This window comes from Rhizobium sp. SSA_523, from assembly GCF_030435705.1.
Lineage (GTDB): Bacteria > Pseudomonadota > Alphaproteobacteria > Rhizobiales > Rhizobiaceae > Neorhizobium.
In genome coordinates this window covers 2,327,501-2,383,371 of the sequence record NZ_CP129382.1, presented here as the reverse complement: position 1 = coordinate 2,383,371, position 55,871 = coordinate 2,327,501, and the positions used below count along the sequence as shown (strand labels likewise).

Genomic DNA, 55,871 nt, shown 5'->3' with positions numbered 1-55,871 from the left:
GCGAGGGTGACAAGCTGTTCGAGCTTTTCTCGCGCACCCGCACCATCCGCCGATCGATCGTTCAGGCCGGGCAGGACGTGGACGCACCGGATTTCGGCCGTCACGCACTGGATCCGAAGCCCTGATCAGATCGGCGGAATTTCGCCGATGGCAATGAAGCCGCCAACCAGTATCTTGCCGCGATTGAGCGTGAGGTCCAGGCTTGCGCTGTCGCCTCCGCCGGTCAGCGCCGAGAGCATTTTCGTGGCGGTATCGATCGTGCGACTTGCCTGCGGCAGATTGCCCTTCAACTGGTCGCGCCAGGCGGCGATCTTGTCGACGCGCAGCTTCAACTTGCCCGAGATGAGACCATCCTGATCGATCGAAAACGGCCCGCTCAGCGACAGGATCTGGCCGCTGCCAAGATCGACGCCGAGCTGCCGGATATCGCCAGAGGCGCCGTAAAGCCCGCTGCCGCCGTCACGACCTTCCAGAAGAGCGGCCTTGTCGGTGAGCGTAACATCGCCGGCCAAGGTGAATTGCGGCAAGGCGACAGGAAGCCCGGCCGTCGCAAGCTGGGTATTGGTCATGGTAACGGCTGCATCGAGATCATTACCGTTCTGCCGCAGATGGGCCTGCGTTTCGCCGACCGTGACATCGAACACCTGCTGTGTCTGCGTCGAGACGATGCTGGTTTTCAGGTCCTTGACGATGGTCGAACTGCGGTCCACGCCGCCGCCATTGGTGACGAGGCTCGACTGCAGGCTGTTCCATTGCGAGGATGCGGTGAAGCCATGGGTCGTGCGGGTCTCGGCCGGCCCGTCGAGTTCCCAGACGATATGGCTTGGCTGGTAGATCTGTGCTGCCGAGCGCAGCGCGCCGACGCTGACCGCCACACCGTTCACGCGGTCGTCGATCGCAACCTTGGAGCAGAACAGACCGATTCGAAAAGGATAGCCGCGATAATCGGCATCGCTGCATTCTGCCGACACGCCGTTGCCATTCTGGTTGCCGAGCAAGGCCAGGGTCTTTTCCTTCAACAAGGACGCCGCATAGAACCAGCCGCCGGTATAGACGGCAATGACCAGAAGAATGGCTGCCCCGAGAGCCCAAATTTTGCCGCTGACGCCGCTTCGGCTTGACGCTGCCATGATCTTCTCCAATGGTGCCGCTTCGATCAGAATGCCTCGCATCGCTTCGGACGCAGGAAGAGGCTCTGACCCGTTGACTCTAGGCATCGCTGTTTCCGACGATCGGTTTTCGATTGGCGGGCCGATGCATTAGCATGCTGTGTGACGTGCGATATGGACGAATTTTGGGTGTTTGGCTACGGCTCGCTCATGTGGAACCCCGGCTTCCCTTATGAGGCCCGGCTTCAGGCCCGCGCTTTCGGCTATCGCCGTGCGCTTTGTGTCCGCTCCTTTGTCCATCGGGGGACGCCGGAACGGCCAGGCCTGGTCCTAGGTCTCGATCGCGGCGGATCGTGCCGCGGCGTGGCCTTCCAGGTTGCACCGCGCGACTGGCCGGAGGTCGTCGATTACCTGCGGGCGCGCGAACTCGTCACCCATGTCTATCTGGAGCGGCATCTGCCGGTGGCGCTGGAAGACGGTCGCCAGGTCAAGGCGCTGAGCTATGTGGTGGATCGCGGCCATCCGCAATATGCCGGCGCACTCGAAGTGGAGACGGCCGCGCGCATCGTCCATGCATCGACCGGCAAGTCGGGTCCCAATCACGCCTATGTCGACAATACGCTCTCCCATATGCAGGATATGGGCATACGCGATCTCTGGCTGGAAGGCGTGGCGGAGGCCGTGCTCCGCCTACGCCATCAAACCGTCGCCTGAAGTTCTGCCCGTGATGCCTTCAGCTCGGCAACACGTTTGGCGGCTGTTGCGGGCAGAGGAAGATCCGGATTGGCGGCAACATCGTCCAGGAGCAGATCGTCGCTCGCCGTCTCCAGCGTTGCGATCAGATGCGCGAAAAATGCATCCGGATCCATGCCGGGAGCAATCGGCGGCAGGATCCGGACCTTGAAATGGCCGGGATAACGCATCGTGTTGCGCCGCGGCCAGAAAAGGCCGGGATGCATGGCGATCGGCACGACGGGGACGGCCATGTCGCGATAGATGCGGGCAATCCCGTAGCGATAGGCCGGTTCGGCTCCTGGCGGACGGCGCGTGCCCTCCGGATAGATGATCAGCTGGCGCCCGGCTTCCATCTCCAGCTTCGTGCGACGCATGACCTCCATCATGACCTTGCCGCGCGCGCCGCGGTCGACCGGGATCATCTTCTGCTTCTGGACGTACCAGCCGAAGAGGGGGATCCAGGTAAGCTCCCGCTTCAGGATGTAGACGGGGTCATCCATCCAGGGGAGAAGGGCATAGGTGTCCCAGAAGGATTGATGCTTGGGCGCGAAAATGCAGCCGGTCTTGGGGATGTTTTCCAGCCCTTCGATCTCGAACGTTGTCCCGACGATCTTCTCCATCAGCCAGTGATTGGATCGCGCCCAGGCCTTGGGAATGGCAAAGGCCTTCTTGCGCGGCAGAAGGAAGTAGATAGGCGTCAGGACGATCATGCGCAAAATCAAATTTGCATAGAAAGCAATATTGAAAAGGGTTGAACGCAGCATCAGCATGGGACAGATCCGGATAAATGGGCCAAGGCGTCCCTACACCATTGGCGCCGGTTGCGAAAGCGGGCAGCTCAATGCGGCGGCCTGGCGCTTTCCTTCTCGATTTCATCATGGCTGCGCAAGCCGGTTCCTTGCGGCATGCCGGCCACCCAGCGCAGGCTGGAGGCAGCCATTTTCACATATTCCGCCAACATGGTGCGCAGCGCATCCGGATCGGTAAACCACGCCTTGCGGGTCAGGTCCGCATTCACCACCGGATAGGGAATGAAGGTTGTGCGGTGGTCAACCCGGCGCAGCTCCAGCAGGCTGCGCGGCATGTGGTAGTTCGATGTCACGACAAGGACGGAGCGATAGGCATTGTCGGAGATCCAGCGCGTGATCTCATGGGCATTGCCGATCGTGTCGATAGCCGCATAGCCGACATCCACGCAGCATTGGAAGAGATCTTCCGAGCCCTGCGTCGTCTTGCGGATCTGCGAAGGCGTGACGGAAGGATGCGCGCCTGAAATCAGCAGGCGCCGCCCGGCGCCGTCGCGCAGCAGGCCCAAAGCCTGGTCGATCCGCTGGTAGCCTCCGGTCAGGACCACGATGGCATCGGCCTTCACGCCATCCGGCGGCTTCAGCGAGGTGACCGTGTCGGCAAACCAGAGAAAGCCGCCACACAGGAGGGTGGCAACAACCAGCAGCAGGAAGCCGAGATAGCGCAGCGTACGGCGCAGGGCGCCGTTGCGACGGAACCGGTAGTTCCATCGGCGTGGCGGTGGCTGCTCGTGGGCGCCATTGGTGTGCATGGTCTGGCCAAGGGTCATGGCCACAAGTCCTTATACCCGATCCGTTCAAGACAAAAGGGAGCCGGGCTCACGCGGACGGCAAGCCATCGGAACGAGCCGGATCTGATCGAATGAGATCGATTTCGTCAATCGTGCGCATCACAGTCCATCGCGCCGTCAAGGTCGTCAACAAAGCAATGACGATCATTGTGGCAAGAATGCCGAGATAGCCGGAGAAGCCGATGGTGAAGGTGCCGAAGAGCGCCGTGGCCTGATCGCTTTCCGGCGTCGCCAGCGAATTGCTCTGCCAGATATTGGCGGTGAGGAACAATAGGGCCGTCAGAACGCCTCCCGCGGCAGAGCCCTTCAGGCTGATCTTGAGAAAATGCTTCTGGAACTCGCTGGCGACGAAGCCGCTTTCGGCCCCGACAAAATGCAGGACTTCGACAATGTGGCGATTGCCGGACAATGCGCCGCGCGTCGCGAAGATCACGGTCAGGATCATGGCGGTGAAGACAAGCACGAGAACGCCCGTGCCGATCAGGACCGTGGTATGCGCCATGGAAACGAGGCGGTCCACCCAGGTGCGATGATCATCGAGAAAGGCCTGCGGCACCTCTGCGCGCAGCAGGTCGCGCATGGCCGCGAAATCCGGCGGATTGGCCTCGTCGATGGTAATGATGACGAGACGCGGCACCGGCAATTCCTTCAGGTCGAGGCCGGAGCCCAGCCAGGGTTCGAGCAGGCGGGCGGTTGCGGCATCGTCCATGATCCTGCCGTCCTTCGTGCCGACGAAGGTCAGCGCCAGATCGCGCGCTTTTTTCAGCGCGGCATCCATATCGAGCGAATCATCCGGCTTGATCTGGATGGTGATCTCCCGGGAAATCTGGCTTTCCCAGCTGGAGGCGGTGGCCCGCACCATGCTGACCCCGCCCCAGGTGAGGCAGGCGAGGAAGGACATGATGGCGATGACCACCATCAAGGCATTGCCCTGAATGTTGGAGGGCGGCAGGATGGGTCCCTGCGGACGGACCCGGATCTGCGGGCGCTTCTGGTGCGCCGGGGCGCCTGAGCCGTCCTGCTTGGCGGGCCGGGAAGGGGTGGAGCGGCGGCTGATTTCATTCATAGATGTCTAGCCGCCCATCTGTGAGGATCATCCGCCTGGCATCCACCTGGTCCATCAGGGCCAGATCATGGGTTGCGATCACCACGGCCGTGCCGAGCCGGTTCAGCTCCAGAAACAGGTTCAGCAGCCGCCGCGCCATGGGCGGATCGACATTGCCCGTCGGCTCGTCGGCAAGCAGGATCTCCGGGCGGTCCATCAGCGCCCGGGCAATCGCCGCGCGCTGCTTTTCGCCGCCGGAGAGGACCGCGGGCAGGACATTGACGCGCTCGCCGAGCCCGACCCATTTCAGGAGTTCCAGAACATCGTTGCGATAGCCCGATTCCTCCTTGCCGCGAACGCGCAGGGGCAGAGCGACGTTTTCATAGGTCGTCAGATGATCCAGGAGGCGAAAATCCTGGAAGACGATTCCGACCCGGCGACGCAGCATGGGCAATTCATTGCGGGGGATCTGCGACAGGTCGCGATCGAACATGCGAATGAGGCCGCGGGTCGGCTGCAGCGACAGGAAAAGCAATCTCAGAAGCGTGGTCTTGCCGGCGCCCGACGGGCCGGTCAGGAACTGGAAGGATCGGCTGGGAATGTCGAATGTGAGATCGCGGAGAATTTCCGGTCCCATTCCATATCGCAAGCCGACATTTTCAAAATGGATCAACGCGTCGTCCAGTCCATTGGTGGTCATTCTTGGCGCCGGCCCAGCGGATGACATGGCCGCGCCGTCTCTGTGAGCCTTGGTAAACGCCAAGGGTTGACGGAAGCTTTCACCATAGCCCGAAACCAGGCTGTTTCGGGTCGAGTTTGCGAAGCATTAACCACTTGAATTTACGACTGAGCGGGATTCGTTGCAATGCCTGCGATTCGGGTTTGCGCCTTCAAGAGGGGAGAACACCCATGCACGCTTTCCGCTCTCGCCGGGATAATGCCGCGGCCGCTTATGATATTCTGCCGCCGGAGGTGCTGGGTTCGGGTCGCCGGCCCCGTTCCGCGGAAAAGGCCGAGATCGAGGACGCGCATTTCGTGACCCTTCGGGAGGATACCCGTGCCCCGCTTGGCGCTTCGCATTCCGGACGCTTCGAGAACGATAATCTGCGGCGCCCGCGCAGGGTCCATTCCCCAGGTCAGATGCGTGGTCAGCGCTCTGCCGGCACCGCTCTCTCCCGTTTGGCAAGCCTTGCCGGGCGTCTGCCGCATGGCTGGCTTCGCCGGCTCGGCAAGGTCAGCCTTTCTTCGGCCGCGCTTCTCATGGGGCTTTTGGTTGGGCGGCTGGAGGCTGCGCTGATGCGCATGTCGGCCGATTTCTTCTCGGCCCTCGTCGCCTTCGTCTTCGTGATCGTCTTCGGCCTATGCGGCGGCTTCTCGCTGATCTCCGCCGCCAGCAGCGCGCCGGTCACGGGCAAGGGGCTCGACATCACGCATGTGACGCTTACGCCGCAGGATGCCAACGGTCTTCGCGTGCTGGTCATCAACGGCATTGTCGAGAACCGGAGCCAGATGCGCATGCCCGTCATGTCGATCCAGGCGGAGCTTCTGACGGGTGGCAGGACCGTCGCTCGCGCCGTCATCGCACCGCCCGTTGCGCAGCTCGCCGCCGATCACAGCCGCGGCTTCAGCGCCCGGCTGCCGCATCCTGGCGGCTCCGATCCAAGTTTGCGGCTTTCCTTCGCCGAAACGGGTGCCAGCTCCGACTGATTATGCTATCGCGGGTTCTCAAGATATGGAGACGCCCTATGCCCATCGTGCGCGGCAAGATCATCGAGCCGCTTTTCACCGCCGAACAGATCGCCGAGCGCAATCGCAGCCTGGCGCTGCAGATCGCGCAGGGTCCGACCAAGGATCTCCTGGTGATCGCGATCCTGAAGGGATCCTTCATCTTCGCCGCCGATCTCCTGCGTGCGCTTCACGAGACGGGGCTTGCCCCGGAAGTCGAGTTCATCACCCTGTCCAGCTATGGCGCAGGAACCGTGTCGCAGGGCGTGCGGATCGTGAAGGACATCGATTCCAGCGTGCAGGACCGGGACGTGCTCCTGATTGACGACATTCTGGAGAGCGGGCGCACGTTGAAATTTGCCAAGGAGCTGCTCTACGAGCGCGGCGCGCGGCACGTGACCCTGGCCGTGCTGCTCGACAAGAGCGTCAAACGGAAGGAGGAACTGGAGGCGGATTATGTCGGCTTCGAGTGTCCTGACGAGTTCGTCGTGGGCTATGGCATGGATGTCGCCTATGCCTTCCGCGAACTGCCTTTCGTGGGCGTGGTGACCGGCGATGCGGCGGAGGATTCCTAAGGCCGCCTGCGCTTCGAAGCCTGCGCCCTGAAAGCGCGCGCTGTCCGGCACCTCGTGCCGGCCGCAGCGGTCACCGCCTATTAACCATGCTGCCCCGGGGCTCGGGCACGTTTACCCCTCGCAAAGGAAATACTGGTCAGTTGGACCTCGACTTGATGCACGGAGTACCCAGACCATGGCAAAGATCCTGATCACCGAAGACGAGGATGCCCTGCGTTCCTTCGTGGCGCGAGCCCTGCGTCTGGACGGCCATGAGACCTATGAGGCCGCCGATGGTGCTGAAGGCTTGCAGCGTCTTGAGGATGATTGCTTCGATCTCCTGCTGTCCGATATCCGCATGCCGGTAATGGACGGAATCGAACTCGCGCATCGGGCCTCGGCGCAGTTTCCCGAGCTGAAAATCCTGCTGATGACCGGCTATGCCGAGCAGCGGGAGCGGGCGGACGACCTGATGACCAAGGTCATCGACGTGGTGGACAAGCCCTTCGCGCTTCCGGACATTCGCCGGGCGGTGGCGCAGGCCCTGACCCAGCGGCCCAAGGCTGCCTGAGGCCGGTATCGACAGCCGGAAATCCCGCCGCTCCTCCAGCCTTCCGTCCCTGGACCATCCGCCGTTCGTGACGGGTGGCTGATCAACGAATGTCCAGCAGGCGTTCCAGATAACGGCGCTCGGCTTCGCCAGACAGGCTGTTGCCCAGGCGGTTGCGGATCGCATCGAGGATTTCGCGGGCGCGCTGCACATCGATTTCATCCGGGACCTTCACCTGATCGCCGAATTCGGGACCGGTGGTCGCCCGCGGCCGTCCGAGTGGATCGCGGCCGTTCTGCCCGCCCTGCGAGGCCAGGCCCTGGCCGGGTCCCGGTTGCTGACCTTGACCCTGTCCCTGGCCCTGCATCGCCTGCATCATCTGCTGCATCATGCTCTGCGCGCCCTGGCGCAGCGCGTTCAGCGCATTGCCCTGACCTTCGACAGCCTGATCGCCCTGACCTTCGCCCAAGGCCTCTCCGGCATTGCCCATTTCCCGACCGGCCTCGCCGAAACCGGGACCGGGATCCATGCCGAGCTCCTTCAAGCCCTGCTGGAGTTCCTGAAGTTTCTTGCCCAGCCCTTCCTGCTGCGCCCGAAGGTTCTTCAGCGCCTCGCGCAACTGCTCGGCCGTCATCTGGTCGCTCGGGTTCTGCCCCTGCTGCCCCTGCTGGCCCTGCTGCTGTTGCCCTTGCTGCTGCTGGCCCTGTTGTTGCTGGCCTTGCTGGCCCTGTTGTTGCTGGCCCTGGTCGTAAGGCTGGTTGGGATCGCCGCGCTGCATGCGGTCGCGCAGGGCCTGGTTCAGCTGGAAGGTCTGATCCATCAGGCGCTGCTGCTCCTGCATGAGCTCGCCAAGCTTGTCGATCTGCTGGCGCATCGGGCTGGCCTGCTGCTGGCCCTGTTGCGGGCGCTGCATGCGGCCGGCCTGGAGGTTGTTCATCATGCGCTGCAGTTCCGACAGCATCTGCTGGGCGGCATCCTTGTTGCCGGAACGGGCCAGGTTTTCGATCTGGTCCATCATGTTCTGCAGATCGCGCTGGCGGATCACATTCTGCGCCTCCATGTTCTGCTGTCCCTGCGGCATGTTCTGCATGCGCTCGGCCAGTTCCGACATGAAGTTCTGCATCGCCTCCCGCAGCTCCTGCATGAGCTTGGCGATTTCCTCGTCGGAGGCATTGTTCTCCAGCGCCTCCGATAGCGCCTGCTGGGCATCGCGCAGCCGCCGCTCGGCCAGCGACAGGTCGCCGTCTTCTATGCCGAGCGCGATCTGCCAGAGGTAATCGGCGGTATCCTTCAGCTGCTCCTCATTGCGCGACAGCCTCATGCGCTCCTGCGCGGACCGGATCAGCAGATAGTGCGACAGTTTCGGAATGGTCTCTTCAGGCCGGATGGCGAGCGCTTCGTTCAAGGCAATTGCCTTTGGCATCTGTCGCACATCCAGGGCAAAGACCTGCCGCTGCTCGGCGATGGCCGCGGCCAGCGGTTCGACGAAGCGACGGGCCGGCAGGACCATCTCGATCGCCGGGCTTCGGCCTTCCTGGCCGGCGCCGTCGACAGCGACCAGCGTGATCCGGACGCGCTTTCCGGACAGAGGATGCTCGGTCAGATTGCGGCTGCTGGTGCCCTTTATATCGCGCGCGTTCTGGCGCGGAATATCCAGCTTGTACTCGGGGAGCGGATAGAGTGGTTGCGCACCGGCTGCCGGGGCCTCCGCCGGTTCGATCAGCGCGAAAGCCTTCTGGACACCGTAATCGTCCTTGCCGAGAAAGCCGATCTCCAGGGCGCCGTTCACCGCTCGTCGCGGCTGCTTGTCGAAGGCGATCTCAGGGGCGCGATCGGGAACGACGTCAAACATCCATTGCTGGCCGTTGACGGTCAGGTCGCCGCTCTCGTTGATCTTCATCTTGTAGGTGCGGGGCGGCGCGCTGGCGCTGGCGGTGCGTTCGACAGGCGGCGCGCCAGCCGGCGCGGCAGCCGTACGGGCCTTGTCGCCGGCCGTCTCGTCTTGCGGCAGCATTTGCTCCGGCCCGCCTTCCAGCGGCGCAAAGGTCACGCTTTCGCCGCCCTGGCCGCCGGTGACGCGCACCGTCAGCTCGGCAAATTGCGCGACCTTCACCGTATCGGCGACAGGGGCCTCACGGCCGGTGAGGAAGATCGGCGGGCGCCCGGTATAGCCCGGAGGGGTCAGCCACGCGTCGATGCGCAGGTCCGGATTGACGCTGAGCGCGGGGGCCGAGGGGCGCAGGATATCGGATACGCTGCCGCCACCATTGGAATAGGAATAGCCGAAGGCGGCAGCCAGGAGCAGGGCCGGCACGGCGCGCAGCGCGAAACGGTCATGGCGGGCAATGTCCGGCTGGGGCAGGCCGGCATCGAGCGCGGCAATGCGGCGAGCCATGCGCAATTGATGCTCTTTCCAGAGCGCGCGCGCGACCGGATTGTCAAAGGCAGGTTCTTCTTCCTGCACCGAGACCGGCTGGTGCGGCAGATGGTTGCGCTCTTCCAGCAGGTGATCGGCATCGGTTGCGCTCGGCCACCGCAGGCGACCAAGCGGCAGAATGGTGGTGAGAAAGGCGAAGACGAAGAGGCCGAAGGCGACCCAGCGCCCCAGATCGGGAAGTTGACGGAAGAGGCCGAACCAGGCGGCGGCCAAAAACAGAGCAAGCACGGTCGCAGGCGCCAGCAGGAGGGGGGCGAGCCGCTCGCAGAACAGCACCCAGCGGGCCAGCGATCGTTTCGTCGCCACGCGCCGCGCGAGAGCGGGATGCGCATCAAAGGCGCCCTTGCGGATGAGGCTCATGCGGTCCTTCTCCTGTCGTGGCGGTGTCAACCGGTCTCGGTTCGCCGTCGCCGGAGCCGGCATGGCAGCATGCCCCGGTAACCGACAGGATAGCAGTGTTTGTGGCGAAGACGAGGGCGCCGGCCCTGATTGCCGGCGCTTTCCTGCCATTTCGCTTAAAAGTGAATGCGAATATGCCCGTCAGGCCAGCCAGTCCGGAACCGAATCAAGCCCGATCAGATCCTCAAAGCTGCCTCGGGGGCGAACGACATGGAAGCTGTCGCCCTTGACCAGCACCTCGGGAATGAGCAGGCGCGAATTATAGGTGCCGGCCTGCACGGCGCCATAGGCGCCGGCAGAGCCGACCGCCAGCAGATCGCCCGCCTGCGGCCGCGCCATGTCGCGATCAAGGGCGAGGTAATCCCCCGTCTCGCAGACTGGTCCCACCACATCCGCCTTGATATTCGGCGCGCTTGCTCGCGACGCAACGACCGGCCGGATCGTGTGATAGGCCTCGTAGAGGGTCGGGCGGATCAGATCGTTCATTGCCGCATCGACGATCACGAAGGTCTTTTCGCCGGCCTCCTTCACATACAGCACTTCCGTCACCAGAATGCCGGCATTGCCGACGATCAGGCGCCCGGGTTCGGTGACGATCCGGCAATTCAGGCTGCGCAGCTGCTCCTTGACGATATGGGCATAGGCCTCCGGCAGCGGCGGCGGATTGTTGTCGTCCCGATAGGGGATGCCAAGCCCGCCGCCGATATCCACATGCTCGATCGTCAGGCCGTCGGCCCGCAGGTTCTCGACAAGCTCCCGCAGCAGGCGGAAGGCATCCTCGAAGGGCTGCAGCTCGGTAATCTGGCTGCCGATATGCATATCGATGCCGCTGACCTGAATGCCGGGCAGGGTTGCTGCATGCGCATAGACCTGGCGTGCGCGGTCATAGGAAATGCCGAACTTGTTCTCCTTCTTCCCGGTCGAGATCTTTGCATGGGTGCGCGCATCGACATCGGGATTGATCCGGAAGGAGACATGCGCCCGGCGACCGGCCCGCAGGGCGCGCAGATTGAGGATCTCGAGTTCCGGCTCGGATTCCACATTGAAACAGTAGATGCCGGCCTCGAGCGCCAGATCCATCTCCGCCGGGGTCTTGCCGACGCCGGAGAACATGATCCGCTCCGGCGGAATGCCGGCCGCCAGCGCGCGGCGCAGTTCGCCGCCCGATACGACGTCGACACCTGCACCCAGCCGGCCGAGCGTTTTGAGGACGGCCTGGTTGGAATTGGCCTTCATGGCGTAACATACCATGGCATCGACATCGGCAAAGGCTTCCGAGAAGACGCGGTAGTGCCGTTCGAGCGTGGCCGTCGAATAGCAGTAGAAAGGCGTTCCCACCGCTTCGGCGATGGCAGGAATGGCAACGGCTTCAGCGTGCAGGACGCCGTCGATATACTGGAAATGGTTCACGGGGCGTGGCTCTGCTTAGAGAAGCGGGTCTAGGAAAAAGGGACGATCCGTCACTGGCTGGTTTTTCTGGCCCGGAGTCTTGCGGATATTCTGCTCCTCGACGGGCGTGCTCGGCCGGTCGAGCGAGCCTTTGCGGCCACAGCCGGTAACGGCGATGCCGGCGATGCAGAGCGCGACGGCGATGCGGGCAGAGATGCGCAGGGTCGACATTTTTCTTCCTTCATCGGATGGCCTTGCAGGCGGGCCACTATCAGCAACAGGGCAGCCTGTTCTTAGCGAAGTTCAGCCCGCTTGTGCAGTCAATTCTGGTGATGGGTCAGTTGCGTCCGCGCCACCACGCGATCTGCTCACGCACTTTCGCAGGCGCCGTTCCGCCGAAGCTCGTGCGGCTGGAGACAGAGGCATCCACTGAAAGAACGTCGAATACCGAAGGGGTGATCTGCGGATGAATGGATTGCAGGTCCTCCAGCGAAAGCTCCGCAAGGTCGCAGGCTCTGGATTCCGCCAGAGCGACGGCGCGGCCGGTCACGTGGTGGGCGTCGCGGAAGGGAAGGCCGGCTTCGCGGACCAGCCAGTCGGCCAGATCCGTGGCCGTCGAAAAGCCGGATCCGGCTGCAGCACGCATGCGCTCGACACGAACCGTCATGTCGCGCACCATGCCGGCCATCGCGGCCAGCGCCAGTTCGAGGTTTTCGGCGGCGTCGAAGACCTGTTCCTTGTCTTCCTGCATATCCTTGGAATAGGCCAGCGGCAGGCCTTTCATGACCGTCAGAAGCGCGACCAGCGACCCGTTGATGCGTCCGGTCTTGGCGCGCACCAGTTCGGCGGCATCCGGATTCTTCTTCTGCGGCATGATCGACGAGCCGGTCGAGAAGGCATCCGAGAGGCGGATGAAGCCGAATTGCGGTGTCGACCAGATCACGATTTCCTCTGCGAAGCGCGACAGATGCGTGGCGCAGATGGCGGCGACAGACAAAAATTCCAGGGCAAAATCGCGGTCCGAGACCGTGTCGATGGAATTGCGCGTCGGTTCCCGAAAGCCAAGCGCCTGCGCGGTCATGTGGCGATCGATCGCAAAGCCGGTGCCGGCCAGCGCCGCCGCACCGATCGGGCACTCGTCCAGATGGTCGATCGCATGGCGCACGCGGGCACGGTCGCGGCCGAACATTTCCACATAGGCCATGCAGTGATGGCCGAAGGTGACAGGCTGGGCTGTCTGCAGATGCGTGAAGCCTGGCATGACCGTTTCGGCATGCTCCTCCGCCTTGTCCAGCAGGGCGGCGATCAGATCGGTCAGCATGGCTTCCGTCCGTGCCATCTCTTCCTTGACCCAGAGGCGGAAATCGAGCGCCACCTGGTCGTTGCGGGAGCGGGCGGTATGCAGACGGCCCGCAGCCGGACCGATCAGGTCTGCAAGCCGGGCCTCGATGTTCATGTGGATGTCTTCCAGCTTGCGGGAAAACGTGAAGCGGCCGTCCTGGATCTCTGACAGGATCGTGTTCAGGCCCGAAACGATCTTGTCTTTATCTTCGACCGAAATGATGCCTTGTTGCGCCAGCATGGTGGCATGTGCGATGGAGCCGCGGATATCCTGGGCGAAGAGCTTCTTGTCGAAGCCGATGGAGGCATTTATCTCCTCCATGATGGCGTCCGGCCCGGAGGCAAAGCGCCCGCCCCACATCTGGTTGGAGGAGGCGTGATCCTTCGCACCGTCTGCCGTGCCGTTCGCCCTGCCGTCTGCCCTGCCGTCTGCCATGAGTATCCGTCCTGGAGTTGGAATATGCCGAACAAGAGACCTCTCGGTCTGCCGTCCGTCCGCCTGATCCTGTTTGCTGCCGTTGCCGGCATCATCGCCGGTCTCGTCGCGGTATACGTGAAGCCCACCCTGTCTGGCAATGGCGAGGTCGCCGCGCAGACGCAGTGCGAAGGCGCCGTTGCGCAGGCCCGAACGGTGTCGGAACTCGCGCAAGGGGAACTGGCGGCGCTCAGTGGTGCGGCGGAGCCGCGCCGTCTCGAGACGCTGTCCTTCACTGGGCCGGAGGGGCGCAAGCTGACGCTGGCGGATTTCGAGGGCAAGACGGTTCTATTGAACCTCTGGGCGACCTGGTGCGTGCCCTGTCGCGAGGAAATGCCGGCGCTGAACGCTCTGCAGGTCGCCAAGGGCAGCGATAGATTCGAAGTTGTGGCGATCAACATCGACACCGGCAGCGATGAAAAACCGAAGGCCTTTCTGGAAGAGACGGGCGTGCACGCGCTTGCCCCCTATCGCGACAGTTCGATGGGCGTCTTCAATGCGCTGAAGAAGGAGGGGCTGGCCTTTGGCTTGCCGGTCACTCTGGTGATCAATCGCGAAGGCTGCCTGATCGGTGCGATGAATGGGCCGGCCATATGGGATGGACCGCAGGCCCAGACGCTGATCGATCGCGTGCTTGCGCTTTAGACGGCAACCACGGCATCAGCGCGTGGGAACCGGCACCTCGCCGCGGTAATCGTAGAAGCCGCGGCCGGATTTGCGGCCGAGCCAGCCGGCTTCGACATATTTGACCAGCAGCGGACAGGGTCGGTACTTGCTATCCGCCAGACCATCATGCAGCACCTGCATGATGGACAGGCAGGTATCGAGCCCGATGAAATCGGCAAGCTGCAGCGGCCCCATCGGATGATTGGCGCCGAGCTTCATGGCGGTATCGATGGCTTCCACCGAGCCGACACCTTCATACAGCGTGTAGATGGCCTCGTTGATCATCGGCAGCAGGATGCGGTTGACGATGAAGGCGGGAAAATCTTCGGCAACCGTGACGGTCTTGTCCAACGACGCGGCAAACTGCTTGGCTGCGAGGAAGGTCGGCTCCCCGGTTGCGATGCCGCGGACGAGCTCGACCAGCTTCATCACCGGAACCGGGTTCATGAAATGAATGCCCATGAATTGCTCGGGACGATCGGTGGTCGCGGCAAGCCGGGTGATGGAGAGGGACGAGGTATTGGTGGCAAGGATCGCTTCCGGCTTCAGCACCGGGCAGATCTGCGAGAAGATCTTGCGCTTGACGCTTTCGTCCTCGGTCGCCGCTTCGATCAGAAGATCCACTGACGCTAGATCGTGGTGATCGACAGTTCCGCTGATGCGCGACAAAGCCGCCTTGCGGTCCTCGTCGCTCAGCTTGCCGTTCGAGACCTGGCGGGCAAGATTGCCGTTGATGGTGGCAAGGCCCGCTTCGATCCGTTCGCTGGAAAGATCATAGACCGTTACCCGGTAGCCGGCCAAGGCGCTGACATGCGCGATGCCGCAGCCCATCTGACCCGCTCCGACTATTCCAACATTGGTGATCATGACGCCTCGTTTTTTATCAAGAGGTGGTGCGGCCGCGCGGTTTGATCGTCCAGCGCGCCCAAGACGCAGAGAGACAATGTGCGGCCCAAGAAAGTGATACTGCCGCAACGCAATATTTTCCAGCCCTGGCCCGCCGCTCGGCAGGCCAAGGCCTTCTTGCAGGTCGTTACAAGGCCTTTTCCAGTTCCGGGATCACCTGGAACAGGTCGCCCACGAGACCGTAATCGGCCACCTGGAAGATCGGCGCTTCCTCATCCTTGTTGATCGCGACGATCACCTTGGAATCCTTCATGCCAGCCAGATGCTGAATGGCACCTGAAATACCGCAGGCGATGTAGAGATCGGGAGCGACCACTTTGCCGGTCTGGCCGACCTGCCAGTCGTTCGGAGCATAGCCCGCATCGACGGCAGCGCGCGAGGCACCCACGGCAGCGCCCAGCTTGTCGGCGAGCGGCAGGATGACCTCCTGGAACTTTTCCGCAGAACCGAGCGCACGGCCGCCGGAAACGATGATCTTGGCCGAGGTCAGTTCCGGCCGGTCGGACGAGGAGAGCGCATCCTCGACAAAGGTGGAAAGGTCTGTCGTGCCGCTGGCGGAAACGGCCTCGACGGGCGCCGAACCGCCGTCACCGGTCGCGGCAAAGGCCGCCGAACGAACGGTGATCACCTTCTTGGCATCGGTCGACTGCACCGTCTGGATCGCATTGCCGGCATAGATCGGGCGTCGATAGGTATCGGCCGAGACGACCTCGATGATTTCCGAGACCTGCATCACGTCCAGAAGCGCGGCAACGCGCGGCATGACATTCTTGGCCGAGGCCGTGGCGGCAGCCATGATCACATCATAGTCACCGGCCAGCGAGACGATGAGATCGGCAAGCGGTTCAGCCAGATTGTTGGAGAGCGAGGCGTCATCGGCAGCCAGGACCTTGGCGACGCCGGAAAGTTTGGCAGCGGCATCGGCGGCGCCCTTGGCATTGGAGCCGGCCACCAGCACATGCACGTCACCGCCGATGGCGGTTGCGGCCGTCAGGGCCTTGGCAGTCTGGTCAGAGACGCTTGCGCCGTCATGCTCTGCGAGAAGAAGAATAGCCATTGTTCGTGTTCTCCCTTTCGTATCCTTACAGGACGCCCGCTTCGTTCTTCAGCTTTTCGACAAGTTCGGCCACTGTCTTGACCTTGATGCCGGCCTTGCGGCCACCCGGTTCCTCGGTCTTCAGCACCTTCAGGCGCGGCGCCATGTCCACCCCGAAATCGGCCGGGCTCTTCTTGTCGAGCGGCTTCTTCTTCGCCTTCATGATATTGGGAAGCGAGGCATAGCGGGGCTCGTTGAGGCGAAGATCCGTCGTTACGACAGCCGGAAGCTTGACCTCGATGGTCTGCAGGCCGCCATCGACCTCGCGGGTCACCTTGGCGCTATCGGCGGACAATTCCACCTTCGAGGCAAAGGTTGCCTGGCCCCATTTCAGAAGCGCGGCCAGCATCTGGCCCGTCTGATTGGAATCGTCGTCGATCGCCTGCTTGCCGAGAATGACGAGGCTCGGATTTTCGGCCTCGACGACGCCCTTCAGCAGTTTTGCCACAGCCAGCGGCTCGACCGCCTCATCCGTTTCGATCAGAATGCCGCGATCGGCGCCCATTGCGAGGGCGGTGCGGATCGTCTCCTCCGCCTTTGCCGGACCGATCGAGACCACGACGATCTCCTCGGCCTTGCCGGCTTCCTTCAGCCGCAGGGCCTCTTCCACCGAAATTTCGTCGAACGGATTCATCGACATCTTGACGTTGGCCAGCTCGACACCGGTTCCGTCCGCCTTCACGCGGATCTTGACGTTGTAATCCACGACCCGCTTCACGGGGACCAAAATCTTCATGACGTCCTTCCTCAGATAAAACCAATGGGGAAAATGCGGCCTCTCCCACGCGGCCGATTGTCAATGGGCGACATGGATACGCATTTTTGCACCGAACTCAAAGGCTTTTGCGGGCCCGTGCGGTGCAATTTGGTCATCCCCCTATTCCATGCCTGACGCCTGCGGCCTGTGCCCGCCCCTGTCCGCCTGTGTCCGTGCCGGCAATCAGCGATTCTGGCCCGGCACCCATAAAATATCCGCATGACCGTCCTGATTGGCGTGACGGGCGGCGACAAACAGGAAATCCGAGAGCCGGTTGATATAGTTGAGTGCCGGCGATCCGACCGTTTCCCCGTCCAGACGCGACAGTTCCACCATCAGGCGCTCGGCCCGGCGCGATACGGTACGCGCGACATGCAGATGCGCCGCGGCGGGCGATCCGCCCGGCAGGATGAACGAATTCAGCGGTGCGAGCCTGGCGTTCAGCTGATCGATCTCCGCTTCCAGCCGGTCCACCTGCGACGAAATGATGCGCAGGGGTTCCCATTCCATCGGCTGGCCATTGTCGGGCGTCGAAAGATCGGCGCCGAGATCGAAGAGGTCGTTCTGGATACGCGACAGCATTGCGTCGAGGTCCGGCATATCGGCGGTGTGCAGGCGGGCGGTGCCGATGATCGAATTGGTCTCGTCCACGGTGCCATAGGCTTCGACGCGCAGATCATGCTTCAGCCGCCTCGGGCCGGTGGCAAGTCCGGTCGTGCCATCGTCTCCCGTACGCGTATAGATCTTGTTGAGCTTCACCATTCTCAGCGGCCCCCACCGGTCAGCCAGAGCGTGAGCATGATCAGCACGATGGCGATCGCCTGCAGCATGACGCGCAATTGCATCAGCTTGTTCGACCTGTTGGCGTCCTTCCCCTGCAGCATGTTGAAGAGACCGCGGATCAGCACGAGGACCACGAGGCCCATGACGATGAGGGCCAGGATTGTGGTGAAGCTCGACATGGAAATGCCTTTTCTTGGAGTTGTTTCGAGCATGATCCGACCGGAGTGAAACGAGGATCGATAAGATCATGCTTCAAATATAAAAGTTTAGAGCGCCGATTTCATTCAATCAGATCGAACAGCACTCTAGTCGGTCTTACGCAGGAGCCTGTAGAACAGATCTGCCGGAAGCAGGCGCTTGAGAAGGGCACCCTGTTTGGCCGGCCGCGTCACCAAGTAATGTGGCCGGGGGCGCGGTGCCGTCAAGGCATGGACCAGCACCCGGTACACGGCGTCCGGTCCGAGCTTGTGCTTGTTGATCGGCCCCGAGCCGTCCAGCCGGGCAATCTGGCGGATATATTCCTGCGCATGGGCGGAGTTTTGAAGATCGATCCGGTCCCGAATGGCCGCCAGAGCATTGGCTGTGAAGCGGCTGTCGATGGGGCCGGGCTCGATCAGGCTGACAAAGATGCCGCTTCCGTCAAGTTCCATCCGCATGGTCACGCTCAAGCCTTCGATCGCATGTTTGGAGGCATTGTAGGCGCCGCGATAGCGGTAGGGCACGAGGCCGAGAATGGACGAGCACTGGATGATGCGGCCGAAACCCTGCGCGCGCATCACCGGGATCACCTGCCGCGTCAGCTCGTGCCAGCCGAAGACATTCGTCTCGAACTGCAGCCGCAGAACCTCCGTGGTCAGGTCCTCGACGGCGCCTGGCTGGCCATAGGCCCCATTGTTGAAAAGTGCCGTTATCCTGTCGCCGGTGCGGCGCCGGACCTCCGCCACAAGGGCAGTGATCGTCTCCGGCCTGGTGTAGTCCATCAGCAGGGTTTCGATCCCCTGTGCCTCGAGCGCGGCCACATCCTCGGGCTTGCGCACCGTGGCGAAGACGCGCCAGCCATCCCTGGCAAGTGCTGCGGCGCAATGGGCGCCGATGCCGGAGGAGCAGCCGGTAACGATGATGGTGCGCTGATCCGCCATGATCCCTCCCTGTACAATGGCTTTGCCTTTCCCATATTTGAACATCAGTGACAACGGAGTTCCCTCGTGTCCGACGACAGACCGCAGTTTCGGCCCTTCCGGCTGGTCTTCAAGGTTTTTTACGACGCCTATTGTCATTTCAACGATGATGATGGCTGGGCGCTTGCCAGTCACGTGGCTCTGTCGGGTCTGCTGGCCCTCTTTCCCTTCCTGATTTTCGGAACGGCGCTCGCGGGTTTCCTCGGGGCCAACAGCTTCTCCGATACGGCGGTGCATCTGCTGTTCGACACATGGCCCACCGATATCGCCGAGCCTCTGGCGGCGGAAATCCGCCGGGTGCTGGAAATCCCGCGCGGCGGGCTTCTGACGATCTCGGTGCTGGCCGCTGCCTATTTCGCCTCCAACGGGGTCGAGGCTCTGCGCATTTCGCTGAACCGGGCCTATCGGGTGGCGGAAGATCGCGCCTGGTATGTGACGCGCCTGGCGAGCCTCGGCTATGTCATCATGGCGGTGGTGATCTGCGCGGCAATCAGCATCGTGCTCGTCGCGATACCGATCGCCATCCGCTTTACCGGATCGCACCTGCCCTGGTTACAGAACGAGATCGAATATATCACCAATTTCGGCCTGCTGGGCACCGTCATCGTCCTGCTTCTCGGGCTGATCGTCTGCCATAAATGGTTGCCCGCCGGCAGCCGGCGGCTGATCGACACCTTGCCCGGCATCGCCCTGACCCTGATCTGCTGGAGCGCCTTTGCCTGGCTGTTTGCCTCCTACCTCGCCACATTCGCCAATTACAACGCGACCTATGCCGGTCTGGCCTCGGTCATGATCGTGCTCGTCTTTCTGTACATGGTGGGGGTGATCTTCATGCTGGGCGCGGAGGTCAATGCCGCCTTGATGAAATATCGCGTCTATTCCGCGCTCAAACATGCGCGCTCCGGCAGGGCGAGCGCCAAGGCGCGCCCGGTTTCCGCAGCCGCGAGGACGCCTGCCCCCGCAGCGGGCGCAGGCAAAGGGTCGTTAGAGCCCGCGCCGATTGCGGCGGATGATCAGAGGCCGAGCATCAGCCGTATGTCGCTCGGCGAGTGACCCGCGGCGCGCAAGGCGGCGAGACCGGTGGATGCCGCGCTCTTCGACAGTTTTCGCCCGTCCGGCCCGAGGATGAGGCGATGGTGGTGATAGCGCGGCTCCGGAAGATCGAGGAGTTGTTGCAGAAGGCGGTGCACGGATGTGGCGTGGAAGAGGTCGAGGCCGCGCACCACATGGGTGACGCCCTGCGCCGCATCATCCACGACAACGCTCAAGTGATAGCTCGAGGGTGCATCGGAGCGGGAAAGGATCACGTCGCCCCAGGCCTCGGGATCGGCGGTGACGACGCCCCGCGCGCCGTCGCCTGTCTCCACGAAGGTGAGGGGGCCGCCCACCAGGCTGATCGCCTTCTTCATGTCGAGGCGCAGCGCGTGACGGAGTCCGCTGTCGAGCAGTCTCCGGCGCTCGCCGGGTGGCCGGTCAAGGTCGTCCCGAGGGTAGATCGGTGCACCATCCGGATCGCGTGGCCAGCTCTCTCCCGCCGCCTCTGCCGCCTCGACCCGCGCCTTGATCTCGCCGCGGGTGAGAAATGACGGATAGATCAGTCCCAGGGCGTCCAGCCGGTCGAGAGCTTCGCGATAGTCGGCCAGATGGCCTGACTGGCGCCGCAGCTGCGGCTCGGCATGGAAGCCGATCCAGGCGAGATCGGACAAGATCTCGGCCTCGAATTCGGGCTTGCAGCGGGTCTGATCGATGTCTTCGATGCGCAGCAGAAGCCGTCCCTGCGTCTCCCTGGCCATTGCCTGATTGATCAGGGCAGAGAGCGCGTGTCCCAGATGCAGGAAGCCGTTGGGGCTCGGCGCGAAGCGGAAGACCGGTTTTTGACGTGCGGTTTGGGCCATGATTATGTCTGCCACGAATCGAGAGGTGAGGCGATGGCCGTGATACGGGATGAGGGGGATGTCGCGGAAGGGCTGATGGCGCTGATGGCTCTCGATCCGCGTCTGACGCGGGTGGTGGAGTTCGCCGGACCGGTGCCGTTGCGCCTTGCTCAACCCGGTTTTGCCGGTCTTGCCCATATCATCGTGTCACAAATGGTGTCGAAGGCAAGCGCGAGCGCAATCTGGGCGAGGATCGAGGCACGCGGTCCCGTCACTGCCGAACTCTATCTGGCACAGTCCCCCGTCATCATTGCCGGTTTCGGCCTGTCTCGGGCCAAGGCGGCGACGCTTGCCGGTCTGGCCGGGGCGATCGCCTCCGGTGAGCTGGATCTGGCCGCGCTTTCAGCCCTGCCGCAAGACGAGGCCGTTCGCCGGCTCGTGGCGCTGAAGGGCATAGGACCATGGACGGCGGAAGTCTACCTGATGTTGTGCCTCGGCGCCCGCGATGTCTTTCCGGCCGGCGATGTGGCATTGCAGTCGGCGATCGGCCACGCATTTGAGCTTGCCATGCGTCCTTCTGCCGCGCAGGTGCAGGAGATGGCGCTGGCCTGGCACCCATGGCGCTCGGTCGCCGCGCGCCTTTTCTGGGCCTATTACGCCCGTGTCATGCGCCGCGACGCCGTGCCGCTGGCCTGATGGAGAGAGGGTGCCGCAGTCTCCTTTATTTGGCTTCACAATCCTGTAACATCGGACCTAATATAGAAGACACATAAGCCGAATCGGTGAGGAGCGTCCGTGACGATTGCAGTCTCCCCGCAGGCCCTGCCGGCGCTCGTCTTGAACGCTGACTACCGGCCGTTGAGTTATTACCCCTTGTCGCTGTGGTCCTGGCAGGACGCGATCAAGGCGGTCTTCCTCGACCGTGTGAACATCATTGCAGAATATGATCACTCCGTGTCGTCACCGACTTTTTCGATGCGCCTGCCGAGCGTTGTGAGCCTGAAGACCTATGTCCAGCCGACGCGCAATCCCGCCTTCACGCGGTTCAACGTCTTTCTACGCGACCGGTTCGAGTGCCAATATTGCGGCTCTCGCGAGGATCTGACCTTCGACCACGTGATCCCGCGCGCCCATGGCGGCGAAACCACCTGGGAAAACGTGGTGGCGGCCTGCTCGCCCTGCAATCTCCGAAAGGGAAGCAAGCTGCCCAAGCAGGCAGGCATGCATCCCTCGCAGGCGCCCTATCAGCCGACCGTTCAGGACCTGCACAATAATGGCCGTCTGTTTCCGCCCAACTACCTGCACGAAAGCTGGATGGACTATCTCTACTGGGATACGGAATTGCAGCCCTGACGGGTTGGACAGCGCTTAGCCGCGCCGGGCAAGAACGGCGCGGAAGGCAATGGCGGCAAGGATCACGCTCGCAATCACGTTCCAGCCGGCGAAGGACAGACCCAGCACGCGCAGGGCGGCATCCGTGCAGGACGGGCCCTTGATGGCGTTAAGCTCGTTCAGGAGGTTTCCCGCATCGGTGGTCATGCCATTGGCCGAGGTGGAGCAGGTGGCCGGGCCTTCCCAGAACCCCCATTCGACGCCCGAATGATAGACGCCCATGCCGGCGCCGATGATCATCATGATGCCGACGATCGCCAGAAGGCCGCGGCTGACCGCCGGCGGCAGGCGGAAGGCCGCCGTTGCCAGGGCCGCCAGGGCCACGGGAATTCCCCAGTAATAGGGCTCGCGCTGGAGGAGGCAGAGGGCACAGGGGATATAGCCGCCGAGATGCTGGAAGCCGAGCGCGATCCCGACCGTGGCTGCCATGCCAATGGCCAGGACAGAAGCGTGGCCCATCAGGACGCGGCGGGTATGATCGGCGGCACTCATGGGGATCTCCAGCGATGCTTTTCTCCTGTTTGCTCTAATGAGGCGAGTGGCCCGTGTAAACGCGCAAGATGGGAGTGCGAAGACGGCGGCAAAAATTTTTCGTGAGCGGAAAGAACATGCAGGGGATTGCTGCGGCTGTGCTTGCATGCAGCCTTTTTCCTGTGCTAGACGCTGACCACCCTTTTCGAAAGCCCCGTTGGCGGAATTGGTAGACGCGCCTGACTCAAAATCAGGTTCCGAGAGGAGTGCTGGTTCGATTCCGGCACGGGGCACCATCTCTTTTTCTTCGACATGTTCGTCCGGCATTCGCCTTTTCACGAAAGGGCGGTCGGCTTCGCCATGCTCTGTGACGTCGCGGGCGCCGCCTTGTGCGATGTCTGCGAAATTTGCGATCGGCCCGCTTGTGTCGGGTGGAGGTGATTTCCTCTCGCCTCTCCGGCACGCCTGCGGGCCGACGCCCTGTCTTCATGCTTGTCCGAAAGCGATTAGGCGATGAAGCCGTCGGCGATCACATTGCCGACCAGTTCGACATTCTCGTTGCTCTCCGAGAAGCTGAGCAGCACGCTGGCGCGATCACCTTTGCCTGTCTCCAGATAGGATTGCCAGAAGGCAATGCCCTCGGCTTCGCCGCTGCGGCCCAGGACGTTTTCGTAGAGCGTGCTGACGAATTGGCGGTTGCTGGTGTTTCCATAGGTGTTCTGAAATTCCTGCGATTGCAGGAATTGCGACGCCGTCTGGTGCCAATCCTGCCCGTCATCCAGCCGTCCCACCCAGTAGCGCACACCGTCGGCATCCGGGGTCCGGTCAAAGGTGGCCTGGTAGAGGCGATAGGCTGTTCCGGCATTCTCGCCCTTGCCGGTATCCAGGAACAGCGTTGCCTCCTGGAACTTCACCCGCTCGACGTCTTCGAGGTAATAGACGGCCTTGTCATCGGCGAGCACGGTGGCATTGGTGCCGACGGCGAGGCTCAGTCCGGTGCTGGACCTGGCGAAGCTGACCGTATCGATCTCGCCTTTGCCATCCACATAGGTTGAGACGTCCTGCGTGATCGCAAAACTATCGCGGCCTTCGGTGCCAAACAGGGCCTTCTCGAACTGGGCCGGATCAACCGGTGCATTGGGATCACTGGGCGTCGTCGGCACGGCGGCACCGGTGACGAGGCCGAGGACGCTGCCGAGGATGCCGTTCAGGTCGATCAGGCCATCGTCACCGACGAGGCCGGTCAAATTGGTGATGCCGCCCGGGCCAAGAAGGCCGTTCAGGTCGAGGAGGTCGCCCGTATCGCCCGGCGTTCCGTCCGCATTGATCGTGACGATGCCGCCATTTTCAGGCAGCACGACGACATCCGTTCCGGCGAGGTTCAGTTCGAGAAGGCCCTCGCTGTTTTCGCCAATGCCGAGCAAGGCCCCGCTTCCCAACGCGCCGTTGATGAGGTGGCCCAGGGTCCCGCCGCTCTCGTCACCGGTGCCGCGCAACAGATCCGCGACCGTGTCGATGATGTCGTCGGCGGTGGAGCCGACCGGCGAAAGCGTCGTCTCGAGAGCATCGCCCAGTTGATCCAGCGTATTGCCGATCGTAGTCGTCAGGCCACCGAGAAGCGCGCCGCTTTGGCTGAGATTGATGCCAAGTGCGGTGGACGCGGTCAGGGTGGGACCATAGAAGCTGTGAGTTGCCATCTTCAATTCCTCCATTTCGGGCTCGTTCGGCTGGCCCTTTTGAAAACCTGGGGCGGAGGATTTTTGCCGGCAACCATCACTGGTTGTTACGATTAAGCATATGCTAATGTAGGTCTAGCTAACTAATTGAGGGCACTATCGGGCCTGTAGAGGGTATCCGAACTTCTGACTCAAAACGGAGCAGGCGTAATTCGATGATAGTTTTTTCGCGCGTAGAATTGCGCATCGTCAAGAATGACGATGAGGTCAGGGCTGGCCTTATCTGGTGAAGAACTTGTGCTGCGCCGGGAAAATAAGGGAAAAACCTGTCGTTCTTCAGGGTCGCGCCGGGCCGGCGCGCCGAAAGCCTTGCCGTCGTCACGGACTGACACCGGCAAGGCGAAGGCCAGGCGCTTTCGATCAGTTTTTCGAAAGGCTGATGGTGTAGCTGCCCATGGCGCAGAGGTCCTGCCGGTCTTCGAGTGTCTCGATGTTGGAATCGGCCGTAAATTCGAAGCGCATGTCGTATTCGCAGACGGATCGTCCATCCGAAATGGTAATTTCCATGCTTTCGCCGGGCTCGATCACATCATCCCCGAAAACATCTTCTTCCCAGTTGTTCACGCCGACCGGGGAGGTGAAGAAACGCTCGATCGTTCCGCTGGTGTTGTTCTTGAGTTCGAAGATGAGATCTTCCGCCTGAGAGACGGCCGGAAGTGTCAGGAGCGCAAAAATGCACCCTGCAAGTGTAGTCGCAATTCTATTCATGCTGGATCCCCATAACCCCATATCGGGCTTGTATTTCCTAGCACAAATATAATGGCCGGCAAGGGAGGTCCAAGTGTACATCAGGAGGATTTTGCAGGCACTGAAAAAGCTGCTTGGCGCCTGTCAGTCGGCGCGTCCCCGCAAGCCCATGATCTTCTCCCGCAGCAGGCGGGCGATGTTGCGGGTGCTGCGATAGAGGTGCAATTGCGCGCTCACCTGTCGCACGTCGCGGTCATTGGTGCCCGTCAGGCCGATCACCATCGTGCCCATGTCCTCGCGCTCCCGCCACAGCCGGCTCATGATCGGATGATCCGGCACGGCGCAGCTATCGGTGCGGGTGATGTTGAAATCGTCGAGGTGCCAGTCCGTCAGCCTCATCACGAGCAGCTTGCCCGGCGAGAAGCGGGCAAAGTCCTCGTCGTAGGCCGTCTTCCATGTATAGGCCTCACCGGCCATGACAAAGACGATGAGGGAGGCAATCGCGCGCCCGTCGATATCGAGCGTATGAATGCGCACGCCATCGATTTCGGCAAGGTTGCCGATCGCTTCGCGGGCAAAGGCCGCGCGATACCGGTCGCTGATCAAGGCAGACCGCTTGCGGCCTTTCCACCCCTTGGCTTCCAGCGCAAGAAATTCCTCCGTGCGCCGGCGGATATCCGTCGGGTTTCGCGCCACGGAATAGGAGAGGTCGCCTTCTTTCTCCAGCCGCCGCCAAAGCCGGCGCATCTCGCGCAAATGGTGAGCTGAGATCGAGGATTTCAGATAGGCGTCGCCTTCCAGCTCACTGTCTAGTGTCGGCCGCTGATAGGGGCTCGTGACGGCAACGGGCAGGTTCCGGGCAACGGCAACGGCGCGCATCAGCTGCGCGAACCTTCCATTGAGACGCAGGTCCGGCAGCACGAGCACTTCGGGAAGCCGGGCTTGCTGCGCCGAAAGCGCGTCGAGAAGATTGTCCAGCGTCTCGGCGGCATCCTCGGCATCCACCAGCGGCGTGCCCAATGGACCGAAAGGATTGGCCCAGACCCGGATGATCGAGGCGCCGAGGGCGAAGCCGGGCTTTTCGATCGAGAACGGCATCAGCAGGCGCAGGCGCCCGTAGTGCTCCTTCTCATCGCGAATGATCGCCAGCTGGACATGGCGATCCTCAACGCGCGGCATGGCCGGTGCCAGCATGCGACCGCTGAAGAAGACATTGGGCTCCATCACACGATTGGACAGGAAATCCAGCTCGTCCTGCAGATCATAGCCCATGCTCGCCGGATAGATGGAGAGGGAGCGGCCAGGGCGTCCGACCGCGATCTGGAGGGATGCATCCGGAACGGGGCTTGCCGGGCGAATGGCGGTCACCGGGCTGGCCGGCGCTGCGGGGCCCGTGCCGGAGGCAATGCCGGAGGCGGTGCCGGAAAACGGGCGGCCAAGGGGTGGACGTTCAGCCATGTGGACCCTGCCTTTTTCCGACCGGGGCCGATCTGCGGCCGGCAAAGACGAAGAGGGTGATGCCGAGTGTTTGGCGGACAGCCAGAAAGAGAAGAACGGCTTCGATCGCCATGGCGAGCGCCGTTGCCACGGCCGCACCCATCAGGCCGAAATAGGGAATCAGCGTGATGTTGAGCGCGATATTGCAGGCGAGAACCAGGACATAGATCTTGACGCAGAGGGATTGGCGTCCCGCCATGTTGAGCAGCACTTCCCCGGGGCCGACCGAAGCCTTGGCGAGGATGCCGGCAAACAGCACGACCATCAGTCCATAGCCCTCGGTAAAACTCGGGCCGAACAGAGCCAGCAGGAATTCCCCGAGCGCCAGCACGAACAGGCCTACCGCCAGGGCAGGCCAGAAAGCCCATTGCGCCGCCTGTACGGCGAACGTGGCCAATTCGCCCTCGTCCTGGCTGGCCATGATGGCCGAAAACCGAGGCGCCGCCGCCGCCTTTACGGAGAAATAGACGAATTGAACGAGCGCAATGGTCTTTGCCGCCGCATAATAGATCGCGACCTGGTCCGGCGGCAGGTAGAGGCCGACGACCACCACATCGGAATTGGTCAACAGGAAGCCGACGCCATCCACCAGAAACAGCGGCAGCGCGAAACCGGTCCAGGAGCGGATATCGAAATCCAGATTGCCGCGGCCATGCAGCCTTCTCAGCCGAAGGCTGATGCGGATGAACTGGAAGAGAGTGGTCACGTAAGTGGCCGCCAGGGCAGCTTCCATGGCGGTGCGCGCAGCCCGCGGCTGGTCCAGGGCGACAGACAGCAGCATGAAGGCCAGGATCAGCACGGGCCGGATGATATAGGTCGGGCTCATGGCCGCCACGGCCCAGCCATGGGCGCGCGCCGTGCCGTCCAGAACATCGCCGAGCGCGATCATCGGCAGGGTGAAGAGGCCGAGCACGACGGGGATCATCCAGTAATCGGGGACCATCGCGTCGAAAATGGACAGGAAGGCAAAGCCGGAGGCGGCAAGCAGGCTTGCCGCCAGCATGGCGATCACGCGGGCGCTCCAGTTCAGGCCGCGCACGAGGTCGGTCTCGCCCCGCGTCTGATGCTGCGGCAAAAAGCGGATGACGACCGTGTGAAAGCCGAGGCAGGAGAGATTGCCGAAGACCACCACCAGCACCCAGACAAAGGCGAATATCCCGTATTCGAACTCGCCCATCAGCCGCGCCAGGATGATCTGCGAGGCAAAGGCGATCGCTGCACTGATGATGCGGATGGAAAAGGCCGTCAGCGCCATGCGCTGGGAGCGGGCGGTATCGTCTGTGCCGGTCAGGATCGAGTCAAGCTTCCGCGCGATCGGCGCAAGCCGAACCCGGAGGCTGAGCGGAAGCAGTCTTTCCGCCTGTTCGATCACCGTCATGTGGGGCACGCACTATCCTGGGACGCAGAACTGTCGGGTATTCACTATGCCCCGCTCACCGTTAAGAAACGCTTTATTATGGCGTCTCCTAAATTAATTGAATCTGAAAGAGCCGCGCGAGGCGGCTCTTTCAGATCGTCAAATCGGGTGAGTTCCGCGGCCTCAGGCAAGGAAGCGCGCCCTGGCCGCCTTGCCGTCTTGTCAGGCCTGCTCGAAGGCGCCGTGGCAATGCTTGTACTTCTTGCCGGAGCCGCAGGGGCACGGCTCGTTGCGGCCAACCTTGCCCCAGGTCGACTGGTCGAGCGGATCGCGGTCTTCCGGTGCCACCGTCGGCAGGATGGGCGCCTCGGCAAACTCGTCCTGGCCCGTCGTGGCATCCAGATGATGGGCCTGCATGACCGGTGGCGGCTCGGGCGACTCCGGTGCATCGCGCACCAGTTCCACGCGCATCAGCTGTGCTGTGACCACTTCCCGCAGGTTGGCCAGCAGCGCCTGGAAGAGTTCGAAGGCCTCGGCCTTGTATTCCTGCAGCGGATCGCGCTGTGCATAGCCGCGGAAGCCGACCACCGAGCGCAGGTGGTCCAGGTTGACGATGTGCTCGCGCCACAAATGGTCGAGCGTCTGCAGCAGGATGGACCGTTCGACATAGGTCATGATTTCGGCGCCGAAGCGGTCGGCACGATCCTGCGCGGCATCGTCGGCGGCCTTGGTCAGCCTCTCGCGGATGTCGTCATCGGCAATGCCCTCTTCGCGCACCCAGTCCTCGATCGGCAGATCGAGATTGAGCAGGCGAAGCACGTCCTCCTTCAGGCCGGCCGCATCCCATTGCTCTGCATAGGCGCGCTCGGGAATATATTTCGTCACCAGCATTTCGATGACTTCATGGCGCATGTCCGTCACGGTTTCCGTCAGGTCCGTGGCATCCATCAGTTCGATGCGCTGTTCGAAGATCACCTTGCGCTGATCATTGGTGACGTCGTCGTATTTCAGAAGGTTCTTGCGGATGTCGAAATTGCGCGCTTCCACCTTCTTCTGGGCGCGTTCCAGCGCCTTGTTGATCCAGGGATGGACGATCGCCTCGCCTTCCTTCAGACCCAGCTTCTGCAGCATGCCGTCCATGCGGTCGGAGCCGAAGATGCGCATCAGGTCGTCTTGCAGCGAAAGGTAGAATTTCGAGCGACCGGGGTCACCCTGCCGGCCCGAGCGGCCGCGCAGCTGATTGTCGATGCGCCGGCTTTCGTGACGTTCCGTCGCAATGACATACAGGCCGCCGGCGGCGAGCGCCTTTTCCTTCAGCTGCCGAACCTCCGCACGGATGGCGGCCTCCTTCGCATCGCGCTCCGGCCCCGGCTCCATGCCGTCCAGTTCGCGTTCGAGGCGCATGTCGATATTGCCGCCTAGCTGGATATCGGTTCCGCGGCCGGCCATATTGGTGGCGATCGTGACGGCGCCGGGGACGCCTGCCTGGCTGACGATATAGGCTTCCTGCTCATGATAACGGGCGTTCAACACGCTGAACGACTCGAAGCCCTCCTTCTTGAGCATCGCGGCCAGAAGTTCGGATTTCTCGATCGAGGTCGTGCCGACCAGAACCGGCTGCGAGCGGGCATGGGCGACCTTGATCTCTTCGATGATCGCCTTGAACTTCTCCTCGCCCGTGCGGTAGACCTCGTCATCCTCGTCGAGACGCTGAATGGGCAGGTTGGTGGGCACTTCGACGACGTCGAGCCCGTAAATATTGGCGAATTCCTCGGCTTCCGTCGAAGCCGTACCGGTCATGCCGGCAAGCTTGTCGTACATGCGGAAGTAGTTCTGGAAGGTGATCGAGGCGAGCGTCTGGTTCTCGGGCTGGATCTGGACCTTTTCCTTCGCTTCGAGCGCCTGGTGCTGTCCTTCCGAATAGCGGCGGCCCGGCATCATGCGGCCGGTGAATTCGTCGATGATGACGATTTCGCCGTTGCGGACGATGTAGTCCTTGTCGCGCTGGAAGAGCTTGTGGGCCTTCAAGGCATTGTTGATGTGGTGGACGATCGCCACATTCTCCACGTCATAAAGCGACTCGCCCTTCAAGAGGCCGTCATCGCGCAGCAATTGCTCCAGCTTTTCCGTCCCGACTTCGGAGAAATTGGCGGAGCGCTGCTTCTCGTCGATCTCGTAATCATCCGGCGTCAGAAGCGGAATGAAAGTGTCGATCTTGTTGTAAAGGTCGGAGCGGTCGTCCAGCGGGCCCGAAATGATCAAGGGCGTGCGCGCCTCGTCGACGAGGATCGAGTCCACTTCGTCGACGATCGCGAAATTATGGCCGCGTTGCACCATCTGCCCGCGCTCATATTTCATATTGTCGCGCAGATAGTCGAAGCCGAGCTCGTTATTGGTCGCGTATGTAATGTCGCAGGCATAGGCGGCCCGGCGCTGCTCGTCGTCGAGACCATGCACGATCACGCCGGTCGTCAGGCCCAGAAAGCCGTAAAGACGGCCCATGATGGCGGCATCGCGGCTGGCGAGGTAGTCGTTGACGGTGACCACATGCACGCCCTTGCCGGACAGTGCATTCAGATAGACGGGAAGCGTCGCCACCAGCGTCTTGCCTTCACCGGTCTTCATCTCGGCAATGGCGCCCTCGTGCAGGATCATGCCGCCGGTCAGCTGAACGTCGAAGGGCCGCATGCCGAGAACCCGGCGCGAGGCTTCGCGCACGACGGCGAATGCGGGATCAAGAATGTCGTCCAGGCTCTTGCCTTCGGCGAGCTGCTGCTTGAACTCCTCGGTCTTTGCCGCCAGCTGCGCATCCGTCAGCGCCTGGATGCGCTCCTCGAGCGCGCCGATCGAACTGATGCGCGAGCGATATGAGCGGACACGCCGGTCATTGGCTGAACCGAAGAACTTGCGGGCTATCCCACCAAGGCTGACCATACGAATGGTCCTTTCTAGACTCTAGACTGATGCGTCATCATGTGACCCGTCCGCCGAGCTTGGGCCTGTCGTCTTGCACAGGCAAAATGCCAGCTGTGCCCGGAAACTCTTCTGGACGTGAAGTAGCGTGACAGATAAGAGGGGGGTCGAATGATGTCAACGGTTCCGGCTGATACACAAAGGCCACAATCCGATGTTTCTGAGAGTGTTCTGGCCGGTCTTGGGCGTCCTGAGGCCGGTGTCCAATCCGAAAGGTTGTTTCATGTTTCGCCCTACATTCGTCGCAGCTGCCGCTCTGGCTGTCGCGGTCTCCTTCCAGGCGCCGGCATTTGCTCAGGATGACGCCATTGTGGCAAAGATCGGTTCCGTCGAAATCCATCAGTCGGACCTCGACACCGCCATCGCCAATCTCAGCCAGCAGTACCAGCAGCTGCCCGAAGACCAGCGCAAGATCGCCGCGCTGTCGCAGCTCGTCGACATCAAGCTGGTTGCGAAGCAGGCGGAACAGGCCGGCCTGCAGAACAGCGAAGACTTCAAGAAGCGCATGGCCTATCTGCAGGAGCGCGAGCTGCACAATGCTTATCTGCGCGACCAGTTCGACAAGCTGAAGCCCGAGGAAGTCAAGGCGCGCTACGAGAAGGAAGTCGCCTCGCTTCCCAAGGAAGAGGAAGTCCATGCTCGCCACATTCTCGTCAAGACCGAGGATGAGGCCAAGGAAATCATCAAGCAGCTCGATGGCGGCAAGGATTTCGTCGAACTGGCGAAGGAAAAGTCGGAAGACAGCAGCAAGTCCGATGGCGGCGATCTCGGCTATTTCACCAAGGGCCGCATGGTTCCCGAATTCGAGCAGGCAGCCTTCACGCTCGGAAAGGGCGCCTACACGAAGACGCCGGTAAAGTCGCAGTTCGGCTGGCACGTCATCAAGGTCGAAGACAAGCGCGATGCCCAGCCGCCGGCCTTCGATCAGGTCGAGCCGCAGGTTCGCCAGATCGTCATGCAGGAAAAATACTCGCAGATCATCGAGAATGCGAAGAAGGACCAGACGGTCGAGATCATGGACGAGACCCTGCGCAAGGGCTATGAGGACATGACCAAGGGCGAGTAAACCGACCCCTCAAGCAACACTATGGCCCGCATTTGCGGGCCTTTCCATATTCACGGGCCATATATACGGGTCATAATCCATGTCCGCTACCGTCTCTCCGCTCGCTCCCAAATCCTACCCCGACATGCCGGCCCTGCGCGGCGTGCGCATGGCAACGGCCGCCGCCGGCATCAAATACAAGAACCGCACCGACGTGCTGCTGATGGTGTTTGACGAACCGGCCTCCGTCGCGGGCGTGTTCACCCGCTCCAAATGCCCTTCCGCACCGGTCGATTTCTGCCGCGCGAACCTGCCGAAGGGTCTTGCGCGGGCCGTGGTGGTCAATTCCGGCAATGCCAATGCCTTTACGGGCGTCAAGGGACGGGCGGCAACCGAGCTGACAGCCCAGGCGGCATCCAAGGCCGTGGGTTGCGAGGTCGGCGATGTCTATCTCGCATCGACGGGTGTCATCGGCGAGCCGCTCGATGCCTCGAAATTTTCCGGTGTTCTCGGGGATATGTGCCGGGATGCCACTGATGATTTCTGGCTTGAAGCCGCCAAGGCCATCATGACCACGGATACCTATCCGAAGGTCGCGACCCGCACGGCGGCGATCGGCGGCGTCACCGTGACGATCAACGGCATCGCCAAGGGCGCCGGCATGATCGCACCGGATATGGCCACGATGCTGTCCTTCGTCGTCACCGATGCCGATATCGCTCCTGCTGCGCTTCAGGCGCTTCTGTCGCAAGGCGTCGAGCCAAGCTTCAACGCGGTGACGGTCGACAGCGATACTTCGACCTCCGATACGCTTTTGCTGTTTGCCACGGGCAAGGCCGCCGCCGATGGGCAGGCGCGGGTGGAGACGGCGGAGGATGAGCGGCTTTTCGAGTTCCGCAGCGCGCTCAACGCTCTTCTGAAGGATCTTGCTCTGCAGGTGGTGCGGGACGGGGAAGGTGCGCGCAAGATGGTGGAAGTCACCGTCACGGGTGCGCAGAGCGATGCAGCGGCCAAGCGGATTGCCTTGTCGATCGCCAATTCGCCGCTGGTCAAGACGGCGGTTGCCGGCGAAGACGCCAATTGGGGTCGCGTGGTGATGGCCGTGGGCAAAGCCGGCGAGGTCGCCGATCGCGACCGTCTGGCGATCTGGTTCGGCGATGTGCGGGTTGCCGTCAATGGCGAGCGGGATGCCGGCTATTCCGAAGCAGCGGCCACTGCCGTCATGCAGCAGGAGGATATTCCGATCCGCGTCGACCTTGGCCTCGGCTCCGGCACGGCGACCGTCTGGACATGCGACCTGACAAAGGACTATGTCGCCATCAATGGCGATTACCGGAGCTGAAGATTTGATGCAGGCATTGACCTCCCACGGCAACCTGCCGCTTGTGCGGCGTCTGGAGGCCGTGGGCTTCCGCGCATGGCCGGCGGCATCCGTCGTCTACGATGGAAGCTGGCAGGTTCGGCTGACCGGAGGACATCCTTCCAAACGGTTGAACTCGGTCGTGCCGCTCGATCCGTCCGACAGCCGGGATGCGGTGCTGCGGATCGAGAAGGCGCGCAAGCGCTTCGAAGATTACGGTCGGCCGCTGGTCATCCGCGAAACGCCGCTCGCACCGCCGCAGCTGATCGACTGTCTTGCGGATGAAGGCTGGCAGGCCTTCGAGACGAGTCTGGTGATGATTGCCGATCTCGAGGGTCTGGAACTGCCAGAGGGTCTCGATCATCTGCCGAGCCACGATATCGGCCGCTTCATCGACGCACTGATCACCGTCGATCAGGCCGATCCGGCCATCAAGCCGGCGCTGGCGGAAATCATCAGCGCGATCAAGCCCGCCACCGGGCTCTTCATCGCGGAAAATCCGGGCGAGGCGCCACAGGCCGTGACCATCTGCGTGCAGGACAATGATCTCTCCGGGATCCTGTCCTTCTGCGTCGCCGCCTCCAGGCGGCGGAGCGGGCTTGGAACGGAAATGCTATCGGCGGCCCTTCGCTGGGCACGGATCAGCGGCGCAAGAACGGCCTGGCTTCAGGTCGTGGCCGATAACGAGCCCGCACTCGCTCTCTATCGCAAGTTCGGCTTCCGCGAAGCCTATCGCTACCGTTACTGGCGACAGGGAGATATCCTGTGAGCGCGGGCCGGCCTATCCTGCTTGTGGCAGCCTGCGCCCTGATCGATGCGGACGGGCGGATTCTGCTCGCCCAGCGCCCGCCGGGCAAGAGCCTTGCAGGGCTTTGGGAATTTCCGGGCGGCAAGGTCGAGACCGGGGAGACTCCCGAGGAGACGCTGGTGCGCGAACTGGAGGAGGAGCTCGGCATCGCCACGAAAGTGGCCTGTCTTGCCCCGCTGACCTTTGCCAGCCACAGCTACGAAAGCTTTCATCTCTTGATGCCGCTTTATGTATGCCGCCGGTTCGAAGGCATTGCGAGCGGGCGGGAAGGCCAGGCGCTCAAATGGGTCCGGCCCGCGGCGCTGCGCGACTATCCCATGCCGCCGGCGGATGAACCGCTCATCCCCTTCCTGCAGGATCTTCTTTGACTTATCCACAGGCGGTCGCCATGAGGCCGCACTGCGACCGCCGCATATCGGCAGCGTTAACAGATCCTTTAAGGGATTTGGACAAAATGCAGGCTTCTAGACGTCACTGTGCAATGAGGCCGCGATGGATGAGGAATTCTGGAAAACTGTTCGTGCCCAGCAAAGGGCATCGATCAGATCCGGCAGGACTGGCGCGCTCAATGTTGCGCTACTGTTCGGAACGGCTGCGATCGCCCTGTCCCTGATCGTCACACCCATGCTCGCCAAGCGCCAAGACACACGGCATATGGCGCATGTGCAGGAAGAGTTCGACATGATCACCACAGGCTCGATCCGTTCGAACGACAAGGGAACGAAACATTATACAATTCGGCGTAGTGTCCTGCAGGACAGTCCCGGCTCGATCTGCGTCGTGCAGGGCTATGAAGGTGAAAATCCCTGCTGACCGGCGGCCTGGGTGCTGCGGATCTGGTGGTGGCCCGATCCCGTCCGGTTCGCCTCCGCCTCCGATCGCTCTCGGCCCTCGCGAGCAGGGCCGGCTTGCGCCGCCGGCTCGACATGATGGCGCGGGGACCGGTCATGCCGGCAACGGATGAGGAAGACGATGAAGACCATGCTCGCCATGCTTCGCAATACGGAGGCGTCGACGGCAGTCGAATACGGTCTCATCGCCGGCATCATCGCGGTGGCGCTGATTTCCGGCTTCGGCCTGATCAGCGGCAATCTCGAAGATATCCTGGTGCGGATCGACAACGTCATCAAGTCGAAGATGTAGGGTCCTCGGGCAGGCCTTCCGCCGGGGGCTTCAGCGCATCGGCAAGCCGCATCTTCGCCGAGCCCGGCTTCAGGGGCTTCTGCTGGCTTTCATGCGGTGCCCAGCCCGAAACATAGACAATCGAGAAACTTGCCCGGATCCTGCCGTCGGGATCGGCGTATCGCTCGGCATAGAGTTGCGCCGCGCGCAGGAAGAACTGGCGGTTCAGCGGTCGCCGGCTGCGTCCGACCAGTGGATTGGTCATTCCCATGGCCCGCAGGTCACGCATCAGATCGAAAAGGGTATCGTAGCGCACCGTATAGTTTTCGGCATCGATGACGGGAAGGGCAAAGCCCGCCCGCTGCAGCAGCCCGCCAATATCGCGCACATCGGCAAAGGGAATGACCCGCGGGCTGGCGCCGCCGAACACCTCCGCTTCCGCCGAAAGCAGAACATCGCGCAATTCGGCCAGCGTGCCTGCTCCTGGAATGGCGGCCAAAAACAGACCGTCCGGCTTCAGGGCGCGACGGATGCGCACCATCATGCCGGGCGTATCATTGGTGAGGTGCAGGGAGAGCGGCGACAGAATGAGATTGACCGACTGATCGGCCAGCGGGACCTCCTCCAGCGCCGCTTCCCGCAGGGCCTCGCCATCACGGGCGAAGACGGCATGCGTCTCGATCCGCTGTATATGGCCGATGCGCCCGGTGGCCAGCGCCTCCCGGGCAACGGAGCCGGTGCCGCCATGCAGCTCCACTGCCTCGTCGAATTGCCGCTCGACCACCGCCAGCCGCTCTGCCAGTTCCCGGGCCGCGACATCCACCAGAAAATCGGCGCCATCTGCGGCGCGCCGGGCCGCTTGCTCCCGCCTGCGGGTGACGAGCGGCAGATCAAACAGGACTTCCATCATGCCTATCCATTCAAATTTGCAGGTCGCATGGGCGCCAGCCCTGCGATATTGTCAAGAGATGGGGAAGGTGGGTGACGAAATCGAGGGCAGGTCGCGCCGAATGCGGTGGTCGCCAGGGCTGCGTCCGCTGCTCGATCTGTTGTTTCCGCCACGATGCGCGGCCTGCGGTGTCCTGACCGGAAATCACCATGCGCTATGCCCGAAGTGCTGGAGCAGCATGCGTTTCATCGAACGCCCCTTCTGCGAAACGCTCGGCATTCCCTTCTCCTATGATCCGGGCGAAGGCATGGTGTGCGCCGATGCCATTGCCCATCCGCCCGTCTTCGACCGGCTCCGTGCCGTCGCATTGCATGAGGGTCCGGCGCGCGATCTGGTCCATGCCCTCAAATATCGCGACCGGACGGAGCTCGCGCCGATGATGGCGCGCTGGATGCAGAGGGTGGGCGGTCCGCATCTGGACAGGTGCGACATCATCATCCCGGTGCCGTTGCACTGGCGCCGGCTCGCCCATAGGCGGTTCAACCAGGCGGCGGAGCTTGCTCGGGCACTGGCGCGCCAGTCCGGCAAGCCCATGCTGGTCGATGTGCTGATCCGCAAGAAAGCCACGCGTCGCCAGGTCGGACTGACGGCGAAAGGTCGGGAAGACAATCTGCGGGCCGCCTTCGCCGTCCGGCAGGGCCGGGAAAACGACCTCTTCGCAAAACATGTCGTTCTGATCGACGACGTCTACACGACCGGCGCGACCGTCGCCTCCGCCGCCCGGGCGCTGAAGCGCGCCGGTGCCGCGGAAGTCACGGTTTTGAGCTTTGCAATGGCGCTGGCCCAGCCTATATGACGAGGATAAGACAGGCAGCGGCCCTTGCGGGTTTTCGGCTGCCGGATAAGGAGTTCCTATGGCAGATGTGGTGATCTACACACGGCAACTCTGCGGCTATTGCGCGCGGGCAAAATCCCTCCTGCAGGCCAAAGGCGTTGCCTTTACCGAACATGATGCCTCCTTTTCGCAGGAGCTGCGGCAGGAGATGATCGACAAGGCGAATGGCCGGACCACCTTCCCGCAGATCTTCATCGACGGACGTCACATCGGCGGCTGCGACGATCTGCATGCGCTCGACCGGGATGGCAAGCTCGATCCGCTTCTGGCGGCGTGAGGCCATCATGCCGATCAAGCTTGCCGCTATCCAGATGTGTTCGGGCGTCGACCCGCAGGTGAATGCGGCCGCCATGGCACGGCTTGTTCGCGACGCGGCGGCGCAGGGTGCCATCTATGTGCAGACGCCGGAAATGACCGGCGCCCTGCAGCGGGATCGCGCCGGTCTGCGTGCGATCCTGCGGGACGAGAGCGATGATCTGATCCTGGCCGAAGCCGCAGCGCTTGCCAGCGACCTCTCCATATTCGTGCATATCGGCTCGACCGCGATTGCCCGAGCCGATGGAAAGATTGCCAATCGCAGCTTCCTGCTCGGCCCGGACGGCCGGCTCATCTGTTCCTATGACAAGATCCACATGTTCGATGTGGATCTCGATCACGGCCAGAGCTGGCGTGAAAGCGCTGCCTATGAAGCCGGAACCGAAGCCCGCGTGGCGACGCTGCCCTTCGGCAGGCTGGGTTTCGCGATCTGCTATGATGTACGCTTCCCGCAGCTCTTCAGGGCAGAGGCTCTGGCCGGTGCCGAGATCCTGACGGTTCCTGCCGCCTTCACGCGCTCGACCGGCGAGGCGCATTGGGAAATCCTGCTGCGGGCGCGCGCCATCGAAAACGGCGCCTTCGTCGTTGCCGCGGCGCAGGCCGGCATACATGAGGATGGCCGGGAAACCTATGGCCACTCCATGATCATCGATCCGTGGGGCCGCATTCTCGGCGAGGCGGGTGGCGAAGGTGAGGCCGTGGTGATGGCCGAGATCGACATGGAGGCGGTCCATTCCGCGCGCGCCAAGATCCCCAATCTCGTCAATGCCCGTGAATTCGCGCTGGACAGGGTAGAGCCGATGGCGGGAGGGGTGACGGGGTGATCCGCTATTCGCTTGCCTGTGACAGCGGCCATGGCTTCGAAGGCTGGTTCTCCGAAAGCGCCGATTTCGAGCGTCAGGTCGAAAGCGGACTGCTGACCTGTCCCGTCTGCGGCTCCGGCAAAGTCAGCAAGTCATTGATGGCGCCCTCCGTTGCCACGGCCCGGCAGAAGGAGGAGCGTCAGAAGGTGGCGATGGACGTCGCACGCCAGGAGGCTATCGCCAAGCTGAAGGAGGCCGTTGCTGCCATCAAGGCAACGGCTGAGGATGTCGGAGAACGGTTTCCGGAAGAGGCGCGCAAGATGCATTACGGCGAAGCCGATACGCGCGGCATCATCGGCCAGGCAAGCCTTGCGGAGGTTCGCGACCTGATCGATGAGGGGATAGAGGTCGCGCCGCTGCCGGTGCTCCCGGACGATGCCAACTGAGCCTGTTTGACGGGCGCTTCGGCATCCGGAACGCCGCGCATTGCAGACGGCCTCTATGAACGCCGCACCAATCGCAGCCTACCTGCACCCGTGCCATTCCAGCCAGCTCAGACCGGATCGGCGGTCTTCGGACGCTGGACCAGCATCATGTAGTTGACGTCCATGTCACGGGAGAGGTTCCAGCGGTCCTGCAGCACATTGTAGAACACGCCCGTGCGATGCACGACCTCCATGCCGGAGGCCAGGAGCGGGCGTTCGAGCTCTTCGGGACGAACGAGCTTGTCGTAGGAATGCGTGCCCTTCGGCAACCAGCGCAAGAGATTTTCCGCGGCGAAAATAGCCAGCGCATTGGCCTTGAAGGTGCGGTTGATGGTCGCGATGAACATCAGGCCGCCCGGCCGCACCATCGAGGCGCAGGTCGAGATGAACAGGTTCACGTCGGAGACATGTTCCACCACTTCCATGTTCAAGATGACGTCGAAGGCTTCGCCGGCTTCGGCCAGTTGTTCGGCGGTGAGCGCCCGGTAATCCACAGTCACGCCGGTTTCGGCGGCATGGGTTTCGGCAATGCGGACATTCTTCTCCGACGGATCGGCGCCCACGACCTCGGCCCCCATGCGCGCCATGGGTTCGGACAACAGGCCGCCGCCGCAGCCGATATCGAGGAACCGCAGCCCCTCGAAGGGACGGTGGCTTTTCGGATCGCGGCCGAAATGCTCGCAGACCCGGTCGCGGATATAGGCAAGCCGCACCGGGTTGAATTTGTGCAGGGGCTTGAACTTGCCCGTCGGGTTCCACCATTCGGCAGCCATTGCGGAGAAGCGATCGACCTCGCTCTGATCGATTGTCGTGGCAGGCGCATCGCTCATCGGTTTTCTCCCTTTGCTTGGCTTGCGACTGAAGTCGTCTTGCAAGAGCCGCTTGTCAAGTCTGGCGGCATCACGCGGCGCGTCGGCCATGACTTAAAAAAACCGAATTTGGACTGGTGATAGAGCGCCGAAGGGACGTTCCAAGAAGAAGAACAATTCCCAGGAGGTTGGGTGTGAAACGTCATCTACTGACACTTTTGGCCATTCTCGGCCTGTCGTCCATGCCGGTTGTCGCCGAGGCGGCGACGAACGGCTTTGCAACGGCGAACGTCAATATGCGCTCCGGTCCGAGCACGCGCTATCCGGCGGTCGTGGTGATACCGAATGGTGCGCCGATCGTCATCCATGGCTGCCTCAACACGGTCAACTGGTGCGACGTATCCTTCTCGCGGGGGCGCGGCTGGGTGTCCGGCAATTACATCCAGGCGGGCTATCAGCAGCGGCGGGTCTATGTGGACCGGCAATATTATCAGCCGCTCGGGATCCCGATCATCACCTTCGATGTCGATACCTATTGGGAGCGCTATTATCGCGACCGCGATTTCTACCGCGAGCGGGATCGCTGGCGCCGGTGGGATTATCGACGGGACGTGCCGCCGCCGCCGGTCTATGACAGCCGACGTCACGACCCCATCCGCGACCGCGACCGGTTCCGGGATGAGGGGCGCTACCGCTACGAGGATCCCTACCGTCTGGACGACGGCGATCGCGGGCGCGGCATCGGGGACCGTCGCGACAACTGGAGAGACAGACGCGATATCGAGCCGGATTACGACCGCCCCAGGGATCGAGGTCGCGGCATCGATAGCGGATTTGACGCGGACGGCTGCCCGCCGGATCGTCCCTGCGTCTTGCCGCAGCGATAAACTGTAGGACTCCAAGGGGACCCACGGGTACTCAAGGCTACTCAAGGGGAGCCGGGGGGACTCAAAGGGGCTCCAAGGCTTTCTTTTCCAGGCCATGCCGGATTGGCTGTCGGGCGTACCGCTGCGCCCGACATGGCCATTGCGCGCCTTGCACCTTTTCGCTAAGAGGACGCCGCAACCGCCCCGGCGCTCGTAGCCACGGGCGAACCCGGTTTCAAAAAGCCACGCACCCGGCAAGGGTCGCGTGAAAAGGTGGTCTTGGTCCGTTATGGCACGCATCGTCATGAAGTTCGGCGGCACGTCTGTCGCCAATCTCGAACGCATTCATAATGTCGCGCGCCATGTGAAACGTGAAGTGGATGCCGGCCACGAAGTGGCGGTCGTCGTCTCGGCCATGTCCGGCAAGACGAATGAGCTGGTGGGATGGGTGCAGGACACGCCCAAGGTCGCCAATACCAATTCACCCTTCTATGACGCGCGCGAATATGATGCCGTCGTCGCATCCGGCGAGCAGGTGACCTCCGGGCTGCTCGCGATCGCGCTGCAGTCGCTGGGCATCAATGCCCGTTCCTGGCAGGGCTGGCAGATCCCGATCCGCACCGACAATGCCCATGGCGCGGCCCGTATCCTCGATATTGACGGAAGCGATATCATCCGCCGCATGGGCGAGGGCCAGGTGGCCGTGGTGGCCGGCTTCCAGGGGCTTGGCCCGGATAACCGGATTGCCACGCTCGGTCGCGGCGGATCCGACACGTCGGCCGTCGCTATCGCCGCGGCGGTCAAGGCCGATCGCTGCGATATCTACACCGATGTCGACGGCGTCTACACGACCGATCCCCGTATCGTGCCGAAGGCACGCCGGATGAAGAAGATCTCCTTCGAGGAAATGCTGGAAATGGCATCGCTCGGTGCGAAGGTGCTGCAGGTGCGCTCGGTCGAGCTTGCCATGGTGCACAAGGTCCGCACCTTCGTCCGCTCCAGTTTCGAGGATCCCGATGCACCGGGCATGGGCGACCTCATCAACCCGCCCGGTACTTTGATTTGCGACGAGGAAGAGATCGTGGAACAGGAAGTCGTTACCGGCATCGCCTATGCCAAGGATGAAGCACAGATTTCGTTGCGTCGCGTGTCGGATCGGCCGGGCGTCTCTGCCGCCATCTTCGGTCCGCTGGCCGAGGCGCATATCAATGTCGACATGATCGTCCAGAATATTTCCGAGGACGGCTCCAAGACCGACATGACGTTCACCGTTCCCTACGGCGACGTCGACAAGGCGATGAAGGTCCTTGAAGAAAACAAGGACCGCATCGGCTTTGACGTGGTGCAGAACGAGACCGGCCTCTGCAAGGTCTCGGTCGTCGGCATCGGCATGCGCAGCCATGCCGGCGTTGCCGCAACCGCATTCAAGGCGCTGGCCGACAAGAGCATCAACATCAAGGCGATCACCACGTCCGAGATCAAGATTTCCATCCTGATCGACGGTGCTTATTCCGAACTGGCCGTTCGGACTTTGCATTCCGCCTACGGCCTCGATAAGAGTTGATATCGTACCGGCGCGGTTGCGTCGTCTGAAGGGGCGGCGCATCATCTTCCGGATGTGGTCATTTTGAGATTCGGGAGTGGATATGCCGATGAGAGACCTGTCGGCAGGCCCGCGCGTCCTGCTGAGACGGCTTCGGGAACTGATGGCGGAGCCTTTGGAGCCGCAGGATCGGCTCGACCGCATCGTCAGCCAGATCGCCAGCAATATGGTGGCCGAAGTCTGCTCGGTCTATGTCCTGAGATCCGACGGCGTGCTGGAGCTCTATGCGACCGAAGGTCTCAACAAGGATTCCGTCCATCTGGCCCAGCTGAAAATGGGGCAAGGTCTTGTCGGCACGATCGCCGCCTCGGCGCAACCGCTCAACCTGTCCGACGCCCAGACCCATCCCGCCTTCCGCTATCTCCCTGAAACGGGAGAGGAAATCTACCACTCATTCCTCGGCGTCCCGATCCTGCGCGCCGGTCGCACTTTGGGCGTTCTCGTCGTACAGAACAAGGCACAGCGCAACTACCGCGAAGACGAGGTAGAGGCGATGGAAACCACTGCCATGTTGATCGCCGAGATGATTGCGACCGGAGAACTGAAGAAGATCACCCAGCCGGGGCTGGAGCTCGACCTGACACGGGCCATCACCATCGAGGCGGATGGCTATAATGAAGGCATCGGCCTTGGCCATGTCGTCCTGCACGAGCCGCGAATCGTGGTGACCAATCTCCTGAACGACGATGCGGACCGGGAGATCGGCCGGCTGGTGGAAGCCATCGGCTCGCTCCGGCTGTCGATCGACGACATGCTGTCGCGGCGCGAGGTTTCGCAGGAGGGGGAGCATCGCGAGGTTCTTGAGACCTATCGCATGTTTGCCCATGACCAGGGCTGGGTGCGGCGGATGGAGGAAGCCATCCGCAACGGGCTGACCGCGGAAGCGGCGGTCGAGAAGGTCCAGAGCGATACGAAGGCGCGGATGATGCGCCTGACCGATCCCTACCTGCGCGAGCGCATGCATGATTTCGACGATCTGGCCAACCGGCTGCTGCGCCAGCTGACCGGATTTTCCGGACGCGCCTTCGACGAGGGCTTTCCGAGCGACGCCATCATCTTTGCCCGCGCCATGGGCGCTGCCGAACTTCTGGATTATCCGCGCGCCGCGCTTCGCGGACTGGTGCTGGAGGATGGCGCGGTGACCAGCCATGTCGTCATCGTGGCGCGCGCCATGGGTATTCCCGTCATCGGGCAGGCAACCGGCGTCGTCGCGCTTGCCGAAAACGGCGATCCGGCGATTATCGATGGCGATGACGGGCAGGTGCATCTGCGTCCCGTCGGCGACCTTGTGAAGGCCTATGAGGAGAAGGTGCGCCTGCGCGCGCGCCGGCAGGAGCAGTTCCGCGCACTCCGCGATGTCGATCCGGTCACCAAGGATGGCCAACGCGTGAGCCTCCTGATGAATGCCGGCCTGATGGTGGATCTGCCGCAACTGGCCGAATCCGGAGCGGATGGCATCGGCCTGTTCCGCACCGAACTGCAGTTCATGATCGCTTCGAAAATGCCGAAGCTCGAAGAGCAGGAAGCCTTTTATCGCAATGTGATGCGCCAGACGGCCGGTCATCCGGTAACCTTTCGGACGCTCGACATCGGCGGCGACAAGGTGGTCTCCTATTTCCGGGCCCAGGACGAGGAGAATCCGGCGCTCGGATGGCGGGCGATCCGCCTGTCTTTGGACAGGCCCGGCCTCTTGCGCACGCAGCTGCGCGCGCTCCTGCGCGCGGCGACAGGATCCGAGCTGAAGATGATGTTGCCGATGGTGACGGAGGTTTCCGAAATCCATGCCGTTCGCGAACTGCTGCAAAAGGAAGTGCAGCATCTGTCGAAATTCGGCCATTCGCTGCCGCGCAAGCTGCAATTCGGCGCCATGCTGGAAGTGCCTGCCCTGATGTGGCAGCTGGACGAGCTGATGCAGGAGGTGGATTTCGTCTCCGTCGGCTCCAATGACCTGTTCCAGTTCATGATGGCGGCCGACCGGGGCAATGCCCGCGTTTCCGATCGTTTCGACATTCTCGGAAAGCCCTTCCTGCGGATTCTGCGCGATATCGTCAGGGCGGCAGAGCGCAACAAGACGCCGCTGACCCTGTGCGGCGAAATGGCGAGCAAGCCCTTGTCGGCCATGGCGCTGATCGGTCTCGGCTTCCGCTCTGTCTCCATGACGCCGACCTCGATCGGGCCGGTCAAGGCCATGCTTCTGGGGCTGGACGCGGCGCTCCTGGCGGACGATCTGAACCGCATGCTGGACGATCATCGGTCAACGGCATCGGTGCGCGAGATGCTGATCGCCTTCGCGACGGCGAATAATATTCCGGTTTAGAACGGTCGGCATCCGGGTCGGGAGCTTTTGGGCGGCGTTCAAGGCCGGCAGGGTTCCACGGCGACCGAACCACGAGAAGAACAAGAAGAAACGGAGATCGACGTGGCGAAACTTCCAGTCGAAAAGATGCGCGAACTCGAGCGGCGCTTCAGCGAGATCGAGGCCCGCATGTCGGAGGGGCCCTCGGCCGAGGTCTATGTGAAGCTCGCATCCGAATATTCCGAGCTGCAGCCCGTGGTCAGCAAGATCCGGGACTATCAGAAGACGCTCGCCGAAATCACCGATCTGAAGGCCATGCTTGCGGACAAGGCGACCGACCGGGAGATGCGCGAACTGGCGGAAATGGAATTGCCTGAGGCTCAGGAACGGCTGGAGGCGCTGGAAAACGAGATGCAGATCCTTCTTCTGCCGAAAGATGCGGCGGATGAGAAGAATGCCATTCTCGAAATCCGGGCCGGTACCGGCGGCAATGAAGCGGCGCTGTTTGCCGGCGATCTGTTTCGCATGTATGAGCGCTTTGCCGCCACCAAGGGCTGGAAGGTGGAGGTTCTTTCCGCATCGGAAGGCGAGGCGGGCGGTTTCAAGGAAATCATTGCCATGATCAGCGGGCGCGGCGCCTTTGCCAAGTTGAAGTTCGAATCCGGCGTGCACCGGGTGCAGCGCGTGCCGGAAACGGAAGCGAGCGGACGCATCCATACCTCGGCGGCGACCGTTGCCGTGCTGCCGGAGGCGGAGGATATTGATATCGAGATCCGGCCGGAAGACATCCGGATCGATACGATGCGCGCATCCGGGGCCGGCGGCCAGCACGTCAACACGACGGATTCCGCCGTCCGCATCACCCATCTTCCGACCGGGCTGATCGTGACAAGCTCGGAGAAATCGCAGCACCAGAACCGGGCGAAAGCCATGCAGGTGCTGCGCTCGCGGCTGTATGATATCGAGCGGCAGAAGGCGGACAGCGAGCGATCCGCCGACCGCCGCAGCCAGGTGGGATCGGGAGACCGCTCCGAGCGCATCCGCACCTATAATTTCCCGCAAGGACGGTTGACCGACCACCGCATCAACCTGACGCTCTACAAGCTGGACCGTATGATCGAAGGCGAGCTCGACGAATTGCTCGACGCCCTGATCGCCGACTACCAGGCAGGGCAGCTGGCAAGGCTCGGGGATCAGCCGTGACGACGACGCGAGCCAGCCTTCTGGCGGAGATCCGCGGCCGGCTCGCGGCGGCAGGCTTCGCCGAACCGGCGCTCGAAGCGCGCCTTCTCGTATCGGCTCTTCTGGAACTGACCTTGACCGATCTGGTCGTCAAGCCGGACGTTGCCGTCTCGGCCGAGGATGCCGAACAGCTGCGTGCAGCGCTGTCGCGGCGGCTGGCGCATGAGCCCGTGCACCGCATCCTCGGTTACCGGGACTTTCACGGCCTGCGCCTGGCCTTGTCCCCGGAGACGCTCGAACCCCGCCCTGATACCGAGGTACTTGTCGATGCGGTGCTTCGGCACGTGAAGACGGCCGGGGTGCGGCCCGCCGGTCGACTGCTCGATCTCGGAACCGGCTCGGGCGCCATCGCCCTTGCACTTCTCAACGCCCTGCCGGAGTTTCACGGCACGGGCCTCGATATTTCCGCCGGCGCTCTTGAAACGGCCAGCCGCAATGCACACGTCCTTGGGATGGGCGACCGCTTCAAGGCGCTACAATCGAACTGGTTCGACAAGGTGCAAGGTCGCTTTGACATCATCGTGTCAAATCCGCCCTATATCCGAAGTGAGGTCATTGGCGGACTGGAGCCGGAAGTCAGAGACTATGATCCTCTGCTCGCCCTGGATGGCGGTGCAGACGGGCTGGAAGCCTATCGGAGAATTGCCTGTGATTCGCGGGATTTTCTTGAAGATAATGGTTTGCTCGCACTTGAGATCGGCTATGATCAGAAGCAAGCAGTCACAAAGGTTTTCACTGCACAGGACTATACTTTGATCGAATCGGTATCCGACTATGGAGGCAATGACCGCGCACTGCTTTTTCGCGCGGAATGACGCGTAATTGCCATTCGGAGAGGCGAGAACGATCCTCGAGGTTTGGTCCACATCCCGCTCTGCTTCGCCCTCCTTTTGCACTCGCGAAAGAAAAGGCTTGGATTTCCAGATGAAGCGGGATAGTTTGCAGCACGCACTGGGCGGCTGGGAATGAACGTAGATTCGTTCAGGTTAAGCTCAACCGCATACAGCTCCCTTTGAAGGAGCTTCAAGCGTTGAACATTTCCCGGTGCGTGCATCACAGAAACTGACTTTCACTAGCGGCAGGACGGATGAGTCGGCCTGTCTGCGGCGCGTGAAGCCTTGTTTCGGCGATGAGCCGCATGGCCGCGTGGCCCTTAATCAGCAAAGCACAGAGAATTCAGGTGAAAAATCGATGAGGCCAGGACAGCAGAATAAGCGTGGTCGGGGGCGCGGCAGCAACAACAATAACAATGGCGGCGGTGGCGGCGGCAATAACTTCAATCGGAAGGGCTCCAATCCGCTGACCCGGACCTACGACAGCTCCGGCCCCGATATCAAGATTCGTGGAACCGCTCAGCATATTGCGGAAAAATATGCGACTTTGGCCCGTGACGCTCAGAGCGCCGGCGACCGCGTCATGGCGGAAAACTATCTTCAGCATGCCGAGCATTACAACCGCATCATTGCGGCCGCACAGGCCCAGATGCAGGAGCGCTTCCAGCGTGACGAGCGCCATGATTCGGCGGATCGCGATGGCGACGACATGGACGGCATGGATGGTGACGACAACGGCTTCGTACAGCAGTCGTCGCAGGCGCCGTCGGCCTCTTCCGCCTCTGGTGCCCCGGCTGCGCAGCAGGCTCCGGCCGCCCAGTCTCCGGCAGAGCGGGCACCCGCCGCCAAGGCTCCGGCCGAACGGGCACCGGCCTCACATCAGTCACCCGCGCCGCGCCGGCGCGAAGCCGTTGCGCAGCCCGCAGCGGTCGTCGATGACGGTTCCGGTCCTCAGCCGATTATCGAGGGAACCCCTGCCGAAGTGGCGATCGAGGAAGAAGGCGCAGCCGCTGCTGCTCCCCGCGAGCGCCAGCCCCGCCGCCGCAGCCCGAGCAATCGTCCGCGTCGGACCCGCCGGACTGCCGATGGCGAAGGCGAGACGACGGCGGGAGATGACGCTCCGGCTCTCGCCGAAGCCGGCGAATAAGCGGGCGCGCCGCCGTTCGGTGGCGCTCCCGTTTGCGGCGCTCCCGTTTGCGGCACTTGCGATCCGCGAGACATTCAGTCTGCGGAACTTACAAGACGCGCACCGGTCGCAGGCGCAGCTGGCTTCAGAGGCGGCAAATTCATCTTTAAAACCCCGGCCTGTCACAGGTCGGGGTTTTTCGTTTGGCGATCTTTAAACGCCGTTTCATGCCTCCCATATCTCTTCCGACACGTCTTTTCGCTTGCAAGCCAATGCGGAAAGAAGGGCTCGCCTTTTGAGGGAGCTCAATCTCAACTGTCGGCCTGTGGCTTATATAAGGGCAGGGCGATCCAAGGAGGTTACACATGAATATAGAGAAATATTCCGAGCGGGTTCGCGGATTCCTGCAGTCTGCCCAGACCCTTGCCCTGTCGGAGGGGCATCAGCAATTTACCCCTGAACATGTCCTGAAAGTTCTGCTGGATGACGAGCAGGGCATGGCTGCTTCGCTGATCGAGCGCGCTGGCGGCAATGCCAAGGAAGCCCGTCTTGCCAATGATGCAGCGCTTGCAAAATTGCCCAAGGTCTCCGGCGGCAATGGCCAGGTCTATCTGGCGCAACCGCTCGCGCGGGTGTTTTCCACTGCCGAAGATGCCGCCAAGAAGGCCGGAGACAGTTTCGTCACCGTCGAGCGCCTGCTGCTGGCGCTTGCCATCGAGGGCACGGCATCCACATCCGCCAGCCTGAAGAAGGCCGGCGTCACGGCGCAGTCGCTCAACCAGGTCATCAACGACCTGCGCAAGGGACGCACGGCCGACAGTGCCAATGCCGAACAGGGCTTCGATGCGCTGAAGAAGTTTGCGCGCGATCTGACGGCCGAGGCGCGTGAGGGTCGGCTCGATCCGGTTATCGGCCGTGACGACGAAATCCGCCGGACGATCCAGGTCCTGTCGCGACGGACGAAGAACAATCCTGTCCTGATCGGCGAGCCCGGCGTTGGCAAGACAGCCATTGCCGAGGGTCTGGCGCTGCGTATCGTCAATGGCGACGTGCCGGAAAGCCTGAAGGACAAGCGCCTGATGGCTCTCGACATGGGCGCATTGATTGCCGGCGCCAAATATCGCGGTGAATTCGAGGAGCGGCTGAAGAGCGTGCTGTCCGAGGTACAGTCGGAAAACGGCGAGATCATCCTGTTCATCGACGAGATGCACACGCTTGTGGGTGCCGGCAAGGCCGATGGCGCCATGGACGCCTCCAATCTGTTGAAGCCGGCCCTGGCGCGTGGCGAGCTGCACTGCGTCGGCGCAACAACGCTGGATGAGTATCGCAAGCATGTCGAGAAGGATCCGGCGCTTGCCCGTCGCTTCCAGCCGGTAATGGTGGATGAGCCGACGGTGGAAGACACGATCTCGATCCTGCGCGGCCTGAAGGAGAAATACGAGCAGCATCACAAGGTCCGGATTTCCGATTCGGCTCTGGTTGCGGCTGCGACCCTGTCCAACCGCTATATCACGGACCGCTTTCTCCCGGACAAGGCGATCGACCTGATGGACGAGGCCGCATCCAGGCTGCGCATGCAGGTGGATTCCAAGCCGGAAGAGCTGGACGAACTCGACCGCCGCATCATCCAGCTCAAGATCGAGCGGGAGGCGCTGAAAAAGGAAACCGACACGGCGTCCGCCGATCGTCTGGCGCGCCTGGAGAGCGAGCTTTCCACGCTGGAGGAAGAGGCGGATGCGCTGACGGCCCGCTGGCAGGCGGAAAAGCAGAAGCTCGGCCTGGCTGCGGATCTCAAGCGCCAGCTGGACGAGGCACGCAATGATCTGGCGATTGCCCAGCGCAAAGGTGAATATCAGCGCGCCGGCGAACTGACCTATGGGGTGATCCCCAATCTGGAAAAGGCGCTGAAAGAGGCAGAGGAACGCGATTCGGCCGCATCATCCATGGTGCAGGAAGTCGTGACGCCGGATGCGATCGCCCATGTCGTGTCCCGCTGGACGGGTATTCCGGTCGACAAGATGCTGGAAGGCGAACGCGACAAGCTGTTGCGGATGGAAGACGAACTGGCGCGCTCGGTCGTCGGCCAGGGGGATGCGGTTCAGGCCGTGTCGCGTGCCGTGCGCCGCTCGCGTGCCGGCCTGCAGGATCCGAACCGGCCGATCGGCTCGTTCATCTTCCTCGGCCCGACCGGTGTCGGCAAAACGGAGCTCACCAAGTCTCTGGCGCGGTTCCTGTTTGACGACGAGACGGCCATGGTCCGGATCGACATGTCGGAATATATGGAGAAACACTCCGTATCCCGCCTCATCGGGGCACCTCCCGGCTATGTCGGCTATGACGAAGGCGGCGCGTTGACGGAGGCGATCCGCCGCAAGCCCTATCAGGTCGTCCTGTTCGACGAGATCGAAAAGGCGCATCCGGACGTGTTCAATGTCCTTCTGCAGGTGCTCGATGACGGGCGTCTGACGGACGGGCAGGGCCGGACGGTCGACTTCAAGAACACGATCATCATCATGACCTCCAATCTGGGCGCGGAATATCTGACGAGCCTGGGCGAGGGGCAGGATGTCGATAGCGTTCGCGATCAGGTGATGGATGTCGTGAAATCGTCCTTCCGTCCGGAATTCCTGAACCGTGTGGATGAGATCATTCTCTTCCATCGGCTGGCCCGCAGCGAGATGGGCGCGATTGTCGATATCCAGATGAAGCGGCTGCTGCAGCTTCTGCTCGACCGCAAGGTGACCCTTGACCTCGGTGACGATGCGCGGGAATGGCTGGCCAATAAGGGCTATGACCCGGTTTACGGGGCACGGCCGTTGAAGCGGGTCATTCAGAAATTCGTCCAGGACCCGCTGGCCGAACAGATCCTGGGCGGGCAGATCCCGGATGGATCGAGCGTCAAGATCTCGGCCGGCTCCGACCGCCTGCTGTTTTCGGTGAAACGGGACGTGGCGGAAGCCGCCTGACCCGATGCTGCATGAAGGGCCACCCTCGCGGTGGCCCTTTTTTTGCTCAATTCCTAGGGTCGATGCCATGGAGGGACAAGCCGAATGCTTCCCTTTCCCAGCCTGCGACCGTCTCCATCAGGTCTATTCAGTTCTCTGCCTAACCGTCGCCTTATCGGCTTGCGACCTGTTCGGCGCCGTTCGGATCGAGCAATGTGTCGATGCGCTTGCGCTCTTCTTCGAATCGGGCAAGCGCCTGGCCGCTCAGTGATTTGCCGCCCGGCAGCCGAACCTTCATCGCATCGACCTTGGTGCCGTTGACGATCAGCTCATAATGGAGATGCGCCCCGGTGGAAGAGCCGGTCGAGCCGACATAGCCGATGACCTGGCCCTGACGGATCCTGGCGCCTTCGCGGATGCCCTTGGCGATGGCGCTCTGGTGATTATACGAGGTCTCATAGCCATTGGTGTGCCGCACAATGGTCTGGTTGCCGTAGCCCGAGGCCCAGCCGGCCTTTTCGATAATGCCGTCGCCGGTGGCGATGATCGGCGTGCCGCGGGGGGCCGCCCAGTCCGTGCCGGTATGCATGCGCGAATAGCCGAGAATCGGATGGCGGCGCATGCCGAAGCCGGAGGTCAGGCGCCCGTTGGGCACCGGCGTGCGGAGAAGAAACTGGCGGATGCTCTTGCCATCCTGGTCGAAGTAATCGACCGAATTATCGTCCAGGTTCTGGAAGCGGTAGAAGCGTGTGACGGTGTCGCCGAATTTGGCGTTCACATACAGAAGCTCGGAATTGGGTCCGGCCGTGCCGGCCTCGTCGGCGGCGGAGAAGAAGGCTTCGATCGTATCCGTCGGCTTCAACTGCGCCTGGAGGTCGACGGTGCTGGCCAGAAGCTTGACGATGAGGGCCGTCATATCCTGCGTCATACCGTAGGAAAGGGCAGCACGGTAGATCCCGTCATAGACGCGGGGCATGTCGCGCCCCGGCGAAACCACCGGCACTTCCTCGGAAAAGGCGGTATCCACCGCGTCGAGATGGGGCGGTTCGCTGCCGTCGATGTAATGGCGATCATCGTCCAGCGCGATGGTGGCGCGGTGACGCCCGTCGCGATAGACGCTGGCGCGGATGATGGAGACGAAATCCCCCTCCTGGATCAGGCCGACCCGCAGCACATCGCCTTTGGTGAGCGAGGGGCTGCCAAGCCTGGCGCCGAGCGCATCGGCAATCATCTTGGCGCGATCCCCGGGATAGCCAAGGGTCGTCATCGCGTCGTCGATCGTGTTGTCGCGGCGGATCGGAATGACGTCCTCGGCATAATCGCGGGATTTTTCCGTGACGGGCTCGGGATTTGCGACGGAGATATTCTCTTCGACAATGCGGGCGGAGAGCGGAATGCCCATTGCCAGGTTCGGCTCGTCTGTTTCGAAGCGCTGGGGATCGACGTAATAGAGCGAGGCCTTCTGGGTTACCCCTTCCGTCAGGAGCGATCCATTGGTCCGGACATTTTCCTCGACTTCTTCCAAAGACATGCCGGGTGCGAAAGGAAGTGGCGCGGAATCCGTCGGGAAGGGCAGCATCTGGAGATTGACCTCCGAATCCACCTTGGATCCGTAGAGGATGCCGGTTGCGGCTGCCGGGTCGTCGCCGCCCTGTTGACCGGTCGAGAAGATCGTCAGCGGATCGAAGTTCGGGTAATCTTCCCCTGTGGATTGCTGATAGGCCGCAAGCGTCATGCGCACATGCGAGAAGGGCTGGCGCTTGACGATCTCCCGCTTGCCTTCCTTCACCAGCGTTGCCACTTCCATCACCTTGCGTCCGGTGGGCTGGGCAATGATCTTGGCTGCGATCAGGCGGTTGCCGCGACTGACGGCTTCATTGTCATGGCGGGGCAGGGCGGCAAAGGCTTCCGCGGGAATGGCAAGCTGCTGGCGGCCGTCCAGGGCCGCAAAAAGGGCAACACCCATGAGTGCCGAGGAGGTAATGCCCGTCAGGAAGGTGCCGGTCAGCCAGCGCAGCGAAATCTCGCGGCGATCGGGCGCACGCCGGCCATCGGCGAGGATCGGCGCCTCGTTTCCAAGAGAAGACACCAGAGTGCGAGGCGTCGTCATTCCTGTGGTGCTACCCTTCATTCTTGCTCGGCCGCATGCTCCGCGACAGATCGCCTGCCTGCATAGCTCGCCTGCAGATGTGCCCAATCTCAAACCGGGAGTCAAATCAGCGGCGACTTTAACAGCCACTACACCGCGCGATTCGTGGTTTCCGGCTCCGATCATGACCGGCGATTGTGGAATAGTCGGGGCGGTCGGCGAAGAGATGGCGGGACAAAGCTGAAGCCGATCGGCTCTGCAGTGCATCCGCACTGTCTCCAGCCGGATTCGCCGGTGCCTTGCCCCGTTTTTTTGGCGCAGTTTTTGGCGCCGGGGATGGTGCTGTCGAAATTCCCGATGGATTTCAGTGACTTGTCGGTTTTTTGGATTTTTTGCGATTGGCGGTGTTGACGCTTCGGGGTGCTATCCGTATAACGCCGCTCACTGACGAGGGCGGCGGCGCTGCTGGCGACGAAGTTTCTCGTTCTGGAGTGATTGGGGTTTATCCCTGGTTCTCCGGGGTTTTAGAGATCACAGACATTGGCTGAATGCTGATTGTGAGCCGAGGTTTCGGTTTTGGCTCTGGTGGTTTTGCGATTGGTTTTGACCGGGATTTCGGTCTGTTTTTTGACAATTGAATATGGACAAGAAAGAGAAACGTGGTCGGCGTGGTTTCGCAAAGAGGGTGAAAGCCCTTTTTGGAAAACGATTAGAGACGGTCACGTTTTGATATGAGAACACCGGTTCTTTGCTGGGTTTGGCTGATGTGATTGCTTTTGCGATGACGGCGGCTGGACCGGGCCATACTTCGCTGTGAAGCGGGATTGGTTTTGATGTGAAGGATCAAGTGAGTTCTCGTCGATTCAGAACAAGTGACAGTCTAGATTGAATTCTCAACTTGAGAGTTTGATCCTGGCTCAGAACGAACGCTGGCGGCAGGCTTAACACATGCAAGTCGAGCGCACCGCAAGGTGAGCGGCAGACGGGTGAGTAACGCGTGGGAATCTACCCAACCCTACGGAATAACCCAGGGAAACTTGGACTAATACCGTATACGCCCTTTTGGGGAAAGATTTATCGGGGATGGATGAGCCCGCGTTGGATTAGCTAGTTGGTGGGGTAAAGGCCTACCAAGGCGACGATCCATAGCTGGTCTGAGAGGATGATCAGCCACATTGGGACTGAGACACGGCCCAAACTCCTACGGGAGGCAGCAGTGGGGAATATTGGACAATGGGCGCAAGCCTGATCCAGCCATGCCGCGTGAGTGATGAAGGCCTTAGGGTTGTAAAGCTCTTTCAGTAGGGAAGATAATGACGGTACCTACAGAAGAAGCCCCGGCTAACTTCGTGCCAGCAGCCGCGGTAATACGAAGGGGGCTAGCGTTGTTCGGAATTACTGGGCGTAAAGCGCACGTAGGCGGACATTTAAGTCAGTGAAATCCCGGGCTCAACCTCGGAACTGCCTTTGATACTGGGTGTCTTGAGTGTGGAAGAGGTCAGTGGAATTGCGAGTGTAGAGGTGAAATTCGTAGATATTCGCAGGAACACCAGTGGCGAAGGCGGCTGACTGGTCCACAACTGACGCTGAGGTGCGAAAGCGTGGGGAGCAAACAGGATTAGATACCCTGGTAGTCCACGCCGTAAACGATGAATGTTAGCCGTCGGGCAGTTTACTGTTCGGTGGCGCCGCTAACGCATTAAACATTCCGCCTGGGGAGTACGGTCGCAAGATTAAAACTCAAAGGAATTGACGGGGCCCGCACAAGCGGTGGAGCATGTGGTTTAATTCGAAGCAACGCGCAGAACCTTACCAGCCCTTGACATGCCCTGACAGCCAGAGAGATTTGGTTTTCCTTCGGGGACAGGGACACAGGTGCTGCATGGCTGTCGTCAGCTCGTGTCGTGAGATGTTGGGTTAAGTCCCGCAACGAGCGCAACCCTCGCCCTTAGTTGCCAGCATTTGGTTGGGCACTCTAAGGGACTGCCGGTGATAAGCCGAGAGGAAGGTGGGGATGACGTCAAGTCCTCATGGCCCTTACGGGCTGGGCTACACACGTGCTACAATGGTGGTGACAGTGGGCAGCGAGCACGCGAGTGTGAGCTAATCTCCAAAAGCCATCTCAGTTCGGATTGCACTCTGCAACTCGAGTGCATGAAGTTGGAATCGCTAGTAATCGCGGATCAGCACGCCGCGGTGAATACGTTCCCGGGCCTTGTACACACCGCCCGTCACACCATGGGAGTTGGTTTTACCCGAAGGCGCTGCGCTAACCCTTAAAGGGAGGCAGGCGACCACGGTAGGGTCAGCGACTGGGGTGAAGTCGTAACAAGGTAGCCGTAGGGGAACCTGCGGCTGGATCACCTCCTTTCTAAGGAAGCCGATTCTAGCAGGCAAGGCCGCATGGCCATGCCCTTGCAAAATCCGCTTTTAGAACATAGATCGGACCAGTCAGGTCACGATCGAGCCGAAATACGCCGCGATACTGCTTGCAGATCGACGGTATGGCGAAATCCGCCGACCACGTTTCTCTTTCTTTGGAAGACAATTTTGACAGGATATGCCTGAAACAGGCCATCCGGAATGGGCCCGTAGCTCAGTTGGTTAGAGCACACGCTTGATAAGCGTGGGGTCGGAAGTTCAAGTCTTCCCGGGCCCACCATTGCTTGTTTGAGCCGGTTGGGTCGGGACGACATTCGGTTTGGTTTGGTCTGGTCGTTTGGTCTGGCCGTCGGGTTTTTGCCGTTCTGGTTTTGAACCGGATCCTGTCTGGGATTGAATGTTGCTGGAGCCGGTTGGGGTGACCTGTTCGGTTGAAGCGCTGGATGGGGCTGTAGCTCAGCTGGGAGAGCACCTGCTTTGCAAGCAGGGGTCAGCGGTTCGATCCCGCTCAGCTCCACCATTATTCGTCCTCACGCTGTCGCAAACTTCGTTTGCTGCGCTGCGGACGGGGCGCCGAGCGATCGGCGACGGGCTATCGCCCGGTATGGCTGCCCTCTCAAAGGTTGAGTGTGGTGCCGGCAGAGGCGATCGTGCTGCATGGCGCGTGAGTGAAAGATTGTCTTCCTGGAGAGTTTAGGTTTGCATCGCTTCGATGAAGCGTATGCCTGTTTTGTCCGTATTGTGAAGAGAAGATTGATCCGGATGAGCCCTTTGGGTTCATGCCAGTCAAGGATCGTTCGTTGTTCGGGGGCTTTTGGCCTTTGTCTGACGGATGGTCTGGTGGATGTTGCCTGACCGCGCATCCTCGGATTTGATCTCGAGAAGCTGGTCTTAATGATCAGACGCGAAGTGGGTCGCTCGGCGTGACCCCAATCAAAGCGATCTGATCGAACACGTCGATGGCATCTGAATGGTCCGGTTGTAAAAGGTAGCCGGATTGGTCAGGCAGTAGGGGTTAGGCAGTTGGCATTAGGGTTCATCCCTGGTGCCTGTTGCCTGCTGGCTATTGCCTCACCTTAAGATGAGCATTGGCAATGAGAACGATGAAGTGTCGTAAGGGCATTTGGTGGATGCCTTGGCATGCACAGGCGAAGAAGGACGTGATACGCTGCGAAAAGCCGTGGGGAGCTGCGAATGAGCTTTGATCCATGGATCTCCGAATGGGGAAA

General features: G+C 61.9%; 51 protein-coding genes, 3 tRNA genes and 2 rRNA genes (2 of these 56 running past the window's edge). 31 read left to right on the top strand and 25 right to left on the bottom strand.

Annotated features, from left to right (window positions below; genetic code table 11):
* Positions 1–125, top strand: the final stretch of a protein-coding gene (locus QTJ18_RS19720; protein ID WP_252754418.1) for a prephenate/arogenate dehydrogenase family protein. 805 nt of this gene lie to the left of the window's left edge; 125 of the gene's 930 nt are visible here — the last part of the coding sequence; its start codon lies beyond the left edge, outside the window; the stop codon is at positions 123–125.
* Here the strand turns inward: QTJ18_RS19720 and QTJ18_RS19715 are convergent, their stop codons facing one another.
* The gene (locus QTJ18_RS19715; RefSeq protein ID WP_252754419.1) at positions 126–1,130 is read right to left on the bottom strand and encodes a DUF2125 domain-containing protein; all 1,005 of its coding nucleotides are present in this window, start codon (positions 1,128–1,130) and stop codon (positions 126–128) included.
* 153 nt (positions 1,131–1,283) lie between these two features.
* Here QTJ18_RS19715 and QTJ18_RS19710 point away from each other — a divergent pair, with 153 nt between their 5' ends.
* Positions 1,284–1,823 (top strand): gamma-glutamylcyclotransferase, encoded by a 540-nt coding sequence (locus tag QTJ18_RS19710; protein WP_252754420.1) that lies wholly within the window; start codon positions 1,284–1,286, stop codon positions 1,821–1,823.
* On the opposite strand, the gene QTJ18_RS19705 is transcribed toward QTJ18_RS19710, so the two are convergent.
* The 4 genes from QTJ18_RS19705 to ftsE form a co-directional block, all read right to left on the bottom strand.
* The gene (locus tag QTJ18_RS19705) at positions 1,808–2,614 is read right to left on the bottom strand and encodes a lysophospholipid acyltransferase family protein (protein ID WP_252754421.1); all 807 of its coding nucleotides are present in this window, start codon (positions 2,612–2,614) and stop codon (positions 1,808–1,810) included. The genes QTJ18_RS19710 and QTJ18_RS19705 overlap by 16 nt on opposite strands.
* A 68-nt stretch (positions 2,615–2,682) precedes the next feature.
* Positions 2,683–3,420 (bottom strand): YdcF family protein, encoded by a 738-nt coding sequence (locus QTJ18_RS19700; RefSeq protein ID WP_489667250.1) that lies wholly within the window; start codon positions 3,418–3,420, stop codon positions 2,683–2,685.
* A gap of 49 nt (positions 3,421–3,469) precedes the next feature.
* Positions 3,470–4,507: a cell division protein FtsX gene (locus tag QTJ18_RS19695; RefSeq protein WP_252754422.1), complete on the bottom strand. Its 1,038-nt coding sequence runs from the start codon at positions 4,505–4,507 to the stop codon at positions 3,470–3,472.
* Positions 4,500–5,159 carry a cell division ATP-binding protein FtsE gene (gene ftsE / locus QTJ18_RS19690; RefSeq protein ID WP_252754476.1) on the bottom strand — a complete coding sequence of 220 codons (660 nt, stop codon included), beginning with the start codon at positions 5,157–5,159 and terminating at the stop codon, positions 4,500–4,502. Before ftsE ends, QTJ18_RS19695 begins: the two co-directional genes overlap by 8 nt.
* 236 nt (positions 5,160–5,395) lie before the next feature.
* Here ftsE and QTJ18_RS19685 point away from each other — a divergent pair, with 236 nt between their 5' ends.
* From QTJ18_RS19685 to QTJ18_RS19675, 3 genes are all read left to right on the top strand, one after another.
* On the top strand, positions 5,396–6,193 hold the full coding sequence (locus QTJ18_RS19685) for a hypothetical protein (RefSeq protein ID WP_252754423.1): 798 nt from the start codon (positions 5,396–5,398) through the stop codon (positions 6,191–6,193).
* A 38-nt stretch (positions 6,194–6,231) separates the two neighbouring features.
* Complete coding sequence (gene hpt, locus QTJ18_RS19680; RefSeq protein WP_252754424.1) at positions 6,232–6,786, top strand: hypoxanthine phosphoribosyltransferase; 555 nt, start codon at positions 6,232–6,234, stop codon at positions 6,784–6,786.
* 175 nt (positions 6,787–6,961) lie between these two features.
* A complete protein-coding gene (locus tag QTJ18_RS19675) occupies positions 6,962–7,336 on the top strand; it encodes a response regulator (RefSeq protein ID WP_252754425.1) in 375 nt (124 codons plus the stop codon).
* 82 nt (positions 7,337–7,418) lie between these two features.
* On the opposite strand, the gene QTJ18_RS19670 is transcribed toward QTJ18_RS19675, so the two are convergent.
* The 4 genes from QTJ18_RS19670 to argH form a co-directional block, all read right to left on the bottom strand.
* Positions 7,419–10,112 (bottom strand): TIGR02302 family protein, encoded by a 2,694-nt coding sequence (locus QTJ18_RS19670; RefSeq protein WP_252754426.1) that lies wholly within the window; start codon positions 10,110–10,112, stop codon positions 7,419–7,421.
* Positions 10,113–10,292: 180 nt separating this feature from the next.
* Positions 10,293–11,561 (bottom strand): diaminopimelate decarboxylase, encoded by a 1,269-nt coding sequence (lysA, locus tag QTJ18_RS19665; protein ID WP_252754427.1) that lies wholly within the window; start codon positions 11,559–11,561, stop codon positions 10,293–10,295.
* Positions 11,562–11,576: 15 nt separating this feature from the next.
* Positions 11,577–11,771 (bottom strand): LPS translocon maturation chaperone LptM, encoded by a 195-nt coding sequence (gene lptM / locus QTJ18_RS19660; RefSeq protein ID WP_252754428.1) that lies wholly within the window; start codon positions 11,769–11,771, stop codon positions 11,577–11,579.
* A gap of 106 nt (positions 11,772–11,877) precedes the next feature.
* Entirely contained in the window at positions 11,878–13,317 is a 1,440-nt protein-coding gene (gene argH, locus QTJ18_RS19655) for an argininosuccinate lyase (protein WP_489667251.1), read from the bottom strand.
* A gap of 24 nt (positions 13,318–13,341) precedes the next feature.
* On the opposite strand from argH, the gene tlpA reads away from it, so the two are divergent.
* Positions 13,342–14,001, top strand: coding sequence for a thiol:disulfide interchange protein TlpA (tlpA, locus tag QTJ18_RS19650; RefSeq protein ID WP_252754429.1), 660 nt, complete (start codon positions 13,342–13,344; stop codon positions 13,999–14,001).
* A 15-nt stretch (positions 14,002–14,016) separates the two neighbouring features.
* Here tlpA and QTJ18_RS19645 read toward each other — a convergent pair whose 3' ends face one another.
* The 6 genes from QTJ18_RS19645 to QTJ18_RS19620 all read right to left on the bottom strand — a co-directional run bounded on the left by QTJ18_RS19645 (position 14,017) and on the right by QTJ18_RS19620 (position 18,703).
* Positions 14,017–14,889, bottom strand: a complete 873-nt coding sequence (locus QTJ18_RS19645; RefSeq protein WP_252754430.1) for a 3-hydroxybutyryl-CoA dehydrogenase — start codon at positions 14,887–14,889, stop codon at positions 14,017–14,019.
* A gap of 166 nt (positions 14,890–15,055) precedes the next feature.
* Positions 15,056–15,985 carry an electron transfer flavoprotein subunit alpha/FixB family protein gene (locus QTJ18_RS19640; protein ID WP_252754431.1) on the bottom strand — a complete coding sequence of 310 codons (930 nt, stop codon included), beginning with the start codon at positions 15,983–15,985 and terminating at the stop codon, positions 15,056–15,058.
* 25 nt (positions 15,986–16,010) lie between these two features.
* On the bottom strand, positions 16,011–16,760 hold the full coding sequence (locus QTJ18_RS19635) for an electron transfer flavoprotein subunit beta/FixA family protein (protein WP_252754432.1): 750 nt from the start codon (positions 16,758–16,760) through the stop codon (positions 16,011–16,013).
* 204 nt (positions 16,761–16,964) lie between these two features.
* Positions 16,965–17,543 carry a cob(I)yrinic acid a,c-diamide adenosyltransferase gene (locus tag QTJ18_RS19630; RefSeq protein ID WP_252754433.1) on the bottom strand — a complete coding sequence of 193 codons (579 nt, stop codon included), beginning with the start codon at positions 17,541–17,543 and terminating at the stop codon, positions 16,965–16,967.
* Positions 17,544–17,545: 2 nt separating this feature from the next.
* Positions 17,546–17,743: a twin transmembrane helix small protein gene (locus QTJ18_RS19625; protein WP_252754434.1), complete on the bottom strand. Its 198-nt coding sequence runs from the start codon at positions 17,741–17,743 to the stop codon at positions 17,546–17,548.
* Between the two features lie 126 nt (positions 17,744–17,869).
* On the bottom strand, positions 17,870–18,703 hold the full coding sequence (locus QTJ18_RS19620) for an SDR family oxidoreductase (RefSeq protein WP_252754435.1): 834 nt from the start codon (positions 18,701–18,703) through the stop codon (positions 17,870–17,872).
* Positions 18,704–18,769: 66 nt separating this feature from the next.
* Between QTJ18_RS19620 and QTJ18_RS19615 the strand changes: the two genes are divergently transcribed.
* On the top strand, positions 18,770–19,795 hold the full coding sequence (locus tag QTJ18_RS19615) for a YihY/virulence factor BrkB family protein (protein ID WP_252754436.1): 1,026 nt from the start codon (positions 18,770–18,772) through the stop codon (positions 19,793–19,795).
* Here QTJ18_RS19615 and gluQRS read toward each other — a convergent pair.
* Positions 19,756–20,637, bottom strand: a complete 882-nt coding sequence (gluQRS, locus tag QTJ18_RS19610) for a tRNA glutamyl-Q(34) synthetase GluQRS (protein ID WP_252754437.1) — start codon at positions 20,635–20,637, stop codon at positions 19,756–19,758. The genes QTJ18_RS19615 and gluQRS overlap by 40 nt on opposite strands.
* A 33-nt stretch (positions 20,638–20,670) precedes the next feature.
* Here gluQRS and QTJ18_RS19605 point away from each other — a divergent pair, with 33 nt between their 5' ends.
* Together QTJ18_RS19605 and QTJ18_RS19600 are read left to right on the top strand one after the other, a co-directional pair.
* Positions 20,671–21,312 (top strand): DNA-3-methyladenine glycosylase family protein, encoded by a 642-nt coding sequence (locus QTJ18_RS19605; protein WP_252754438.1) that lies wholly within the window; start codon positions 20,671–20,673, stop codon positions 21,310–21,312.
* A 99-nt stretch (positions 21,313–21,411) separates the two neighbouring features.
* Entirely contained in the window at positions 21,412–21,969 is a 558-nt protein-coding gene (locus tag QTJ18_RS19600; RefSeq protein WP_252754439.1) for an HNH endonuclease, read from the top strand.
* Between the two features lie 15 nt (positions 21,970–21,984).
* Here QTJ18_RS19600 and QTJ18_RS19595 read toward each other — a convergent pair whose 3' ends face one another.
* Positions 21,985–22,500 (bottom strand): disulfide bond formation protein B, encoded by a 516-nt coding sequence (locus QTJ18_RS19595; protein ID WP_252754440.1) that lies wholly within the window; start codon positions 22,498–22,500, stop codon positions 21,985–21,987.
* 190 nt (positions 22,501–22,690) lie between these two features.
* Here QTJ18_RS19595 and QTJ18_RS19590 point away from each other — a divergent pair.
* Positions 22,691–22,775: transfer RNA gene (locus tag QTJ18_RS19590), tRNA-Leu, on the top strand.
* 210 nt (positions 22,776–22,985) lie between these two features.
* On the opposite strand, the gene QTJ18_RS19585 is transcribed toward QTJ18_RS19590, so the two are convergent.
* The 5 genes from QTJ18_RS19585 to secA all read right to left on the bottom strand — a co-directional run bounded on the left by QTJ18_RS19585 (position 22,986) and on the right by secA (position 30,690).
* Positions 22,986–24,176 carry a DUF4214 domain-containing protein gene (locus tag QTJ18_RS19585; RefSeq protein ID WP_252754441.1) on the bottom strand — a complete coding sequence of 397 codons (1,191 nt, stop codon included), beginning with the start codon at positions 24,174–24,176 and terminating at the stop codon, positions 22,986–22,988.
* A 399-nt stretch (positions 24,177–24,575) separates the two neighbouring features.
* Complete coding sequence (locus QTJ18_RS19580; RefSeq protein WP_252754442.1) at positions 24,576–24,923, bottom strand: hypothetical protein; 348 nt, start codon at positions 24,921–24,923, stop codon at positions 24,576–24,578.
* A 123-nt stretch (positions 24,924–25,046) separates the two neighbouring features.
* Entirely contained in the window at positions 25,047–26,360 is a 1,314-nt protein-coding gene (locus QTJ18_RS19575; protein WP_252754443.1) for a GNAT family N-acetyltransferase, read from the bottom strand.
* The gene (locus tag QTJ18_RS19570) at positions 26,353–27,777 is read right to left on the bottom strand and encodes a lipopolysaccharide biosynthesis protein (protein WP_252754478.1); all 1,425 of its coding nucleotides are present in this window, start codon (positions 27,775–27,777) and stop codon (positions 26,353–26,355) included. Before QTJ18_RS19570 ends, QTJ18_RS19575 begins: the two co-directional genes overlap by 8 nt.
* 201 nt (positions 27,778–27,978) lie before the next feature.
* The gene (secA, locus tag QTJ18_RS19565; protein WP_252754444.1) at positions 27,979–30,690 is read right to left on the bottom strand and encodes a preprotein translocase subunit SecA; all 2,712 of its coding nucleotides are present in this window, start codon (positions 30,688–30,690) and stop codon (positions 27,979–27,981) included.
* Between the two features lie 262 nt (positions 30,691–30,952).
* On the opposite strand from secA, the gene QTJ18_RS19560 reads away from it, so the two are divergent.
* From QTJ18_RS19560 to QTJ18_RS19535, 6 genes are all read left to right on the top strand, one after another.
* On the top strand, positions 30,953–31,795 hold the full coding sequence (locus QTJ18_RS19560) for a peptidylprolyl isomerase (protein WP_252754445.1): 843 nt from the start codon (positions 30,953–30,955) through the stop codon (positions 31,793–31,795).
* Between the two features lie 79 nt (positions 31,796–31,874).
* Complete coding sequence (argJ, locus tag QTJ18_RS19555) at positions 31,875–33,116, top strand: bifunctional glutamate N-acetyltransferase/amino-acid acetyltransferase ArgJ (RefSeq protein ID WP_252754446.1); 1,242 nt, start codon at positions 31,875–31,877, stop codon at positions 33,114–33,116.
* A 7-nt stretch (positions 33,117–33,123) separates the two neighbouring features.
* Entirely contained in the window at positions 33,124–33,903 is a 780-nt protein-coding gene (locus QTJ18_RS19550) for a GNAT family N-acetyltransferase (RefSeq protein WP_252754447.1), read from the top strand.
* A complete protein-coding gene (locus tag QTJ18_RS19545; protein WP_301557787.1) occupies positions 33,900–34,310 on the top strand; it encodes a (deoxy)nucleoside triphosphate pyrophosphohydrolase in 411 nt (136 codons plus the stop codon). Before QTJ18_RS19550 ends, QTJ18_RS19545 begins: the two co-directional genes overlap by 4 nt.
* A gap of 124 nt (positions 34,311–34,434) precedes the next feature.
* Entirely contained in the window at positions 34,435–34,755 is a 321-nt protein-coding gene (locus QTJ18_RS19540; protein ID WP_252754448.1) for a hypothetical protein, read from the top strand.
* A 159-nt stretch (positions 34,756–34,914) separates the two neighbouring features.
* Positions 34,915–35,085 carry a Flp family type IVb pilin gene (locus tag QTJ18_RS19535; protein WP_252754449.1) on the top strand — a complete coding sequence of 57 codons (171 nt, stop codon included), beginning with the start codon at positions 34,915–34,917 and terminating at the stop codon, positions 35,083–35,085.
* Here QTJ18_RS19535 and QTJ18_RS19530 read toward each other — a convergent pair.
* Positions 35,069–35,971, bottom strand: coding sequence for a methyltransferase domain-containing protein (locus QTJ18_RS19530; protein WP_252754480.1), 903 nt, complete (start codon positions 35,969–35,971; stop codon positions 35,069–35,071). The genes QTJ18_RS19535 and QTJ18_RS19530 overlap by 17 nt on opposite strands.
* A gap of 103 nt (positions 35,972–36,074) precedes the next feature.
* On the opposite strand from QTJ18_RS19530, the gene QTJ18_RS19525 reads away from it, so the two are divergent.
* The 4 genes from QTJ18_RS19525 to QTJ18_RS19510 are packed head-to-tail and all read left to right on the top strand — an operon-like array spanning position 36,075 to position 38,412.
* A complete protein-coding gene (locus QTJ18_RS19525; RefSeq protein ID WP_252754450.1) occupies positions 36,075–36,809 on the top strand; it encodes a ComF family protein in 735 nt (244 codons plus the stop codon).
* Between the two features lie 58 nt (positions 36,810–36,867).
* Entirely contained in the window at positions 36,868–37,125 is a 258-nt protein-coding gene (grxC, locus tag QTJ18_RS19520; protein WP_252754451.1) for a glutaredoxin 3, read from the top strand.
* A gap of 7 nt (positions 37,126–37,132) precedes the next feature.
* Positions 37,133–37,987 (top strand): carbon-nitrogen hydrolase family protein, encoded by an 855-nt coding sequence (locus tag QTJ18_RS19515; RefSeq protein WP_252754481.1) that lies wholly within the window; start codon positions 37,133–37,135, stop codon positions 37,985–37,987.
* Positions 37,984–38,412 carry a DUF1178 family protein gene (locus QTJ18_RS19510; RefSeq protein ID WP_252754452.1) on the top strand — a complete coding sequence of 143 codons (429 nt, stop codon included), beginning with the start codon at positions 37,984–37,986 and terminating at the stop codon, positions 38,410–38,412. The genes QTJ18_RS19515 and QTJ18_RS19510 overlap by 4 nt, the downstream gene beginning before the upstream one ends.
* Before the next feature lie 107 nt (positions 38,413–38,519).
* Here QTJ18_RS19510 and ubiG read toward each other — a convergent pair whose 3' ends face one another.
* Complete coding sequence (ubiG, locus tag QTJ18_RS19505) at positions 38,520–39,281, bottom strand: bifunctional 2-polyprenyl-6-hydroxyphenol methylase/3-demethylubiquinol 3-O-methyltransferase UbiG (RefSeq protein ID WP_252754453.1); 762 nt, start codon at positions 39,279–39,281, stop codon at positions 38,520–38,522.
* A gap of 173 nt (positions 39,282–39,454) precedes the next feature.
* On the opposite strand from ubiG, the gene QTJ18_RS19500 reads away from it, so the two are divergent.
* The 7 genes from QTJ18_RS19500 to clpB all read left to right on the top strand — a co-directional run bounded on the left by QTJ18_RS19500 (position 39,455) and on the right by clpB (position 50,192).
* On the top strand, positions 39,455–40,147 hold the full coding sequence (locus QTJ18_RS19500; RefSeq protein WP_489667252.1) for an SH3 domain-containing protein: 693 nt from the start codon (positions 39,455–39,457) through the stop codon (positions 40,145–40,147).
* A 268-nt stretch (positions 40,148–40,415) separates the two neighbouring features.
* Positions 40,416–41,690: an aspartate kinase gene (locus QTJ18_RS19495; RefSeq protein WP_252754454.1), complete on the top strand. Its 1,275-nt coding sequence runs from the start codon at positions 40,416–40,418 to the stop codon at positions 41,688–41,690.
* Between the two features lie 88 nt (positions 41,691–41,778).
* Positions 41,779–44,046 carry a phosphoenolpyruvate--protein phosphotransferase gene (ptsP, locus tag QTJ18_RS19490; RefSeq protein WP_252754455.1) on the top strand — a complete coding sequence of 756 codons (2,268 nt, stop codon included), beginning with the start codon at positions 41,779–41,781 and terminating at the stop codon, positions 44,044–44,046.
* A 102-nt stretch (positions 44,047–44,148) separates the two neighbouring features.
* The gene (gene prfA / locus QTJ18_RS19485; protein WP_252754456.1) at positions 44,149–45,228 is read left to right on the top strand and encodes a peptide chain release factor 1; all 1,080 of its coding nucleotides are present in this window, start codon (positions 44,149–44,151) and stop codon (positions 45,226–45,228) included.
* Entirely contained in the window at positions 45,225–46,082 is an 858-nt protein-coding gene (gene prmC / locus QTJ18_RS19480; RefSeq protein WP_252754457.1) for a peptide chain release factor N(5)-glutamine methyltransferase, read from the top strand. Before prfA ends, prmC begins: the two co-directional genes overlap by 4 nt.
* A gap of 376 nt (positions 46,083–46,458) precedes the next feature.
* Complete coding sequence (locus QTJ18_RS19475; protein WP_252754458.1) at positions 46,459–47,247, top strand: DUF4167 domain-containing protein; 789 nt, start codon at positions 46,459–46,461, stop codon at positions 47,245–47,247.
* Positions 47,248–47,591: 344 nt separating this feature from the next.
* The gene (gene clpB, locus QTJ18_RS19470) at positions 47,592–50,192 is read left to right on the top strand and encodes an ATP-dependent chaperone ClpB (protein ID WP_252754459.1); all 2,601 of its coding nucleotides are present in this window, start codon (positions 47,592–47,594) and stop codon (positions 50,190–50,192) included.
* A 151-nt stretch (positions 50,193–50,343) separates the two neighbouring features.
* Here the strand turns inward: clpB and QTJ18_RS19465 are convergent, their stop codons facing one another.
* Positions 50,344–52,281, bottom strand: coding sequence for a M23 family metallopeptidase (locus QTJ18_RS19465; RefSeq protein WP_252754460.1), 1,938 nt, complete (start codon positions 52,279–52,281; stop codon positions 50,344–50,346).
* 873 nt (positions 52,282–53,154) lie between these two features.
* On the opposite strand from QTJ18_RS19465, the gene QTJ18_RS19460 reads away from it, so the two are divergent.
* The 4 genes from QTJ18_RS19460 to QTJ18_RS19445 all read left to right on the top strand — a co-directional run.
* Positions 53,155–54,631 (top strand): 16S ribosomal RNA (locus tag QTJ18_RS19460).
* A 214-nt stretch (positions 54,632–54,845) separates the two neighbouring features.
* Positions 54,846–54,922, top strand: a tRNA-Ile gene (locus tag QTJ18_RS19455).
* 165 nt (positions 54,923–55,087) lie between these two features.
* Positions 55,088–55,162, top strand: a tRNA-Ala gene (locus QTJ18_RS19450).
* Positions 55,163–55,744: 582 nt separating this feature from the next.
* Positions 55,745–55,871 (top strand): 23S ribosomal RNA (locus QTJ18_RS19445) (it continues 2,894 nt past the right edge of the window).
* The 16S and 23S rRNA genes sit together here with 2 tRNA genes alongside, the layout of an rRNA operon.

What these genes read in the sequence shown, in the direction of transcription:
- QTJ18_RS19715 (WP_252754419.1), bottom strand. Translation starts at nt 1,130, where the DNA reads ATGGCAGCGTCAAGCCGAAGCGGCGTCAGCGGCAAAATTTGGGCTCTC.
- QTJ18_RS19710 (WP_252754420.1), top strand. Translation starts at nt 1,284, where the DNA reads ATGGACGAATTTTGGGTGTTTGGCTACGGCTCGCTCATGTGGAACCCC.
- QTJ18_RS19705 (WP_252754421.1), bottom strand. Translation starts at nt 2,614, where the DNA reads ATGCTGATGCTGCGTTCAACCCTTTTCAATATTGCTTTCTATGCAAAT.
- QTJ18_RS19700 (WP_489667250.1), bottom strand. Translation starts at nt 3,420, where the DNA reads ATGACCCTTGGCCAGACCATGCACACCAATGGCGCCCACGAGCAGCCA.
- QTJ18_RS19695 (WP_252754422.1), bottom strand. Translation starts at nt 4,507, where the DNA reads ATGAATGAAATCAGCCGCCGCTCCACCCCTTCCCGGCCCGCCAAGCAG.
- QTJ18_RS19685 (WP_252754423.1), top strand. Translation starts at nt 5,396, where the DNA reads ATGCACGCTTTCCGCTCTCGCCGGGATAATGCCGCGGCCGCTTATGAT.
- hpt (WP_252754424.1), top strand. Translation starts at nt 6,232, where the DNA reads ATGCCCATCGTGCGCGGCAAGATCATCGAGCCGCTTTTCACCGCCGAA.
- QTJ18_RS19675 (WP_252754425.1), top strand. Translation starts at nt 6,962, where the DNA reads ATGGCAAAGATCCTGATCACCGAAGACGAGGATGCCCTGCGTTCCTTC.
- QTJ18_RS19670 (WP_252754426.1), bottom strand. Translation starts at nt 10,112, where the DNA reads ATGAGCCTCATCCGCAAGGGCGCCTTTGATGCGCATCCCGCTCTCGCG.
- lptM (WP_252754428.1), bottom strand. Translation starts at nt 11,771, where the DNA reads ATGTCGACCCTGCGCATCTCTGCCCGCATCGCCGTCGCGCTCTGCATC.
- argH (WP_489667251.1), bottom strand. Translation starts at nt 13,317, where the DNA reads ATGGCAGACGGCAGGGCAGACGGCAGGGCGAACGGCACGGCAGACGGT.
- tlpA (WP_252754429.1), top strand. Translation starts at nt 13,342, where the DNA reads ATGCCGAACAAGAGACCTCTCGGTCTGCCGTCCGTCCGCCTGATCCTG.
- QTJ18_RS19645 (WP_252754430.1), bottom strand. Translation starts at nt 14,889, where the DNA reads ATGATCACCAATGTTGGAATAGTCGGAGCGGGTCAGATGGGCTGCGGC.
- QTJ18_RS19640 (WP_252754431.1), bottom strand. Translation starts at nt 15,985, where the DNA reads ATGGCTATTCTTCTTCTCGCAGAGCATGACGGCGCAAGCGTCTCTGAC.
- QTJ18_RS19635 (WP_252754432.1), bottom strand. Translation starts at nt 16,760, where the DNA reads ATGAAGATTTTGGTCCCCGTGAAGCGGGTCGTGGATTACAACGTCAAG.
- QTJ18_RS19630 (WP_252754433.1), bottom strand. Translation starts at nt 17,543, where the DNA reads ATGGTGAAGCTCAACAAGATCTATACGCGTACGGGAGACGATGGCACG.
- QTJ18_RS19625 (WP_252754434.1), bottom strand. Translation starts at nt 17,743, where the DNA reads ATGTCGAGCTTCACCACAATCCTGGCCCTCATCGTCATGGGCCTCGTG.
- QTJ18_RS19620 (WP_252754435.1), bottom strand. Translation starts at nt 18,703, where the DNA reads ATGGCGGATCAGCGCACCATCATCGTTACCGGCTGCTCCTCCGGCATC.
- gluQRS (WP_252754437.1), bottom strand. Translation starts at nt 20,637, where the DNA reads ATGGCCCAAACCGCACGTCAAAAACCGGTCTTCCGCTTCGCGCCGAGC.
- QTJ18_RS19605 (WP_252754438.1), top strand. Translation starts at nt 20,671, where the DNA reads ATGGCCGTGATACGGGATGAGGGGGATGTCGCGGAAGGGCTGATGGCG.
- QTJ18_RS19595 (WP_252754440.1), bottom strand. Translation starts at nt 22,500, where the DNA reads ATGAGTGCCGCCGATCATACCCGCCGCGTCCTGATGGGCCACGCTTCT.
- QTJ18_RS19585 (WP_252754441.1), bottom strand. Translation starts at nt 24,176, where the DNA reads ATGGCAACTCACAGCTTCTATGGTCCCACCCTGACCGCGTCCACCGCA.
- QTJ18_RS19580 (WP_252754442.1), bottom strand. Translation starts at nt 24,923, where the DNA reads ATGAATAGAATTGCGACTACACTTGCAGGGTGCATTTTTGCGCTCCTG.
- QTJ18_RS19575 (WP_252754443.1), bottom strand. Translation starts at nt 26,360, where the DNA reads ATGGCTGAACGTCCACCCCTTGGCCGCCCGTTTTCCGGCACCGCCTCC.
- QTJ18_RS19570 (WP_252754478.1), bottom strand. Translation starts at nt 27,777, where the DNA reads ATGACGGTGATCGAACAGGCGGAAAGACTGCTTCCGCTCAGCCTCCGG.
- secA (WP_252754444.1), bottom strand. Translation starts at nt 30,690, where the DNA reads ATGGTCAGCCTTGGTGGGATAGCCCGCAAGTTCTTCGGTTCAGCCAAT.
- QTJ18_RS19560 (WP_252754445.1), top strand. Translation starts at nt 30,953, where the DNA reads ATGTTTCGCCCTACATTCGTCGCAGCTGCCGCTCTGGCTGTCGCGGTC.
- argJ (WP_252754446.1), top strand. Translation starts at nt 31,875, where the DNA reads ATGTCCGCTACCGTCTCTCCGCTCGCTCCCAAATCCTACCCCGACATG.
- QTJ18_RS19550 (WP_252754447.1), top strand. Translation starts at nt 33,124, where the DNA reads ATGCAGGCATTGACCTCCCACGGCAACCTGCCGCTTGTGCGGCGTCTG.
- QTJ18_RS19540 (WP_252754448.1), top strand. Translation starts at nt 34,435, where the DNA reads ATGGATGAGGAATTCTGGAAAACTGTTCGTGCCCAGCAAAGGGCATCG.
- QTJ18_RS19535 (WP_252754449.1), top strand. Translation starts at nt 34,915, where the DNA reads ATGAAGACCATGCTCGCCATGCTTCGCAATACGGAGGCGTCGACGGCA.
- QTJ18_RS19530 (WP_252754480.1), bottom strand. Translation starts at nt 35,971, where the DNA reads ATGGAAGTCCTGTTTGATCTGCCGCTCGTCACCCGCAGGCGGGAGCAA.
- QTJ18_RS19525 (WP_252754450.1), top strand. Translation starts at nt 36,075, where the DNA reads ATGCGGTGGTCGCCAGGGCTGCGTCCGCTGCTCGATCTGTTGTTTCCG.
- grxC (WP_252754451.1), top strand. Translation starts at nt 36,868, where the DNA reads ATGGCAGATGTGGTGATCTACACACGGCAACTCTGCGGCTATTGCGCG.
- QTJ18_RS19515 (WP_252754481.1), top strand. Translation starts at nt 37,133, where the DNA reads ATGCCGATCAAGCTTGCCGCTATCCAGATGTGTTCGGGCGTCGACCCG.
- ubiG (WP_252754453.1), bottom strand. Translation starts at nt 39,281, where the DNA reads ATGAGCGATGCGCCTGCCACGACAATCGATCAGAGCGAGGTCGATCGC.
- QTJ18_RS19495 (WP_252754454.1), top strand. Translation starts at nt 40,416, where the DNA reads ATGGCACGCATCGTCATGAAGTTCGGCGGCACGTCTGTCGCCAATCTC.
- ptsP (WP_252754455.1), top strand. Translation starts at nt 41,779, where the DNA reads ATGAGAGACCTGTCGGCAGGCCCGCGCGTCCTGCTGAGACGGCTTCGG.
- QTJ18_RS19475 (WP_252754458.1), top strand. Translation starts at nt 46,459, where the DNA reads ATGAGGCCAGGACAGCAGAATAAGCGTGGTCGGGGGCGCGGCAGCAAC.
- clpB (WP_252754459.1), top strand. Translation starts at nt 47,592, where the DNA reads ATGAATATAGAGAAATATTCCGAGCGGGTTCGCGGATTCCTGCAGTCT.
- QTJ18_RS19465 (WP_252754460.1), bottom strand. Translation starts at nt 52,281, where the DNA reads ATGACGACGCCTCGCACTCTGGTGTCTTCTCTTGGAAACGAGGCGCCG.